This is a genomic window from Micromonospora sp. NPDC005291 (genome assembly GCF_040607415.1).
Taxonomy (GTDB): Bacteria; Actinomycetota; Actinomycetes; order Mycobacteriales; family Micromonosporaceae; genus Micromonospora.
Genome location: NZ_JBEXGR010000005.1, coordinates 114,205 through 171,875 on the forward strand (window position 1 = coordinate 114,205; position 57,671 = coordinate 171,875).

A 57,671-nucleotide genomic window follows, 5' to 3' on the forward strand; every position below is an offset into this window, starting at 1 on the left:
AGAGCGATCCGACCGTCACCGCGACGACGAATGACGCCGTGGCGAAGGATTGTCGGCCCGACATGGCCACGAGGGCCACCGCGTACATGCCGGTGATCGTGCCGAGGACCAGGACCGACGCGAGTTCGACGCCGAGCCCGGTGGAGAGACGGCCGGGCCACAGGATGCCCAGCAGCCCGCCCACGCCCACCGCGATCAGACCGACCTCCCAGGCGATCTGAATGGGCACGGGCATGGCCGTCTGCACGGAGGTCGGTCGGACATCGAGGGTCGCCATCAGAATGCCGCAGACGGGTGCCGCGGCCAGGACTGCCACCTCGTACGGCTGGCGCTGGGATCGGAAACGCAGGTGCCCCACGGTAACTCCCTGGTCGAGGGCCGTCATCCAGCAGCGGCCGGTGGGCCGGTGCCGTTCGGTGGGTCGACCGTGGTGTGGCGGTCTGTGCGGCGAAGCCCGATGGTGCGTTGCGGGGTGGTCGGTCGTTGGTCGAGGAGGTGAAGCGACTCGCCGTCGTTGGCTGGCCGATATCTGCCTGTGTAGCACCGATGACCGGTTGGCGTCCACCTGGTGTAACGTCGCGTTTCCGCTGGTCAGAGCCAATATCGGCCCGATCGGCGTGCGGTGGGTGGGGTGGAGCGCGGCGATCCGGCCGCCCCGACCAACCCGTGACATTAAGTGTCTTATATCTTACCCAGGGTGACATTGGTGCGACCGGGCCGCCGATCGATCAACGGGCGAGCAGGGCGCGCAGCGCCCGGACCACCTCGGCCGGTGACTCCTCGGCCATGAAGTGTCCGCAGGTGACCGTCTGGTGCGTCAGGTCCGGCGCCCACGACCGCCACAGCCCGGCCGCGTCGTAGCCGAGCGCCGCGCCCCAGTCCTGCTGGAGCACGGTCACCGGCATCCTCAGCTGGTGACCGGCCGCCCGGTCTGCGGTGTCGTGGGCGACGTCGATCCCGGCCGACGCCCGATAGTCGGCGACGATCGAGGTGACCGCGTTCCGGGACGCGCGCAGGTACGCGGCCCGCACGTCCGCCGGCAGCGCCTCCGGATCGCGGGTCCACACGTCCAGGAAATGGCCGAAGAAGGCGTCCGGGCTGCCGCCGATCAGCTCTTCGGGCAGGCCGGGCGGCTGCGCCATCAGGTACAGGTGAAAGGCGACCGCGGCGGTGGTGCCGTGCAGCACGTCCCACATGTCCAGGGTCGGCAGCACGTCGAGCAGGGCGAGCTGGGTGATCGCCGCCGGATGGTCGAGACCGGCGCGGAACGCCACCAGGGCACCCCGGTCGTGCCCGGCGAGGGCGAACCGTTCGTGGCCGAGCGCGCCGGCCAGCGCCACGATGTCGGCGGCCATGGTGCGCTTGGCGTACCCGTTGCCGTCAGTGTCGAGGGGCTTGTCGCTGTCGCCGTAGCCGCGAAGGTCGGGGCAGATGACGGTGTGATCGGCGGCCAGATCGGCCGCGACGTGCCGCCACATGAGATGGGTCTGCGGAAAGCCGTGCAGCAGCACGATCGCAGGCCCGGAACCGCCCACGGCGGCGTTGAGCGTGACACCGTCGGCGACGGTGACACGCCGGTAGTCGAATCCGTTGATCCTGGGGTCCACGGGGAAACCTTCCTGGTGAGCAGTGCCGGCTGGGGCGGTGGCCCGTCGCCGTCGTACGTCATCGAGCCTGCTCGGCGGTGATCAGCGGACGATCAGCGTCGAATGAGTGCGGGCCGGCCGAGCGCCTAGATTGGTGCCATGACCAGGCAGCCGACGGCACCTGTCGCGGTGGCGTTCGGCGTACTCGGGCCGGTGACCGCGGCGACCGAGCGTGGCCCGGTCGCGCTCAGGGGGCACCGGCAGCGCCTGGTGCTGGCCCGGTTGTTGATCGCCCACGGTCGGGTGGTGCCGGTGGATCGTCTCGTCGACGACCTGTGGGAGGTCGCGCCGGGCGGCGCGGTGGGCGCGATCCGGACCTTCGTCGCCGACCTGCGCCGGGCCCTGGAACCTGACCGACCGCCCCGGCAGCCGCCCCGGATCCTGGTCACCGAGCCACCCGGGTACGTGCTGCGGGTCGCCCCGGCCGCGGTGGACGCCGGTCAGTTCGAGGCGGCCGTCGGCGAAACGAGCCGACTGTTGGCGGCGGGACGTCCAGCGCCGGCCCTGGCCGCGCTGGACGCGGCACTCGGGCTCTGGCGCGGGCCCGCGTACGCCGACTGCGCGAACGAGGCCTGGGCGGTCGCGGAGATCAACCGGCTGGACGAGCTGCGGATGCTCGCGGTCGAGCGGCGAGCGGAGGTGCTGCTGGCGTTGGGCCGGCCGGACGAGGCCGCGGCCGACCTGCCGGCCCACCTGGCCAGCTATCCGCTGCGCGAGGACGCCTGGCGGCTGCTCGCGGTGGCCCGGTACCGCGCCGGCCGGCAGGGCGACGCGCTGGCGGCGCTGCGCGAGGCCCGGGACGTCCTGGTAACCGAGTTGGGCGTGGACCCGGGGCCCGAGCTGCGGCGGTTGGAGGCCGACATCCTGGCCCAGGCACCGCACCTCACCTCGCCTCTCGAAGGCACCGCCACCCCCAGCCCTCTTGGGTCGGATTCGGAGCGGCCGTCTACGGCGCGGCCGGGCCCGGCGCGGGAGCGTCCGTTCGTCGGCCGCGATGCGGAACTGGACCGACTGCGGCGGGCCGCCGGAGTCGCCTCTCAACGCCGCCAGCCCACCCTCGCGCTGCTCAGCGGTGACCCGGGCGCTGGGAAGACCGCGCTGGCCGAGACGTTGACCCGGTGGCTCGCCGCCGAGGGCTGGACCACGGCGTGGGGACGCAGCCCGGAGTACGAGGGCGCACCGGCTGCCTGGCCGTGGAGTCAGGTCACCGACGCGCTCGCCGGGCCGGCCGACGTCGTCGAGGCCGACGGGCCGGCCGACGGCTCGGGTGACCCCGCCGTCACACGGTTCCGCCGGCACCATGCCGTGGCGTCGCTGGTTTCGGCGGTCGCCGACCGGGGGCCGGTGCTCCTGGTCCTCGACGACCTGCACCGCGCCGACGGTGACACCCTGGACCTGCTGACCGCCCTGCTCACCGGCCCGCAGCCGGCCGCCGGGCCGGTGCTGATCCTCGGCACCTACCGGGCCACCGAGATCAGCCCGGAGCTGACCGCCGCCCTGGCCCGCGCAGCCGGGCTGGAACCGGTCCGGGAGTATCTCGGCGGCCTCTCCGCACCAGCGACCGGCGAGCTGGCCCGCGCCGTCGTCGGGGCGCCGCTGGATCCGGACACCACCCAGTTGATCCACCACCGCAGCGGCGGCAACCCGTTCTTCGTCCGCGAGCTGGCCCAGTTGTACGCGGGCGAGGGGGAGGCGGCACTGGCCGCGGTGCCGCCCGGGGTGCGCGACGTGATCCGGCACCGGTTGGCGCAGCTGTCCGCGCCGACCCGTACCGTGCTGCGGCAGGCAGCCGTGCTCGGCCGGGACCTCGACCCGGAGGTGCTCAGCACGCTGGCCGGTGACCCGTCGGTGGTGCTGGACGCCGTGGACCGCGCCCTGCAGGCCGGCTTCCTCACCGAGCGGGAGACCGACGGGCGGCTGCGCTTCACCCACATCCTGGTCCGCGACACGCTCTACGCCGACCTGTCCACGCCGCGCCGCGCAGCCTGGCACGCGGCCGTCGCCGAGGTGCTGCGACAACGGGTTCCCATCGAACCCGCTGCCCTCGCGCACCACCTGCTACGCGCAGGTGGACCGGTCGCTGCCGGTCGCGCTGCGGCGTATGCCCGCACAGCCGCCGATCAGGCCGAACGGGGCGGTAACCCGCATGAGGCGGCCCGCCTGTGGGGGCAGGCGATCGACGCGTACGACCACGCCGAGGGCGTCGAGCAGCGCGAGCGGTTGACCGCGCTGCTCGGTTTGGGGCGCGCGCTGGCCGTGACGGGTCGGCTGGCCGAGGCGCGGCAGCGGCGAGCCGAGGCGATCGGCGCCGCCGAGTCCGCCGGCGACCCCCGGCTGATCGAGGAGGTGCTGGCCGGCTTCGACGTGCCGGCCATCTGGACGCGCAACGACGACGACCTGCTCTCCGGGCGGATCGTCCGAGCCGCCGAGCACGCCCTGACCGCTCTCGGCTCGACCGGCTCCGCGCAGCGCAGCCGGCTGCTGAGCACCCTCGCGCTGGAGCTGCGCGGCACCACCACCGACCGTGGCCGCCGTGCGGCGGACGAGGCCGAGACGATCGCCCGGACCGTCGGCGACCCGGGGCTGCTGGCCTTCGCGCTCAACGCCCGCTTCATGCACGCCTTCCACCACGTCGGTCTGGCCGCTGCCCGGGCCCGGATCGGCGCCGAACTGGTCGACCTGGCCGCCCGGCACCAGTTGGTGACCTTCGAGGTGCTCGGCCACCTCGTCCTGGTGCAGGCACACTGCGCGCTGGCCGACCGGCCCGGCGCCGATGCGCACGCCCGCGCCGCCGACCGCCTCGCCGAACGGTACGAGCTGCCGCTGGTCGGCGTCTTCACCCGGTGGTACGCCGCACTGCGCCTGGCGCTGGACGGCGAGTCGGCCGCGGCGGCGGACGCGTACCGGGCGGCTGCCGACCGTCTGACCGCCGACAGCATGCCGGGCCTGACCCGCGGGCTGCTCCCGCTCGCCCTGCTCGGCCTGCGCCTGGCCGAGGCCACTGACGGCGACCAGCCCGGCGGTGCCGACGGGCCGATCCCCGGGCCCGGGGGTGCCGACCGGCCGATCCCCGGTCCCGGCGGTGCCGACTGGTCGGGCCTGGACTGGGGTCCGCACGAGCTGTGGGTCCGGCCGCTGCTGCTCCTCGCCGACGACGACCGGGACGGTGCCGCAGCCGCCCTGCGGACTCTTCCGGACGGGCCGCACGATCTGCTGCGGGAGGCGCGGCTCTGCCTCGTCGGCCGGGCGGCGCGCGCCCTCGGCGACCGGGTCACGATGGAACGGGTCTACGCCGAGTTGCTGCCGGCCGCCGACGAACTGGCCGCCGGCAGCGGGGTGTTCACCGTCGGCCCGGTGGCCGGGCACCTCGCCGACCTGGCCGACGCTCTGGGCCGCGACGAGGAAGCGGCCGGGCACCGCCATGCGGCCCGCGCGGTCACCGCCCGGGCCCGCGCCGCAGCCGCCTCGCCCTGACCGCCACCGCTGCCCACGGCGACTTGCCGGTTTCCGTCGGAACCAACCGGCGGGTGCGGTCAGATTGAACCACCGGCGTGCGTGTCACCGTCGGCGGACGATCGAGGGGGTACGCCGTGGAGGGGCTCGTCCTGATCGTGGTGCTGGGCGTCACCGTCCTGGTCGGCACCACCCTCGGCGGTCGGTACCGGGTCGCCCCGCCGGTCCTGCTCATCGCGTTCGGGGTGCTGCTCGGGCTGACGCCGCCGCTGTCCGAGCTGACCCTGGAACCGGACCTGGTGCTGCTGATCTTCCTGCCGGCGATCCTGTACCGGGAGAGCCTCACCATCAGCCTGCGCGAGATCCGGGCCAACCTGCCGGTGATCGGGCTGCTCGCCGTGGTGTTGGTGGTGCTCACCATGGTCACGGTGTCGTTCACCGCACAGGCGTTCGGGGTGAACCCCGCCGCCGCCTGGGTGCTCGGCGCGGTCCTCGCGCCGACCGACGCCGCCGCGGTCACCGGTCTCGCCAAACGGCTGCCCCGGAAGCTCCTCACCACCCTGCACGCCGAGAGCTTGATCAACGACGGTACGGCCCTGGTGGTCTTCGCGGTGGCCGTGGGCCTGCTCACCGGGAGTGCGGAGCCGGGCGTGCTGGGCATCGGCGAGGAGTTCGTCGGAGCCAGCGTCGGCGGCGTGCTCGCCGGCCTGCTGGTGGGGGGCGCCGTGGTGCTGATCCGCAAGCGGCTCGACGATCCGCTGCGCGAGGGCGCGCTGAGTGTGCTGACACCGTTCGGCGCCTTCCTTCTCGCCGACTCGGTGCACGCCAGCGGTGTGCTGGCGGTGGTGGTCGCCGGCCTGGTGCTGGCCTACGCCGGCCCACGGGTGATCCGCGCCCGGTCCCGGGTGCTGGCGTACGCGTTCTGGGACCTGTCCACGTTCCTGATCAACGGCGGGCTGTTCGTTCTGCTCGGTACGCAGATACCCCGGGCGGTGCGGGGCGTCACGAGCACCTCGCCGCGGCGGGCTCTGGTGATCGTGCTGGTGGTCACCCTGGTCGTCGTCGCCACCCGGCTGCTCTTCATCTACCTGACGGCGGAATCGGCGAGGCTGCGCCGCCGGATGGTGGACGACGGCGGAGGTCCCTCGAGCTGGCGGGTGGGGACCGTCGCCGGCTGGTCCGGTTTCCGGGGGGCCGTGTCGCTCGCCGCCGCCCTGGCCGTCCCGACGGTGACGGTCGCCGGTCGACCGGTGGTCGAACGCGACCTGATCATCTTCGTCACCGCGCTGGTGATCGTTCTGATCATGCTCATCCAGGGCACCACCCTGCCGCTGGTGGTGCGCTGGGCAGGGCTGGTCGGCGACCCGGAACGCATCGACGAAACCCGGCATGCTCGGCGGCAGGCCACCGAGGCGGGCCTGGCCGTTCTGCCCCAGGTCGCCGCCGAGCTCGGTGCCCAGGAGGAGTCGGTGCGTCGGCTGCGCGCCGAATACCAGAGGCACCTGGAGGACGTCAACGAGAGCAGCGGGTGTACCGGCGAGGAACGCCGCCTGGAACGCCAACTGCGCCTCAGGGTGCTCGCCCACAAACGGCGCGAGGTCACCCGCCTGCGGGACAACCGGGAGATCGACGACCTCGTGCTGCAGGAGGTCCAGGAGGCTCTGGACAACGAGGAGATCCGGCTGCTGGGACGCGGGCCCAACGACTGATCGTCAGCGGCCTTCCTGCCGGCGCGGCTCAGAGCACCTGGGCGAGGAACCGGCGAAGCCGAGGCTGCTCGGCCCGCTCGAAGATCGCCTCGGGTGGGCCGGCCTCCAGCACCACGCCCCGGTCCATGAAGGCGACGGTGTCGGCGACCTGGCGGGCGAAGCCCATCTCGTGGGTGACCACCACCATGGTCATACCTGCCGCGGACAGGTCGGCCATCACCCCGAGCACGCCCTTGACCAGCTCCGGGTCGAGCGCCGAGGTCGCCTCGTCGAAGAGCATCACCTCGGGCCGCAGCGCCAGCGCCCGGGCGATCGCCACCCGCTGCTGCTGACCGCCGGAGAGCTGCGCGGGCCGGGAGCCGGCCTTTCCGGCCAGCCCCACCAGCTCCAGTTGGGCCCGGGCGACGGATTCCGCCTCGTCCTCGCCGAGCTTGCGGAGCCGGCGCAGCGCGAGGGTGACGTTGCGCAGCACGCTCATGTGCGGGAAGAGGTTGAACTGCTGGAAGACCATCCCCACCCGCTGCCGCAGCGCGTCCGGGTCGTCGCCCAGCACGCTGCGCCCGTCCAGCAGCACGTCGCCGCGGTCCGGCTCGATCAGCCGGTTGATGGTGCGCAGGAGGGTGGACTTGCCCGACCCGGACGGGCCGATCACGCAGGCCGTCGCGCCGCGCGGCACCGTGAGGTCGACGCCGCGCAGCACCCGGTTGGGCCCGAAGGCGAGGTGTACGTCGCGGACGTCGAGGCTGACCGAGGTGGTCGTGGCGGTGGTCATCATCGGTTCCCTTCCGTCGCGGCGGGCAGCGCCGACGAGGTGTCGTCGTCCTCGTCCGTCGGCGCGCTAGCCGGCCGACCGTTGCGCAGCCGCCGGTCGATCCAGTTGACGACGTGCGTCAGCGGGACCGTCAGCGCCAGGTAGAAGAGGCCGGCCAGCAGCAGCGCGGACTCGTTGCCGGTGGTGGCCGCGTAGTCCTGCCCGATCCGGAACAGCTCCCGCTGGCTGGCCACCAGGCCGAGGAAGTAGACCAGGCTGGAGTCCTTGATCAGCGCGATGAGCTGGTTCACCCAGGCCGGCAGCACCCGCCGGATGCCCTGCGGAATGATCACCAGCCGCATCGCGTCGGCCCAGGAGAAACCGAGAGCACGGGCGCCCTCCAACTGGGCGGCCTCCACCGACTGGATGCCGGAGCGGAAGATCTCCCCGATGTACGCCGCCGCGATGAGCGACAGCGCCAGAATCCCCAGCGGGTAGGGGTCCGGTCCCCAGACCCGCATGCCCAGTGGGGCCAGCCCGACGCCGATCAGCAGGATCGTCGCCGCGGCCGGTAGCCCTCGGAACACGTCGGTGTAGACCCGCGCCGGCCAGCGCAGCCACCGGCTGCGGGAGATGCCCGCGACGGCGAGCAGCAGGCCCAGCACCGAGCCGAGCAGGGCGGCGGAGACCGCCAGGATCAGCGTGTTGGGCAACCCGACGGTCAGCATCTCGGGCAGCGCCTCGCGCATCGCGTCCCAGTCGAAGAAGGTCTCCCACATGGTGCTCAACGGATCCATCGGTCGCCTCTCCTACCGCCCTGCTCGCTCGTCACCGGGTACGCCTCAGGACACGGTCGACGCGGACGCCGACGGCACGGTCGACGCGGACGCTGACGGCACGGCCACCGTTCCGCTGCCCGGCTTGAAGTCCTCCGGAACCGGCCGGCCCGGGTAGTACTGCGCCTGCAACCGGCTCCAGGTGCCGTCCGCGATGACCTCGTCGAGGCCCTTGTTCAGCGCCGCACGCAGCTTGTCGCTTCCCTTGGCGACGGCGTACGCGGTCGGTGTCGGGCTGAGCTGCTTGGCCGCCACGGTGATCTTGCCCTTGCTGTCGGCGGCCGATTTCTCACCGATCTCCGCCGGAGCGATCCACGCGTCGGCCGTGCCGGCCTTGAGCTGGTTGATCGCGCCGTTGTAGTCCGGCACCCGCACCGGGTCGAGCTGCTTGCCCGTGGCGTAGTCGTCCTGGACGGTGCCCTGCACCACCACGACCCGCTTGCCGGCGAGCTGGTCGAAGTCGGTGATCGGCGAGCCGGCCGGGACGTCCAGGCCGAAGTAGCCGAAGTCGTAGCCGTTGCCGAAGTCGACGGTCTTCTTCCGCGCCTCCGTGATGGTGATCGAGGAGCTGCCAACGTCGAACTTGCGGTTGTTGACCTGGGAGAGCAGCGCGGAGAAGTCGGTGCCGACGAACTCGACCTTCAGGCCGAGCTTCCCGGCCACCGCGGTCAGCAGGTCGTTGTCGAAGCCGGTGAACGTGCCGTCCTTGAGGTACACGTTCGGCGGTGCGTCGGTCAGCGTGCCGGCGCGCAGCACGCCCGGCTGGGACAGGCCGTACGGGTTGGCGGTGGCGTCGGACGAGCTGTCCCCGCCGCAGGCGGTGAGCGCGGTGGCGGCCAGGATCGTGGCCGCGCCCAGGGCGGCGGCGCGGGTCAGGGCAGGAAGGAATCGCACGGGTGTCTCCGAAAGGGTTGTCTCGGCGCGCACGGGCGTGCGCCGCCGACGGTGCGCCCGATGGGCGTACCGCTGGGGAGGGTTCGGGAAGAGGGGTGCGCTAGTGCGCGGTGCCGCGACGACAGGCGGCGCTGCACATTCGCATCATGTCCACGTGCCGTCGCCGGGTCAGTGCGGGCGAAGGCCAACCGGCGGGGAATTCCGCGACGTCGGTCGGTGGGGCGGTGCTGAGGATGCGCATGGCTCTCCCGGGTCTGTGCTGACCTGGGTGCCAGGCCACGCTTGCACCGACGTCGTGCCGGTGCCTGGTCTTCACCCGGGGCACCCCACCGCGGAGGAGGGTTGCCGGCCAGCAAGCCGGGGCTTCGCGCTGGCACTCATGACCTGCGCCGAGGTTAGCAGCAGAAACCAGCCGCTCGTCCAGTCGATATGACCACGCTCACCGTCCGCGCCCGACGCGTGGCCCGCAGGTCAGCCGGCGTGCACGTGTGGGCGGCGCGTCTGGTCGGGCTCCTGGCGGCGCAGGATCTCCCGGGTGACCGAGGCGATCTCGCCCTGCCCGAACGCCAGGTAGCGCAGGACGTTGCGGGCCGGGCCGCCCTCGGTCCACTCGAAGTAGATGTGTGGGCGCCGCCGGCTGCGGTTGCGGATCTCCAGCAGCATGGCGGCCAGCGCGTTCGGCACCGAGGAGCTGGCAAGGCTGAGCACCGGGAAGCGGTCGTGCGCCACGCTGCCGCGCACCAGCAGGCCGGTCTCGAAGTCCGACGGGTCGGTGACATGGACCTCGACGAAGATGACGTCGCTGTCGTCGGGGAAGTCGTTGTCCGCCACCGCCTGGGCGAGCTTGTCGCGGTACTCGGTGAGGTCGCGCCGCTCCGGCTCGTGCGCGATGAGGCGGATCCGACGCTCGCTCCGCTCGGCGATGATCGCCGTCGCGACCGGGTCGAAGTCGACCCGGTCGACCCGCAGCTCGAAGGCCCGCATCACCCGCGACAGCGCCGACACCACGATCATCCCACCGATGAAGCAGGCGGCGATCTTCACACCGTCGGGACGTTCCACCACGTTCGCCACAGTGGTGTAGACGAACACCACAGCGATGATCCCGAACGCGACCGTGCGGCCGCGCTGCCCGCGCCGCCGTGCCGCGAGGGTCACCGCCGTCGCCGCCGAGGTGATCAACACCAGAACACCGGTGGCGTACGCGCCGCCCTGCGCGTCGACGCTCGCCCGGAAGACGACCGTGATCAGGAACGCCACCGTGGTGAACACCAGCACCAGTGGCCGGATGGCCCGCGCCCAGGTCGGCGCCATGCCGTAGCGGGGCAGGTAACGGGGTACGAGATTGAGCAGACCGGCCATCGCCGACGCCCCGGCGAACCAGAGGATTCCGATGGTCGACAGGTCGTACACGGTGCCGAACACCTGACCGAGGTGCTGGTGCGCCAGGAAGGACAGGGCCCGACCGTTCGCCGGGCCGCCCGGCTGGAACGCCTCGGGTGGGATCAGCACGGTGGTGGTCACGCTGCTGGTGATCAGGAAGACGCTCATGGTGACGGCGGCGGTGGTGAGCAGCCGACGCGCGCCCCGGATCCGGCCCAGCGGCCGATCCTCCGAGTCCTGACGGTCCCCCTGGATGTGTGGCATCACCGCCACCCCGGTTTCGAAACCGGACAGGCCCAGCGCCAGCTTCGGGAACACCAGCAGGGACAGCGCGACCACCATCAGGGGATCGCCGTGCCCGGTGGTCAGCGTGGTGGTCCAGTCCCTGACCGCGCTCGGATGGGTCACCACCTGCCACAGCGCGTCGGCGATCACCACCGCGTTCAGCGTCAGATAGATCGCGACCAGGACGACGGCGATCCCGATGGCCTCGCCGAATCCCTTGAGGAACACCGCGCCGAGCAGCGCCACGAGCAGCAGCGTGAGCAGGACCTCGTGGCCCTTGAGGCCGCTGGGCCAGAACGGGTTCTCGTCGAGGTGCGCGGTCGCGTCGGCCGCGGACAGCGTGATGGTGATGATGAAGTCGGTGGCCGCGAAGCCGAGCAGCACCAGCACGAACAGCTTGCCCGGCCAGTAGCTCAGCAGGCGTACCAGCATCGCGATCGAACCCTCACCGTGCGGGCTCTCGACCGCCACGCGGCGGTAGACCGGCAGCGCGCCCAGCAGCGTCACCAACACCAGCACCAGGGTGGCCACCGGCGACAGCGCCCCGGCGGCCAGCGCCGCGATGCCCGGCTGGTAGCCGAGGGTCGAGAAGTAGTCGACGCCGGTCAGGCACATCACCTTCCACCACGGGTGGTGCCGCTGCTCCCGGGGGCGGACGTGCAGGCCCTGCGGCACGGGTCGCTCCGACCGGTCGTCGAGCAGCCAGCTCCGCAGCCGGTCGGTCCGCCGGCCGGCGCGCCTGTCGACCTCCATCGGCGCTACCCCCGTCGTCCCGCCCATGGTCACCGCGAGTATCCGTCGGCGGGCCGGCACCCGTCCGCCGGTGCGCGGAACCCGCCCGTTGTGGGCGTCCGGGCGAGCGGCGCGTCGGGGTTTCGGGCCGGAGGCAGGGGGGAAGCAGCGCCTCCCGGCGTCCACCTCGACCTGCCCCCGTGTGGGCCGGGAGGCCGCCGGACGGGCGGCCCCGGGAAGGGGGAGCGGGTCATGGTCGGCGGCCGTCGGTTCCGCCCGGGTGGTGGCTTCGGTCGCCAACTCGACCAGTACGAGACAAGGGTTGGCGTGCCGCCACCGACGGAGTCACCCACTCCGCCCGCCGGCGGCCTGGTGGACAGCGCGGTCTACATCCGAGGGCACCGGTTCGCCTCACCGTCCGGCCTCGCCGAGACGTACCGCTGCCTGCAGGACCAGGACGGCGCGATGGCCTGGATCGGGTTGTACCGGCCCGACATCGACCAGATCACCTCGCTGGCCCGGGAGTTCCGCCTGCACGACCTGGCGGTCGAGGACGCGATCAACGCCCACCAGAGGCCCAAGCTGGAACGGTACGGGCATACGCTGTTCGTGGTGCTGCGCGCCGCCCGCTACGACGACCTGCGGGAGGAGGTCGAGTTCTCCGAGCTGCACCTGTTCATCGGGCCCGGCTTCGTGGTCACCGTCCGGCACGGTGAGGCCCCCGACCTGGCCGCGGTGCGGCGGCGGATGGAGACCGAGGCGCAGATGCTCGCCCGGGGTCCGGAGGCGGTCCTGTACGCGATCCTCGACGAGGTTGTCGACGGGTACGCGCCGGTGGTGGCCGGGCTGGAGAACGACATCGACGAGATTGAGACCCAGGTGTTCGGCGGTGACCCGAATGCCAGCCGGCGAATCTACGGCCTCAGCCGGGAGGTCATCCAGTTTCAGCGGGCCGCCCGCCCGCTGCTCATCGTGCTCGGCGCGCTGGCCGACGGCGCCGGCAGCGCCAGCACCGACGAGGAACTGCGCCGCTACCTGCGTGACGTGACCGACCACCTGACCCAGGTGGTGGAGCGGGTGGACGGTTTCCGGCACCTGTTGCAGAACATCCTCACCGTCAACGCCACCCTGGTCTCGCAGCAGCAGAACGAGGAGATGCGCAGCCTCACCGCAGCCAGCTACGCGCAGAACGAGGAGCTGAAGAAGGTCTCGTCCTGGGCGGCGATCCTCTTCGCTCCGACGCTCATCGGCACGGTCTACGGGATGAACTTCGTCCACATGCCGGAGTTGAACTGGCGCTTCGGCTACCTGTTCGCGCTGCTGTTGATGCTGCTGGTCTGCGGCACCCTCTACGTGATCTTCAAGCGGCGCGGTTGGCTGTGAACCGCGCGGCGGTGGATCACTCGATGCCGCGCAGGATGTGCCGTTCGTCCTCGACGTCGTCGTCGCCGGCACCGATCCGGCCGAGCAGGACGGCGGCCGCCCAGATCGTCAGTGGCGTGGCCGCCCCGGTCATGCCGCCGCCGGTCCGGTCGTCCCGGGTCTGGCTCCGCTCCGCGCGCGGTGGCCTGCGCTGAGCCTGCATAGGCACTGCCCCTTCTCGTCGAGGCCGCCCTCGGCGGCACGAGGTGCGCCCGCGCCACCGCCCGGGTCACCCGCGCTCGGGCAGGTCACCACCGGTACGGCATCCAGGTCGAACCATCCCACGCCAGGCCGCATCACCACCGCATGTTTTCGGTTTCCCGACTGTCGCCTGCCAAACCGGACATTTTCCTCTAGGGTGCCGGTCGATGTGGTCGGGTCAGAGCAGCGGGTGGGCGATAGCGCGCGCGTGGTCGGTGAGCGCCGCGCCGACCACGGTCGCGGCCAGCGGCAACACCTCGAGGCAGCGCCGCACCGCGGCGGCCATCAGCGCGTTCGGCACCCGCATGGAGAGCGTGCAGTGCGGCACCCAGCGGCCCGGCTGGTAGTGCTCGGCCAGGGGGATGCCGGCGGCGGCGAGCCGGTCGTACACCATCTGTTGGTGGGTCAGCAGCTCCGGGGTGGGTGCCGGGCCGAGCCAGAGCACCCGCCCGACGAACTGCCCGGCGTGCTGGAAGTCGAGTCGCAGCGGGGCGGCCACGACGGTCCCGCGCAGTGCCTCGGCGACCTGCTCGGGGTTGAAACGGGGCGCCACCGCGAGCGAGACGTGTGGCCGGTGGCGCTGCTCCCACAGCGACCGCATGCTCTGCACGCCCTCGGCCTCCAGCGCGTCCCAGAGCACCCGGATCCGCCGGGTGGCGTCCGGGTCCAGATACAGCTCCAACGCCGCGACCACCTGATCACCGTAGTGGCCGAGGTTTGATCGCCCGTGTCGGCGGTACCTGATCGGAAACCAACCAGGAGGCGTGACCCGTGGACGTGAGTGACCTGTTGACCGAGACATACGGCCGACTGCCTGATCTCGTCCGGGCGGCGGTCGACGGACTCACCCCGGAGCAGCTGCACCGGGCACCCGGCCCGGGCGCCAACCCGGTCGGCTGGCTGGTCTGGCACCTGACCCGAGTCCAGGACCATCACGTCGCCGACCTGCTCGACGCCGACCAGGTCTGGGTGAGCGGCGACTGGGCGGGTCGGTTCGGGCTCACCGACGACCCGGACAACACCGGCTACGGCCACTCGCCGGCGCAGGTCGCAGGGGTACGGCCGGAGAGCGCGCAGGCGCTGATCGACTACTACGAGGCCGTCGCGGCGCGTACCGGATCGTTCCTGGCCGGCCTGCGACCGGCGGACCTGGACCGCGTGGTCGACGAGGCGTGGGATCCGCCGGTGACCCTCGGCGTGCGCCTCGTCAGCATCGCCGAGGACGACCAGCAGCACGTGGGCCAGGCCGCCTACGTGCGCGGTCTGATCGAGGCCGGCTGACCGACGGCGTCCGCCGGGCTCACGGCACGATCACGGCCCGGCCCTCCAGCGTCCCGTCGCGCATCTGCTGATACGCGTCGAGGGCGTCGTCCAGCGCGAAGGTGGTGGTCTTCGGCCGGACCAGACCCCGGGCACCCAGCTCCAGCACCTCGACCAGCTCGGGACGGCTGCCCCAGTAGGTGGTCGCGATGCTCACCTCGTACGGCACGGAGAAGAACGAGACCCCCACTGTGCCTCCGCCGATGCCCACGATCGTCAGGTCGCCCACGGTGCGGGCCACCGCCACGCCGAGCGCCAGGGTGGCGTCCACGCCCACGAAGTCGAGCACCACATCGGCACCCCGGCCCCCGGTGGCCTCCCGGATCTGCTCGGCGGCGTCGGCGCCCGAGGTGACGGTCTGGTCGGCGCCGCACTCCTGCGCCAGCCGCAGCGCCTCGGCGCGGGTGTCCACGGCGATGATGCGGGCCGCCGTGGTGGCTTTGAGGATCTGAACGCCCACATGTCCCAGCCCGCCGACCCCGATCACCACGGCCGTGCTGCCCGGCGGCAGCTTCGGCCAGGACCGCCGGATCGCGTGGTACGGGGTCAGGCCGGCGTCGGTCAGCGGCGCCGCGTCCACCGGATCCAACCCGTCCGGCAACGGCACGATGTGTCGCGCGTCGGGGACAAGCTCGTACTCGGCCATGCCACCGTCCAGGCCGAGCCCGCCGCCCCCACCCGGCACCGGGGCGCCGGCCGGGTTCTCGCAGTACGGGTCGACGCCGACGCGGCAGCGGGCGCAGGTGCCGCAGCCCCACGGTCCGAAGACGGCGACGGGCTGGCCGATCGTCAGCCCGGTCACGCCGTCGCCGAGGGCGTGCACCCAGCCGGCGTTCTCGTGACCCAGGGTGAACGGCGGGTTCCAGGGCATGGCGCCCGGCTCGAACTCGTCCATCAGGTGCAGGTCGGAATGGCAGGCGCCGGCACCGCCGATCCGTACCACCACCTGTCCCGGCCCGGGCGTTGGATCGGGGACCTCGACCAACTCTGGTTCCGACTTCCACTCCCGCAATCGCAGCGCGCGCATCCGGTTCTCCCATTCTTCTCGGCCTGACCGCAGGCTCCCCACCTCCCCGCTGAGCAAACGGCCCAGGTGAACCCGCCCTGCTGGGTTCGCTCACCCGTTCCGGGTGAACCGGGCTCACCCCGGCGTGGGTGATCCTCCGAGGAGCCGTGGGGAGGGGGACCTGATGGGCACGACGGTGGCGCAGTACCTGCAACAGTTGGACCCCGGCCGGCGGCCCGACCTGCCGGAGACCACGGCCGGCACGCTGCGGCTGGACGTACGCGGCGACGGCTGCACCGACCACTGGTACCTGACCATCGCCGACCAGCACGTCCGGGTCACCCGCTCCGACGATGACGCCGAGCTGATGGTCCGCGCGGACCGAAGGGTCTACGACCAGATGGCGAGCGGCGAGATGCACGTGGCCAGCGCTCTGCTGCGCAACGAGCTGACCGTCCAGGGCGACCTGCGCCTGCTGATGTTGCTGCGGCGGATCTTTCCCGGGCCGACCGGCGCCCGTCATCCGCGCGAGCTGGCTCGGGCCGCGCTGGACGGTCGTGCCGCGGTGGACGCTCGGGTTTCGGTGGACGGTCGGGATGAGCGGTCGTGAGGCAGGAACTGGTACACGTCATCGCCGGCAACGCGTTCGCGATCAGCGACGCCCAGGGTGACATCGAATTCGATCCGAAGGCGCCGGTCGGTCTGTTCGCGTTCGACACCCGCTTCCTGTCCCGCTGGGTGCTCAGCGTCGACGGCGAACGGCTCAACGCGCTCTCCCGCGACGACATGACGTACTTCGAGACCCGCTTCTTTCTGGTCCCGGGCGCGGCGAGTCACTACGTCGATGCCGATGTGTCGGTCATCCGGCACCGCTCGATCCACGACTGCTTCCACGAGAAGATCACCGTGCTCAACCACTCGTCGCAACCCGCCGAGCTCACCGTGCGGATGGAGATGGGAAGCGACTTCACCGACATCGCCGAGATTGGGCAGCGCAGCGGGCGAGCCGTCGAGGTCGTCGCCGACTCCGCGGGCCACCAACTCGTGCTGCGCTACGAGCGGGAGCGGTTCGCGCGCGAGACCACGGTGCAGAGCAACGCTCCCGTCGAGGTGGACGAGGGGGGTATGACGTTCCGGATCCAGGTCGCCCCCGAGGGGCAATGGGAGACCGACCTGCACGTGACGATGACCATTCGGGGCGAGGATGGCCGGGACATGCGCGCCGGCCTGCAGTCGCACCAGCAGGCCGTCCGCGCGGGAATGAGCGAGGACCTGGCGGACTGGCTGGACCGGGCACCGCACCTGGTGGCCGAGCGGAACGGGCTGGAGGAGACGTATCGGGGCAGCCTGGCCGACCTGGCGGCACTGCGGTACATGCCGCTGTCGCACAGCGAGCGGGTGCCGGTCGGTGGCCTGCCGTGGGCGATGGCGTTGTGCGGGCGGGACAGCATCATCACCTGCCTGCAGACGGTGGCGTTCACCCCCGAGCTGGCCCCCGCGACACTGCGGATGCTGGCGATGTTGCAGGGCGGTCAGCTCGACGACCAGCACGACGAGGAGCCGGGCAAGATCCTGACCCAGCTCCGCTACGGCGAGTCGGCCGCGTTCGGCGACCGGCCGAACGCGCTGTACTACGGCGCAGCCGACACCACCCCCCTCTTCGTCGTCCTGCTCGACGAGTACGAGCGCTGGTCAGGTGACGCGGACCTGGTCCGCGAGCTGCGCCACCCGGCTCGGATGGCGTTGGACTGGATCGACGAGTACGGCGACCTGACCGGTGACGGCTACGTGCGCTACCAGCGCCGGAACGAGCGGGACGGCACGATCAACCAGTGCTGGAAGGACACCCCGGATGCGATCGCCGACGCACACGGCCGGCAACCCGCGTTTCCACGCGCCACCTGCGAGTTGCAGGGCTACGCGTACGACGCGAAACGGCGCGGTGCCCGGCTGGCCCGGGAGTTCTGGGGCGACCCCGCGTACGCCGACCGGTTGGAGCGGGAAGCGGCCGAGCTGAAGGACCGCTTCAACCGGGACTTCTGGCTGCCACACCGGGAGTACTACGCGTTGGCGCTCGACCCGTACGGCGAGCCGGTCGACGCGCTGTCATCCAACATCGGGCATCTGCTGTGGAGCGGTATCGTCACGGACGACCGCGCGGAAGCGGTCGCCGAGCACCTGGTCGGACCGCGATTGTTCAGCGGCTGGGGTGTGCGCACCTTCGCCGCCGGGCAGCGTACGTACAACCCGATGGGCGCACATCTGGGCGCGGTGTGGCCGTCGGACAACGCCCTGATCGCCGCCGGGCTGCGCCACTACCGCCTGGACACGCAGGCGGCCCGGATCGCGGGCGGTATCTTCGATCTGGCGCAGACGCTCGGTAGGGCAGTGCCGGAGCTGGTCGCCGGCTATGACCGCAGCCTGACGAAGTATCCCGTCCAGTTGCCGTCGGCCGGTCGCCCCCAGTCGTGGTCGTCGGGGGCGCTGCTGATGTTGCTGGGCACCACGCTGGGGCTGCGACCCACCGGCGACAACCTGCTGGTGAACCCGGCCCTGCCCCGGGGCTTCGGTCGACTGGAGCTGCTGGACATCCCAGGCCGCTGGGGCAACTCCGACGCCTATGCGAGAGACCGAACCGCCTACCACGAACCCCGCGGCCGCCTCCGCTGAACCCCCACCCCGTCCCCGCCCACCTGCGCGGTGCCACATCAGCCCCGCCGGGGACCGGAGGTGACAGGCGGGGTGGACGGCGCGGGATCGTCGGCGGAGGCTGGGCCGCCTCAGCCCATGGTTTTGGCGCCGTCGATCGACTCCCGCAGGATGTCGGCGTGCCCGGCGTGCTGGGACGTCTCGGCGATCAGGTGCAGTAGCACCCGACGGACCGTCCAACTCGCCCCCGGCTCGAACCAGGGCTCCTGCGGCAGCGGGTGCGACGCGTCCAGGTCGAGGGTCGCGACCAGCTCGTCAGTCTGGTCGGCCACCTCCTGGAACCGCTCGATCAGCCCGGCGAGGGTCTCGCCCGGCGCCATCCGGAACTGATCGGCCCAGTCGAGAGGCTCGCGGTGCATGGCCTCCGCGCCGCCCACGGCGAAGAGCATCCAGCGGTGCTCGGTGCCGGCCACGTGCTTGACGAGACCGCCGAGGCAGAGCTGACTGACAGTGCTGCGGGTGGCCGCCTGCTCGTCGGTGAGCCCGTCGACGGTCCGCAGGAGGAAACCCCGGTGCTGGCGGAGCGCCTGCAGCAGGTCGGCCCGCTCACCGGTGAGCTGCTCCGTGCTGGTCATGGTGTGCCGCCCTTCCTCGATATTCACTCGGTGTCACCGTAGGACGAGGCACCGACACTTTCCGGGCTCCACACGAGGGCGGCGTTGGGTCGCCAGCGGTTGCCGATCCTCGCCAACGGCGGTCCACTGAATGACATGGGTGTCATTAAGGTGGGAACGTCGTCCTGGGCGGACCAGTCGTTGCTGCGCTCCGGGTGGTACCCGCGCTCGGCCAACACGCCAGCCCGTCGGCTGGGTTTCTACGCCGGCCGGTTCCCGCTGGTCGAGGTGGACACGTCCTACTACGCCATCCCCGCACCGGAGACCACACAGGGCTGGGTCGACGCCACACCGGACGACTTCACCTTCGACGTCAAGGCGTTCAGCCTCTTCACCGGTCATCCGACGCCGGTCGCCGCGCTTCCCCGGGACCTGCGCCCGGCCGCCGGCCCGAGCCGGATCCGCCGCCGCGATCTGCCGGAGCCGGCGTACGACGAGCTGTGGGCCCGTTTCCGCGCGGCCCTCGACCCGATCGCGGGGGCCGGCAAGCTGGGCACGGTGTTGTTGCAGCTCCCGCCCTGGCTGGCACGCGGTGCCGCGGCCGAACGCCGGATCGTCGAGCTGGCGCAGCGTTGCCGTCCCTGGCGGGTCGGGGTGGAGTTGCGGCACGGGTCCTGGTTCGACGGCCTGGCCGCAGCGGACACTCTGGACCTGCTGCGCGCGCACGACCTGTCACTGGTCTGCGTCGACATGCCGCAGGGGCATCCGTCGTCGGTGCCACCGATCCTGACCATGACGGCGGAGCCGGCGATCGTCCGCTTCCACGGCCACAGCGACGCCTGGCGTGACGGCGACAAGCAGGAGAAGTTCCGGTACGCGTACGCCGAGGACGAGCTTCGGCACTGGGCCGGGCTGCTGGCCGAGTTCGCCGGTCCGGCGGACGACCTGCACGTGCTGTTCAACAACTGCTGCGCCGGTCAGGCCCAACGCGACGCCACCCGGCTGGCGCAACTGCTCACCGAGACGATGATCGCCGATCGGGCGGTTCCGGCCCCGGCTACGTCGACCGGTTGATGGTCGCGCACGCGGCGCGGTGGTCGGGGGTGTCAGGAGCGTCGGCCCCGGCTGCGCAGTGCGTCCTGGGTCGATTCGCCGATCTCGGCGTCGTCGGGGAAGGTCCGGCCGCTGGGTGCCGGGTCCGGCGGGGCGCCCGGCCCGGCCATCGTCGTACGGGTCGGCTCCACCGAGCCGAAGCCGTGCCGGCCCGCCGGGTCTGACCGGCCCGCCGGGGCACCCGCGCGCCGCTCTCCGCGCCGCCCCTCGGGCACCGCGGTCTCCTCGCTGCCCTCGTCCATCGGCGAGTCCTCGTCCGTGCCCCAGGGCGCGTCGGCGTCGAAGCCGTCGCTGGTGCCCCACGGCTTGGTCGCCTCCGGCTCCAGCCGGTCGTTGTCGCCGCCGCGTCCCTTGTGTGCCGTCATGGCCACCCCGCTCGTCGGTCCGCCGCTACCGGCGGTCGTTGTGCCGTCCTCGGGCCGGGCCTGCCCGCCCGGTGTCGCCGCACGACATTCGTCGTCACGCCGGTGATCGCGCAGGGCCGGCCAGCGCCCCGCCGTCGAGGTGGCGGTGGGACGCCGACCGGCCCGACGCTCAGCGTCCGGCCATCGCCATCGGCCGCTTGCCGTTGCTCATTCCCGCCATCTTGATCATGCTCATCGGGGCACTCTTCATCCCGCCGGCCCGGCCGAGAAGCCCCCGGAACACCTGGCCGGGCTTCTGCTGCTCACTCATGTACGCGGTGACCACGACCAGGGTCCCGGTCAGCGCCGGGACGGCCCACTGGAGCAGCTTCATCTGCCGCTGCGAGGAGGCCACGCTCGCCGGAGTCTGGTGGTTCGGCTCAGTGGTGCCGTTCACCGGTGGGCCACCCGCCTTCTCCAACCGCATGCCGATCAACCGGCTGTAGCCGGTCACCGCGAGCGCGCCGATGGTCAACGCGGTCTTGATCGTGCTGGCCCGGGCCACCCCTGCCTGCGCGGCCACCCGTGGGCTCTCCGTCACCAGCTCGCCGACCGCGCCAGCCAGGTGGGCGCCGATCGCCGCCGCGTTCACCGGGGTCCACTTGGACCACCCCGCTGAGGCGACCGGGAGCCGTTGGGTCGAGTCGCTGATTTTCGCCGCTGCGCTGTTGACGCCGAGCGCCCCCATCAGGGAGCCGCCAAACCAGGCCGCCAGGCCCAGATCGTGCATCGAGCGCAGTGCGGTATGCCGTTCGGACATGTGATCCCCTTCCGCCGTGTCGGGCGCAGCGGCTTACCCGCCGGTCGGGCGGCTAACCCCGTGCCGGGCGGGCCGATCCGCGCCCCCCCGGGCACGATCCACTCCATTTACGCGACATGGGGGTATCACGAATCCGCGCTACCCCTACATCGGCGATACGGTGTCGATCATGGTCACGGCTGGACGTGCCGCATCGCCGCCAGCAGGAGTCGTTCGCGCGGTGGCGGGTAGATCCCGAGCGACGCCGACGAGAGGGGAACGCGATGTCGCAGCCGGACGAGAGCCGGGAGAAGACCCCAAAGACAGACGCGGTGCTCATGCACCCGGACAACGACCCACACAAGAACACCGCGGAGGTCGCACCGCGCAAGGATCACGCTGAGATCCAGGTGGAGCGCGACGGCGAGCTGGTGCCGCTGGACCAGGACGAGTGAGTCGACCGTCGTACGCCGACCGGCCGGGACGACCTCAGCGGGGCGGCAGGCCGCCAGCGAAATCGGCGATCCGCCGCGCCAGCGGGGCGCCCGCGCGGACCCAGGTGAAGTGGTCCAGCGCCGCGCCGGCCTGATCCACTGTGTACCGTTCCCGGACCACCGGGGCTGCCGTGAGTTTCGCGCAGAGGTGGTCCATGGTCTCGTGCGGGGTGTACTGGTCGTCGTCCACGCTGACGGCCAGCACCGGTGTCCGTACCGCGCGTACCGCCGCCTCCGTGTCCGTGCCATTCAGCTGGGGGAAACGGCCAGTGCGCGCGGTGTGCGCCCAGTCGCGGATCACGCCGCGCGCCTGCCGGCCGCCGAAGCCCCAGCCCGGCCAGACCCCGAGCAGCGCCGCGGTGGCGGCGATCCCCTGGGTGTACGGCAGCACTCCGAGGCCACGCCGGCCCGGGTAGCTTCGCCAGTAGGGGATCCCGACCGCGACCAGCGCCAGCCCGTCCACGGCGTCGGCGCCGTGCAGGGCAAGGTGCAGCAGCGTGGCCTGCCCGCCGAGTGAGTGCCCGAGCAGCAGCCGGGTGCGGCCGTCCAGTCGTGGCTTGAGCGCGGCCAGGACGGTGCCGACGTCGTCGGCCAGCTCGCTGTAGCCGTGTCGGTCGGCGCGACTCGGCGCGGGGGTGCTCGCCCCGGTGCCGCGCAGGTCGGCGACGACCACGGCCAGCCCGGCGGCGCGTAGCGCGGCGGCGAACGGCCGGTAGTAGCGGGCCCGTACCCCCATCGCCGGCCAGATCACGACCACCGGCGCGCCGGCTGGACCGGCCGGTTCCGGATAGATCTGCACGCCGAGCCGACCGCCGGCGATGTCGACGAACTCCTGCGCGTACTCCGGGTCCCCGTTCACGGGCCCAGCCTACGGCCCGAGGTTACCGACGGGTATCCGCAGGTGTCGTCGGACGCGACGGAGGGCTCCGCCAGGTGGCGGAGCCCTCCGAAGGACGACCAGGGTCAGGAGACGGAGATCGCCCCGTTGCTGGCCCGGACGCAGGTCACCGATCGTGCGCTGGTGGCGGCTGCGCCGGCCAGGCACTGACCGAGCACCTGGTGCCCGGTGGCGTTCGGGTGCCACGACTCCTGGCAGGTCTGGAAGTAGCTGACGCAGGTGTTGGCGATCCGCTGAATGTCGATCTTGTCCTTGCCGGAGAGGCTCGTGACGAAGGTGCCGGTCGCGCCGTCCTGCAAGCGGATCGGGGTGGCCAGCGAGCCCGTCGGGCTGGTCGTCGACTCGCAGAGCCGCGCGCCGTCGAAGGCCCGCTGCACGTTCAGGTAGACCAGGTCGTCGGCGGGGAACTCGGTGGCCAACGTGTCCCGGGTGGTCTTCACGATGGTGCCCAGACCCTGGGAGAAACGGTGCCCGGGGGCGAGGCTGGCCCGGTGGATCGGGCAACCGGCCGCGTACCGCTCGGCCCCGAGGTCGCGGAACTTGTCCCGGGTGTCATCCCGGCTGTCCTCGGTGTGGAACGCCGGGTTCAGGTCAAACGGCAGCGGGTTCGTGTAGTCCTGGAACACCACCCGGTGCTGCCCGTCCGCGTCCACCTGGTCGAGAGTGGTCAGCAACTGGCGTACCGCGGCGGTGGTCTCCGCGGTCGCGGCGCTGACCTGTGCGGGGGTGGCCAGGTCGGCGTCGGTGCACGGCTTCTGCTCCACCGGCCCGCCCAGGTACGCCCAGAACTCCCACCAGCCGGTCCAGGCGTCGGCGATGAACCGGTTGGCGCACTTCTCCGCGACGCTGCCGAAGGTGAACGAGCTGTTGTTGGACCCCAGGCCGATCAGCACCAGGTCGATGTCCTGGGTCTGCGCGACCGCGCGGAGCTGGGCGAGCTGCGCGGCCACCGTGCGACCGTTGGTCCGCGCCTGCGAGGCGTTGGCGATGTCGTGTGGCTGGCCGCCGGAGCAGGCCAGGTTGAACCGGTTCTGGATGCCCGGCAGGTTGGCCTTGTTCAGCGAGGCGTTCGCCGAACGGTGGCAGAAGTACGCGTTGTTGTTGGCCGCCGTCCAGCCGGGGAAGCCCTGGGCGACACCGTTGACGTCGACCACCGGGGTGTACGCCCCGGCGCCCTCCCCGCTGATGAAGCTGTCTCCGAGCGCCACCGCGGCGGTGGGCAGTGCGGCGGTCGCCGGTGCGGGCAGCGCGACGGCGGTCGACAACGCGGCCATGGCGATCGTGAGTCCCGCGGCGAGCGCGGTACGCCGGAATTTGAGCATGGGGCTCCCATCCATCGAAAGATGAAAGTTTCTCTGAGGGCGCGATCAGATCACCTTCGTGCGACGGGCGTCAATGGCCCGTAACAGAATCGTTCGATGAAAGACATGCCCCCGGACCTCCAGGCCCGGGTACTACTGCAACGCGTTCGACGTGGACGGTGTGTTCGCGCTCCGCCCAGAGCTGGACGACCTCTGGAGCCCGCTTGCTGCCACGCTGAACGACCTACCGGTCGGGCTATCGACGCCGCTTCAGCAACGCGGCACCAGCGGCGTTCAGACCGACACCCCAGATCAGCAGTACGCAGAGCCACTGCGCCCACCGCAGCAGGCTCATGTCTCCCGAGAGCAGGTTGCGCACGCTGCCGTACGGGGTCAGCCACGCCTGGGTGGGACGGAGAGCGTCCACGCCGCCCAGCAGCGCGTACAGGCCCAGGGGCAGGACGACGGTGGCCAGGAACGCGACGACCGGCGAGCGCAGCAGCAGCCCCAGCCCGACGCCCACCAGCCCGGCGACGAGCTGGACCAGCACGCTGCCCAGCGCGACGATCCCGGCGTGCCGCCACGGTTGGTCGGCGACCACCGGAGTGAGGGCGAGCGTCACGGCGCAGACCAGCACCCCGAAGACACCGATGACGGCGGCCGGCAAGCCCACCGCCACCAGGGTCGGGGTGACGCGGACGGCACCGGATGCGCGTCGCAGGTCACGCACCAGCAGGATGCCGAAGAGCGGTGTCATGACCGACATCAGGCTCTGGACGGTGTCCGAGAGCGTGGCGAACGTCCGGTCGGCGGGGGCGGCCGCCGCGGTCAGCGCCACGGCGACGAGCAGGCCCGCCAGCAGGGTGCCCGCGAGCAGCCACCGCCGGGCCCGCGTACCGAGGGCGCTCCAGGGGCGTACCCCGCTCGGGTCCTGGATCTCCCCGGCGTGACCTGCGGTGATCATCAGCGGGGTGGTGGACGGCGCCGAGGCCGCCAGGTCGTCTCGGTCTCGTCCATGTCGGCTCCCGCCCCGCGCCGGTGTCGGACCAGACGCGATCGCCGGTCAGAGTACCGACCGGCCGGCCCCTCCGTGGCCCCGCGAACGCCGCCGCCGAGCTGGTCCGGCCCGCCGGCGTACTGTTTTCTGGCTCACGTTCGAGGGCTGACGCGCGGCGGGTCGCGTAGGTCCTCCGGGAGTTGTCCGAGCCTCGGGCTAGGCTCGCTGCGGCGCGCCACGCCGGCTGATGTCGCCGGCGACCGGCTGCACACCGCCGAGACCGGGGAGTACGACCAGTTGACCGCAGAGCCTGACACCCTGTACGGGGCCGATGACCTCACGCACCTTGAGGGGCTGGACGCTGTCCGCAAGCGGCCCGGCATGTACATCGGTTCCACTGACAGCCGTGGCGTGGGTCACCTCGTCAACGAGATCCTCGACAACTCCACCGACGAGGGTGTCGCCGGTCATGCCGGCAGCGTCGAGGTGACGCTGCACGCCGACGGCTCGGTGCGCGTCGATGACGACGGCCGGGGCATCCCCACCGACGTGCACGCCAAATCCGGCATCTCCGGCGTCGAGCTGGTACTCACCCGGCTGCACGCCGGCGGCAAGTTCGGCGGCTCCGGCTACAAGACCTCGGGCGGCCTGCACGGCGTCGGCGCCTCGGCGGTCAACGCGCTGTCCCACCGGTTCGACGTGACCGTCCGCCGGGCCGGCAAGATCCACGCGATGTCCTTCCGGCACGGCGTCCCGGGCATCTTCGACGGCGACGGGCCGGACGCGCCCTTCACCGCCGGCCCCGGGCTCCAGGTCGTCGGCGCGATGAAGCGCGGCCAACGCACCGGCACCTCGATCCGTTGGTGGCACGACGCTCGATACTTCGAGACCGGCGCCGCGCTCGACGTCGAAGCGGTCCGCACGAAGCTGCGCAACACCGCCTTCCTGGTCCCCGGCGTGACCTACCTGCTGCGCGACCTGACCGGCGAGGCACCCACCGAGGAGCGGTTCCACTACCCCAACGGGCTCAGCGACATGGTGGAGTTCCTCGCCCCGGCCGGCGACCGGCCGGTCTCCGGCACCCTGCTGGTCAACGGCGAGGGGACCTACCGGGAGAACGCCGCCGACGCCAACGGTGTCATGCAGTCCAACGTGCAACGGCGCGCCGAGGTCGAGGTGGCGTTCCGGTGGGGCACCGGCTACGAGCGCACCGTCGAGTGCTTCACCAACACCATCCGCAACGCGCATGGCGGCACCCACCGCAAGGGCTTCGAGCGGGCCCTCGTCCGCACCCTCGCCGACGCGATCCGCAACACCCGCGGCCTGCTCAAGGCCAAGGAGGAGCCGCCCACCCTGGACGACGTCCTGGAGGGTATGACCGCGGTGGTGCACGTGCGGATCCCCGAGCCGCAGTTCACCTCGCAGACCAAGGACGAGCTCTCCACCACCGGCATCACCAAGGTCATCCAGACCCTGGTCGACGCGCACATCAAGGCCTGGCTGGAGGACAAGCGCAGCAAGGCCGAGGCGCGCACCGTCCTGCAGAAGATCGTCGACGCGGCCCGGGTGCGACTCACCCAGAAGCAGCAGAAGGACGCCGCCCGGCGTAAGACCGCCCTGGAGGGCGCGTCCATGCCGCCGAAGCTGGTCGACTGCCGGGCCACCGGCATCGACCGCAGTGAGCTGTTCATCGTCGAAGGGGACAGCGCCCTCGGAACGAGCCGCATGGCCCGTTCCTCGGAATACCAGGCGTTGCTGCCGATCCGGGGCAAGATCCTCAACGTGCAGAAGGCCAACCTCCAGCAGGTTCTGGACAATGTCGAGTGCGCGGCGATCGTCCAGGTCCTCGGGGCTGGCTCGGGGCGTACGTTCGATCTCTCCTCGCTGCGCTACGGCCGGGTGCTGATCATGGCCGACGCCGACGTGGACGGCGCGCACATCCGTACGCTGCTGATCACCCTCTTCGCGCGGTACATGCGCCCGTTGATCGAGGCCGGTCGGCTCTACGCCGCGATGCCGCCCCTGCACAAGATCACCACCAAGGGGCGTAGCCCACAGACGGTCTACACCTACACCCAGGCGGAGATGGAGGCGACGGTCCGCAAGCTGGAGAAGTCCGGCAAGCAGATCGTCACGCCCATCCCACGCTTCAAGGGCCTCGGTGAGATGGACGCCGACGAGTTGTGGGACACCACGATGAACCCTGCCACCCGAGCCGTCCGCCGGATCACCCTCGACGACGTCGACGCCGCCGAGCGGATCCTCGAACTGCTGATGGGGGAGAAGGTCGAACCGCGCCGCAACTGGCTCATCGACTCCGCCGACCGGGTCGACCGGGATGCGATCGACGCATGAGCACCGGTCTCGTTCAAGGGGATAGCTGAGTCATGGCACGCCGTAAGGAAAACAAGGTCGATCTCTCCTCGTTCGACCAGGCCGGCGCGCGGGTCTTCGACAACCCGCTGGTCACCGAGGTCTCCGACTCCTACCTGGAGTACGCGTTCTCGGTCATCCACTCCCGTGCCCTGCCCGACGCCCGTGACGGTCTCAAGCCCGTACACCGGCGCATCCTCTGGTCAATGTACGAGCAGGGCTACCGGCCGGATCGCGGGCACGTGAAGTCTGCCCGAATTGTCGGCGATACAATGGGAAAGTACCATCCGCACGGTGATACGGCGATCTATGACGCTATGGTCCGCCTCGCGCAGGACTTCTCGCTCAACGTGCCACTCATCGACGGGCATGGAAATTTCGGATCCCCAGATGACGGACCGGCAGCATCGAGATATACCGAAGCGCGGATGTCCCGCGAGGCGATGCTGCTCGTCGGTGAGCTGGGCGAGGACACCGTCGACGTCGAGCCCAACTACGACGGGTCGCTGACCCAGCCGACCGTGCTGCCGGCCGCCTTCCCCAACCTGCTGGTCAACGGCGCGTCCGGGATCGCGGTCGGGATGGCCACCAACATGATCCCGCACAACCTGGCCGAGGTCGTTCAGGCAGCCCGCTGGCTGATCAACCACCCGGACGCCACTCTGGACAAACTCATGGAGTTCGTCCCCGGCCCCGACCTGCCCACCGGTGGGGTGCTGCTCGGCCTGGACGAGGTGCGCCGGGCGTACGAGACCGGGCGCGGCGTGGTGCGGATGCGCGGCAAGGTGGAGATCGGCCCGATCGAGGGCAGCCGGGGTCGCCAGGCGATCACGGTGGTCGAGCTGCCCTACGGTGTCGGCGCGGAGAAGGTCATCGCGGCGATCACCAACGAGGTCACCAAGACCAAGCGGCTGACCGGCATCGCCGACGTCAAGGACCTCACCGACCGGGAGAGCGGCACCCGACTCGTCGTCGAGTGCAAGGTCGGGGTCAACCCGCAGGCGCTGCTCGCCGACCTCTACCGGCTCACCCCGCTGGAGCAGTCGTTCGGCGTCAACAACCTGGTCCTGGTCGACGGGCAGCCGCGCACCCTCGGGCTGAAGGCGCTGCTGGAGGTCTTCCTGGCCCACCGGTACGAGGTGGTCACCCGACGTACCTCGTACCGTCGTCGCAAGCGCCAGGAACGGCTGCACCTCGTCGACGGTCTGCTGATCGCTCTGCTGGACATCGACGAGGTGGTCCGGCTGATCCGGGGCAGCGACGACGCGCAGGCCGCGAAGGACGGGCTGATGAGCCGGTTCGGCCTCTCCGACATCCAGGCCACCTACATTCTGGACACTCCGCTGCGCCGGTTGACCAAGTTCGACCGGATCGAGCTGGAGGCAGAGCAGGAGCGGCTGCGTGCCGAGATCGCCGAGCTGAGCACGATCCTCGACGACGAGCGGGTGCTCAAGAAGCTGGTCTCCGACGAGCTGGCGGCCGTGGTCAAGCAGTTCAGCACCGAGCGGCGTACGACGCTGGTCGACGGTGATCTCAAGGAGGTGCTGGCCGCGTCCATACCGGCCGGTCCGCTGGAGGTCGCCGACGACCCGTGCCAGGTGATTCTCTCCGCGACCGGGTTGGTCGCGCGCACCGCGGCCGAGTCGGAGGAGAGCGCCGAGGGGCGCCGGCGCAACGGTCGGGTCAAGCACGACACGGTACGCGCGATCGCGCACTCCACCGCCCGTGGTCGGGTGCTGCTGCTGACCAGTGCCGGTCGGGCCTTCAAGGTCGACGTTCTGCCGCTGCCGGTGCTGCCCGAGCAGGCCGGCACGGTGTCGCTGCGGGGCGGTATGTCCGCGGCCGAGCTGGTGCCGTTGGCGGCGGGGGAGACCGTCGTTGGTCTGGCTCCGCTGGGCGGGCAGGCGGAGGGCTCACCGGGGCTGGCGCTGGGCACCCGGCAGGGCATGGTGAAGATCTGTGCGCCGGAGTGGCCGGTGCGCTCCGACGAGTTCGAGGTGATCGGTCTGCGCGACGGTGACGAGGTGGTCGGGGCGACCTGGCTGGCCGACGGCGCCGAGACGCTGACCTTCGTCACCTCCGAGGCGTCGCTGTTGCGCTTCCCCGCGGCGCTGGTCCGTCCGCAGGGTCTCAAGGGCGGCGGCATGGCCGGGATCAACCTGCCCGCTGGAGCGCGGGTGGCGTTCTTCGGCGCGGTACGCACCGACGACCCGGGGCATGGCGAGCCGATGGTGGTCACCTCCACCGGGGCGACGGTCAAGGTGACGCCGTTCAAGGCGTACCCGGTGAAGGGCCGGGCGACCGGCGGCGTGCGCGCGCACCGCTTCCTCAAGGGTGAGACGGACGTGGCGGTCGCCTGGGTGGGTCCGCGCCCCGTCGGCGCGACCGGCACCGGCGACCCGGTAGAGCTGCCCACGGCGGACCCCCGCCGCGACGGCTCCGGCTTCGCCGTGATGCTCGGCCCAACGGTGGTAGGCCACCTGATCGAACGCGACTAACCGCCCCCACCGGGGACCGGTCCCGCCCGGCCGCCCTGGTTGATCATGAAGTTATTGCCGTGACACGCCGGTGTTTCCGGCAATAACTTCATGATCAAAAAGGGTGCTGGCGGGGGTGGGGATCAGGCGACGTTTATGGGGCGGAACTGGACGCTTACTCGGGGGCCTACCGGGCGGGTGGTTTTCGGGATGGCGTGTTCCCAGGTGCGTTGGCACGAGCCGCCCATCACGATCAGGTCGCCGTGGCCCACCGGGAAGCGCAGGCTGCCGCCGCCGCCACGTGGGCGCAGCAGCAGCGGTCGGGGTGCTCCGAAGGAGACGATCGCGACGATGGTGTCGGTGTGTGCTGACCGGCCGATGGTGTCGCCGTGCCAGGCGACGCTGTCCCGACCGGTTCGGTAGAGGCACATGCCCGCGGTGACGAAGGGCTCGCCCAGCTCGGGCGCGTAGTGCCGGGTCAGCTCCGCCCGTGCCGCGGTGAGGACGGGGTGGGGAAGTTGCCTCTCGCTGTCGTACCAACAGAGCAGGCGGGGCACGTCGACCTCGGTGTCGTACATGGTGCGCCGCTCGGCACGCCAGGGCACCTCGGTGAGCAGGGTGTCGAGGACGGCGTCGGAGCCGCGCACCCAGCCGGGGAGGTGGTCGACCCAGGCGCCCCGGCTGAGCTGGTGTCGCCGGATCTGGCCGGGCAGTGGCCCCAGGGTCGGCCCGGCGTCGGCCAGGTCGAGCATCGACGGCTGGTAGGCGGCCTGCGTCATGCGGCCACCCTAGCAGCCGTTTCGTACACCCGTGCTATGTCTGTGCCACGCGCATCCCTCAAGATCGTGCTCGATCCTGGATGTAGTGGCATCCCGCGCGATCGAGGGGACTATTTCCAGGATCGAGCGTGACCATGGCGGGCGCGGCGTCGCTCGCGTGCGACAGCGTCAGTCGCGTACGTCGGCGGGGCGTACGGCGTCGAACACCGCGTCCACGACCCGTGCCCTTCCCTGCCCGTCGACGGTGGACCAGGCTTGCGCGGCCAGCGTCGCGCCGCGAGCCGAGCAGCCCGTGCAGGGTGCGCGCCGCCGTCGCGCGGGCGGCTCGTCCGGCGACCCACCGGCGGTCAGCTCCGGCAGCCGCGTTGGCGGGGTGGAACGCGTCCGGTTCACCCGGGAGTGCCCCGGGTAGGGTGCCCCGGGTGCGGCCCCTGCTGGGCCGTCGCGGGCGTCGCCGTCGCGCCGTCCGACGTCGTACCGAGGAGGACACGCACGTGCTGGTGACGTTGCCGAGCGTCGGGATCCCAGCATGACGAGCGCCGCCGCGGCGACGGCTGCCCGGCCCACCCCCGCGTCGGCCCGGCTGCCCTCGCTGACCGGGCTGCGCTGGATCGCCGCGTTGCTGGTCTTCGGATTCCACGCGGGCACCATGCGGATCATCGCCGAGCCGGACTACAAGGCCGTGGTCGACGCGTTGTTCACCCTCGGCCTGTCCGGGGTGCAGTTCTTCTTCATCCTGAGCGGTTTCGTGCTGGTCTGGTCGGCCCGCGTAGGCGACTCCCGGCGCACCTTCTGGCGGCGACGGGTCGCCAAGATCTATCCGAATCACCTGGTGCTGTGGGGGGCGGCGCTGCTGGTCGCCTGGTGGTTCGCCGACCCGGTCCTGCCGGCGGTCGCGCTGGAGAACCTGCTGTTGTTGCAGGCCTGGGATCCCCGACCGGGCTGGTTCTACAGCATCAACACCGTGAGCTGGTCGCTCTCCTGCGAGTTCTTCTTCTACCTCTGCCTGCCGTTGGCGCTGCCGCTGCTGCGCCGGGCCCGGCCGAAGCTGCTCTGGGTGCTGATCGTCGCGCTACCTCTGCTGATCCTCGCGCTCTGGCCGGCCCAGCACCTGGTGCCGGAGGCGAGCCGCTGGTGGTTCACGCAGATCTTCCCGCCCGTACGGTCGCTGGAGTTCTGGATGGGCGCGGTGGCGGCCGAGCTGATGCGCCGTGGCCTCTGGCGCGGCCCGGGGCTGACCGCAGCCAGCGTGATCTTCCTGGCCACCTGGGTGGCAGCGGCAGAATGGATTCGCGCCGAGCTGTGGACCACGCTGCTCGCGGTGGCGTACCTGCTGGTGATCACTGCCGCCGCGGACGCGGACGTCCGAGGTAAGCGTTCCCCGTGGCGGTCCCGACCGGTGGTCTGGCTCGGCGAGGTCTCCTTCGCCTTCTACCTGGTGCACGTGCTGGTGATGACGAGCGTGCTGCGCTGGAGCGGTGACTGGGGGACCGGCTTCCAGGGCTGGCGTGGCCCCGTCGCGGTGCTCGGCTTCCTGCTGGTGAACCTGGTCCTCGCCGGGCTGCTGCACCGCTTCGTCGAGACCCCGATGATGCGCCGGCTCGCTCCACGCCGCCCGGCCCGCCAGGTGTCCGTCCCTCAGCAACGCACCGCCAGCATCGAAGTCAGCGGCCACGAAGACCGCACCGCCGATGGCGTCGGGACCCAGGCCCAGGCCGGCGAAGCCGCCGGCGGCGACGTCGAGCAGGCCAGCGGCCGATCGACGTACGTCGACTCGCGCTGAGGCGTCCGCACTGGTCAGCGCGGTCGGCGCGGCGTACGCCGACACGCCCGTGGTCGATGCGCCCGGGTCGGCGTGACGGTAGCGTGGGGGCGTGCTTCCGGTCGCGTTCACCTGTCCCCTGTGGTGGGTGGCGCGCTGGGCGACACGGGTGCTGACCAGCCTCGCCGTCGTCGCGGCCCTGGCGCTTGGCGCAGGCCCGGCCTCGGCCGCCACGCCAACCCTGAGCGCCGGGCCGAGTTCCGTGCCGACCCTGAGCGCCGTGCCAACGGCTGCGCAATCGGCCCAGGTGGCCCCTGAGGGAGCCGTCGAGACCTCCTTGCCGGCCTGGTCGGTCGACTCGCAACCGGCGCTGCCCGCCGGCCGGGGCACCGTCGCGGCGGCCGGCGTGCTGTCGGTGTGCGGGGCCGGGTCCGACCGGCTGCCCCTCGTCGACGGTCCGAGCGGCCGGGCGCCCCGGGCCCCACCAGGGCGCTGAGCCACCGGGACGAGCGTCCCGTCGCCGCGCCCTGTCGATCCACCCGCTCCGCACCCCGCCGATTCGTGGCCCACCGTGGCCCGGTGGCCGGTGGGGCTCCCACCGCATTGCTCTCTCCCCGAGGTGCCGACCATGGAGACCGTCGTCTTCTACCAGTTCGTGACCGAGGTGCCGCAGGCCGCCGCCATCTGGTCGGCCCTGTTCCTGCTGGCACTGGGCGTACTCATCGTGCTGGCCGCCCGCCCCGAGCGGGACCGGCCAACGGACGACCCGCTCCCGACCGCGCCCACCGCCCGGGAGTTGGCCGCGGCCGAGGCCGTCGACCTGCGCCGGTACGCCGAGGAGGTGGCCGTCGCCGCGGCCGGCGCGACCAGGACCGCACGGCGGCGCCGCGTGGCCTGGCTGACCGCTCAGGAGCAGATGGAGCGGGCCTGGGGCGGGTACGACGAGGCGGACACCGCCGCCCGTCGCTTCGCGGGTGCCGGGGCGCTGCCCACCCCGCATACCCCCCGCACCCCCGCCGAGTACGCCTCCCGGGAGCGCTACCTGCATCGCGCGGCGGCGGCGGCGCACTGGCGGGGCGACCTGACCATGGCGCAGTTCGGCGACGTGTTCGGGCATCGGCACGGGTGGGATCCCCGGCGGCACCCGGTCGAGCAGGAGGTGCTGCTGAGCCGGGCGATCCGGGACGCGAGGCTGGCCGACTACCAGGCCGCCGCCACCCGGGAGCGGGCCGCCTGGCGGGACGCGGAACTGGCCGCCGAGTCGGCCCGCACTCTCGCCGAGGAGGCGTACGCGGCAGCGGCCCGGCTGCGGCCGAACCCGGTACCCGCCCGCCGGGCGGCTACCCGGGCGTTCCGTCCCGCACTCGTGGCACGCTGGCGCCCGGCTCGCGCGGGTTGAGCCCGATCCGTTATGTGAGCCCGGTCATGTCAATGGCGAATCGGGCGTCGGGCACGATTGGCTCGATTTTTCCCATGATTGTGGCCGCATAATCGGCGGCCTGTCCGGTTGTCGCCCGCAGGCGTCGCCGTAACCGGTTGTCCCATCGAGTCACATCATCGGCAATACGCGCAGAAATTGTCGCGCCGATTGGAGTTTACGCAGGTGAACCCGGCTTGGCAGGGGAAGGGCCGGCCAGTACTGTCGTCCTGTCCGGTGCGGTAACCGTTCGCAAGAGGCGACGCCGCGCCGACCCGCTCAATCGTGATCTACGAACCGGGGACCCATCAGTAAGTCCGGGGTGAATCCGCGAGCCACGGCCCGCGGTAGGGCGATCTTCCCGCCCGAATCCGTCAGCTAACCCGGTAGGCGGTGTCGGAAGGAGTTCTATCCTCGTGCAGCACCTTTCCATCCCTCGGTTGTTCCCTCGCCTCCACGGCGCAGCGGTGCCCCCGCTCATTCGTCCAGTGACGGTGAGCTGACCCCCGGGTCACTGCCTTTCCCGCCCGGCCGCGCCGGGCGTTCCCCTGAGCGGTTCACCATCCGCGGACCACGGTCCGCGCGCTGGCGCCTGCCCGGATGCCGGTCCGGCCCCCGGTGTGCCGCTCTCCCCCCGATCCGTGGAGGACCCCGTGAAGCACACCCTGAAGCGTCAGCTCCGCCGCCTCGCCACCGAGCGCCCTTACCAGATCGTTGTCGCCTCCGCCGCGGCCCTCGCGATCGCCAGCACCACCGGCGCCCTGGTCACCAGCACCGACGACGCCCCGGCCAGCCAGCACACCGTGACCACGGTCGCCGAGATGCGCAGCGACACCGCTGCCTCCCGCAGCGAGGCGCGCGACGCGTCCTCCTCGGCCAGCACCGCACCGACCACCGCCGCCCCCGCGCCGGCCACCAGTGCCGCGTCGCCCGCAGCCAAGGCCAGCAGCAACCCGGACCTGACCCGTAAGCCGGAGCCGCCGAAGCCGCCCGCGACCAAGGTGCTCGACTACGACTACCAGGTGCAGAACACGTACTACAACTGCGGCCCGGCTGCCACCCGCAACGCTCTCAGCGCCGCCGGCATCAACCGCACCCAGGATGAGCTGGGCGCCGAGCTGGGCACCACCGAGATGGGCACCAACTCGGCCCTGGACACCACCCGGGTGCTCAACGCCGAGGTGAAGGGCTCCCCGTACCGGACCCGGATGTTCGCCGGCACGCCCAGCTCGGCCCAGATGGACCAGCTCCAGGCCGACGTGGTCAAGGCGATCACCGACGGTCGCGGTGTGGTGGCCAACGTCGTCGGCGACGCCACCGACACCAACGGCGGCTGGCACTCCTACGGCGGCGGGCACTACATCGCCGTGGTGGGTTACAAGGACAACGGCCGGACCGTGCGAATCGCCGACTCGGCCAACGCGGCCGACCCGTCGTACTGGATCACCACGATCGACCTGGCCAACTGGATCGCCAGCCGGGGCTACTCCGCCTGACCCAGGCACGTTGACCGCCGCGGGCGCCGTCCCCCACAAGGGGCCGGCGCCCGCGGCGTCTTCACCGAGCGGTCAGGCCTGCGCCGCATCGACGATCCTCGTACCTGGTCGCGAACCGTGGGAGACTGCGGCCGTGGTGGATGAATCAGGTGGCCGGGCAGGCCGTGGGCCGATCCTGTTGCTGCTGCACGGGATGGGGGCGACCGGAGACGTCTGGCTGCCGTGGGCGCCGTTGCTGGAGCAGCACTGGCCCGGGCGGTGGCTGGCACCGGACCTCGCCGGCCACGGCTGGTCGGCCCCGCTGCCGTCGTACACCTTTGCTGGTTTCGCCGGCCGGATCGCCCACGGCCTGGCCGCCGACGACCGGCTCGTCGTGCTCGGGCACTCGCTGGGCGGGGTGGTCGGCCTGGCGCTGGCCGCCCGCGCCACCGGGATACCGGTGGACGCGGTGGTCGGGCTCGGCATCAAGGCGCTCTGGTCGCCGGCCGAGCTGGCCCGCGCCGCGGAGCTCGCCGCGCGCCCGGTGAGCTGGTTCGCCAGCCGCACCGAGGCGGCCCGCCGCTACCTGCGCGTCTCCGGGTTGGTCGGCCTGGTCCCGCCGGATCATCCGGTGGTGGACGCCGGGTTGCGTCAGGTCGACGGCCGGTGGCGCCTCGCCATGGACCCGACAGCCTTCGGCGTCGGCGAGCCCGACCTGGCCCCGTTGCTGGCGGCGACCGACGTGCCGGTGGTGCTGGCGCGTGGCGAGCACGACCCGATGGTCACCGACCAGCAGCTCAAGGAGTACGGCGTACCGGTCGCCACGCTGCCCGGTCTCGGCCACAACGCGCACGTGGAGGACCGAGCGGCCGTTCTGGCGCTGGTGGACCCATACCGGTGATCGGTCACAACGGTGCGGACGCGCTCGGTGCCTTCCCGCTGTCGCCGTGATGCAGTTGGACGTGGGCGAGCTGGGTGAAGCGGATGCAGTGGCTGGTCAGTTGGCTCCGAGCATCCGGCGGACCCGGCCGGCGACGGCCTGCTTGACCCGCTCGCGCAGTGACTGCGCGTGGAGGGTCTTGACCTTTTTCTGGAGCGTCCGGTTCTCGTCCCGCAGCCACTGGATGCGCGTCAGCAACTCCTCGGGAGAGTAGGCGGAGACCGGCCGGACCGCAGGTGGGTAGACGGTCTGGCGGACCTGCTCGTCGAAGCGGGTAGCGCTGTCTCCGTCGGCGAACGAGAGGCCGAGGTCGTGCTTGGCGAGGAACGCGGTGATCCGCGTGAAGCGCTCCTTGTGGCCCTCGTTCAGGGCCGTGTAGTCGGCTTCCGCATAGAGCTGGGCAGCGTCGACGTCGGCCGGCACATCGCGCATCAAACGGTGCGGGATGTCGAAGTATCGGGCCAGCTCCAGGGTGCGCGAGTCGTGCGCCAGCAGATAGCCGGGGATGCCCGAGATCAACGCCGTGATGGTGCCGTGGATCCGGGTGCCGAAGGCGAAGTCGAACCCGGAGAGATACTCCATCCAGGGCCACGGGTCCATGAACATCCGCACCTTGTCCTCGACGAAGAGCGGGTGCGAGGTGTGAATCGGCATGTCGGCGGTCATGCCCCGCAGCTTCGGCGCGTCGCCGTAGAGCAGGGTACCGAGGGTGTAGAGGTCCTGTGCCACGTAGCGCAGGTTCGGGTAGCGCCGCTGGTGGTGCAGGACGAGCGGGGCCAACGCCTTGACGTACGGCGAGATGACGAACGCGAGCCGGTCGTCGATGCCCAGGGTCGCCTTCGTCTTCTCGATGCGCAGGCTGTCGCCGTGCAGGAACATCGACGGGCAGCCGATCTGCTCGACAGCGGAGAAACCCAGCTTGCGTAGGTAGTTCTCAGTGATCTCGCCGCGTACGCCGATGCTGTGCGAGCGGTCGAGCACCGCCCGGCAGAACGCGCTGACCGGCTCGTCGATCGGGCGGAGCTGCTCCAGGTTGCCGTCCACGTCGGTCTGCGCCCCGACCCCGAGTACCACCACCGGGATCTTCAGCCGTTCGATCAGCCGGGCCATCGTCGTCAGCCGGTGTGCGTAGTCATGGCGGAACGCGTTGGCCAGTGGTATCACGAAGACGTCGTACTTCTCGTTGATCTCGTCGGCATCGCGTGGGTCCGCCCGGAACCGCGACGGGGTGATCTCGGCCGTGGAGGTGGCCAGTAGCTTATGCGCGGCGTGGCTGAAGACCAGATTGCCGGTGTTCTTACCGATCCAGTCCCGCTCGTAGGTCTCCTCGGCGCTGAGGACGTCCAACGGGCCCTTACGGGCGCGCAGCAGGATCCGCTGATGCATCGGTGGCTCCACCTCTCGTCCGGAGGCGGTGGCGCCCGACCCCGGAGATCGTCCGGCAATGTCCCGGGAGGCGGGACATCTGTTACCTCCAGGCCTCGCGATACTAGGCCACCGACCGGCCGCTGGCCTCACGCGGCGATCGGCCCTGAGGCCGAGCCGCCACCGGCGGCCCGGCGGCTCAGGCGGTGGGGGAGACCGGCACCAGGTCCGGCTCGACCGACCGCCCGGGGGTCGGCGGGCTCCAGTCCGGCTCCAGCTCGCGCCTGGCGGCGTCCAGGAACGCGTCGGCGTACGACTCGGCGGGGAAGTCACCGAGGTAGCGCCGCCGCGTCGCCCAGCGCTCCGGTGCCATCGGATCGGCGCCGAGCAGCCGGCCCAGCACATCGTCCAGGTTCGTCATGTCCCGGTGCAGCACGTAGCCCGCGCCGGCCAGCGGGAACCGCTCGGTGAACCGGTCACCCTCGCCGCCCATGTCGGTCACCGCGAAGGGCTTGCCGGAGTAGAGGTAGTCCGAGATCACCCCGGAGACGTCGGAGATCAGCGCGTCGGAGCGGTTCACGCAATCCACCAGGCTCAGGTCGCGGCCGGCGGCGCCCCAGACGTGTGGCCGGCCAGTCCGCGCCCGGTCCGCCGCGAGCAGCTCGGTCAGCCGACCCAGCTGCCGTGCCGATGCCGGGTTTTGCGTGGTGTACGGGTGGGCGCGCAGGATGACCGTCGCACCCCGGTCGAGCAGCCGTCGCAGCATCGGTTCGGCCACCGGCAGCGAGCAGTAGTCCGCGTCCGCGTGGTGTCCCGTCCAGGTCGGGGTGTAGAGCACCGTGCGGGGCGCTTCGGCAGCCAGGGACTCCGGGCGTACGTTGATTGACTCGACCTGCGGGCGGCCCACTATCACGAACTTCTCCGCCGGGATCTGCACCCCGGCGCGGGCGTACCGGTCGATTGCCGCCGGGCCGGCGACGAAGATCCGGTCGAAGATTCCCGACACCGGGTTGGCGCTCGGCGCCTTGTCGCTGTCGCCGTGGTGCAGCTGGACGTGGGTGAGCTGGGTGAAGCGGATGCAGTGGCTGTTCTTCGCACCGTGGTTGACGTAGAACGCCGCCCGTAGGCTCGGCACCAGCGCCTCGTCCATCGCCCCCAGGGTGGGGCAGTAGACCACTGGTGCATCGGTGGCTGCGGCGATCGGGGCCAGGAACTCCGGCTCCCGCAGCACGACCATGAACGGCCGGCCGATCCGCTCCAGGTACGGCAGCCACATGGTGACCTGGTACTCCGAGCCGGGAGGCGCGGAGAAGTAGAGCAGGAACTCCGGCTGGTGCCGGCGCAGCGCCCGGCCCACCGCCCCGCCGCCGGCCGGCGGCCGGAACCGGCGTCGGGCCAGATCCAGCGCGATCGTGCCGGCGCCGGCGCCGACCAGCAGGGCCGCCGCGAGGGCGACCAGGGCCGGCATGGTCGCCGCGGCGGCCAGCGCCACCACGGCGAGAAGCCCGAGCAGCGCGTCGCCGAGGTGCGTGGCGACCGGCGCCGTCCAGGACCGCACCGGCAGGTTGGCCGCCCGGATCTCCAGGTTGCCGGCGTGCCGCAGCGGGCCCACCAGCAGCACCAGCCCTAGCAGCACCAGCGCGGCGGCGGCCAGCGCGGGGTCGAACCCACCGTCCAGCTGTCGGGCGTAGCCGACCAGGACGGCGGCGGCGATCAGTGTCGTCTCGGCGGCGGTGTCCGCGCCCTGGCGGATCCGTCGCTCAGCGGCGGTGGCGACGATGGCGGCCACCGCCAGCGCCAGCCCCCAACCGGTCGCCCCGGTCAGCGCCACGACCAGGAAGGCCAGCACGGCCAGCCCGATGCTCAGGCACCGTGCGATCAGTTTCCGGACCAGGTCACCACGCATGTCGCTCCGTTCACCATCGTCCCGGTCAGCAGTGCTCGGCCGTCAGCCGACGGTCGCCGAGGCGACATTGGTCTCGTCGGCTACCCGCGGCGTCTGGGCCGGCACGGCCGGCGCCGCTTCGCCCGGCGCCCGGCGTACGTCGATGACCTGCCCGGTGAGCTCCGAGATCAGCACGTCCAGCGACGACTGGGCGACGGCCTCCGCGGCGAGCAGGGTGTGCTCCGGCTCCTCGCCGAAGGCCCGCGTCCGCATCGGAGTGGCGGTCCGCTCCGGGTTGATGCAGTTGACGCGTACGCCGACGTCGGCCCATTCGTCGGCGAGCGCCTGGGTGAGGTTGACCAGGGCGGCCTTGGTGGCCGAGTAGAGCGCGTAGCGGGCCCGTCCCCGGGTGTAGGAGCTGGAGGTGTAGAGCAGCAGCTGGCCCTTGGTCTGCTCGAGATACGGAAGGGCCTGGCGGGCGATGGTCACCGGGCCGACGAAGTTGACCTGGAGTAGCCGGTCCATCGTCTCCTCGTCCATCTCGGCGAGGGCGCCCTTCTCCAGGATCCCGGCGGTCACCACCACGTGGTCGATCCGGCCGGTGGCCTCGAAGGCGGTCTTCAGCGCGGCCTCGACGTCCTCGGCGCGCTCCACGTGGGTGCCCGTGCTGGAGCGGCTGAACGGGAAGACCCGGGCGCCGTAGCGCCGGGCCAGCTCGGTCAGCTCGTGGCCAATGCCGTAGCTGCCGCCGAAAACGACGATGGTGCGGCCGGTCAGCTCCTCGCTGTAGCTACGGTGGTTGGTCAGCCGGGGTGCCTGCGCCGCGGCGAGCTGGAAGAGCTTGTCCGCCAGGTGCACGTCGACCGGGTGGGTGACTTTGATGTTCTCGTCCGAACCGTCGATCACCTTGATCGGCGTGCCGGGCAGGTAGCGCAGCACCACGCCGCAGTCGTCGGTGGCGGCGAAGTTCGGGTCGCCCGCGGCGTGTCGGTAGGCATCCCGGATGGTGCCGGAGCGGAACGCCTGCGGGGTCTGGCCGCGGCGCAGCGAGGAGCGGACCGGGATGTCGGTGATGCACTCGTTCTCGTCGACCTGGATGATCGTGTCCGCCGACGGGATGGCCACGTCGACCGCGGAGTAGCTCCAGAGCGCGTTCACGCACTCGCGGACGATCCGACCGCTGACCAGGGGCCGCACCGCGTCGTGGAAGAGGATGTTGACGTCGCCCTCTCCGACCGCGTCGAGCGCGATGCGGGTGGTGGCGTTGCGGGTGTCGCCACCCTCGATCACCTTGGTGACCTTGCGGAAGCCGGCCTTGTCGACGATCTGCTGGGCGTCGGGGACGTGCCCGGTCGCCATCAGCACGATGATCTCGTCGATCTCCGGGGCGGCCTCGAAGATGGCCAGGGTGTGCTCGATGATCGGCTTACCGGCGATCTTCAGCAGTTGCTTGGGGATCCCGAGCCCGAGTCGCGTCCCCGTACCCCCGGCGAGGATCACGGCCACTGTCCGCGAGGGGCGCCAGAGTGCCGGGCTCGCCGGCGTGGCACCCAGCACGGGGCTGTGATCCTGGATCATTCTGCCGGTCCTCGCTTCCACCGAAAGGGGCGTTCTGCGCGTCGATGACGAGATGTGAATTGTGGTCGACGCCCAGGAAACCTTAGCGCCTACGACTGACCGCATCGACCGAGCGTGCGCCCGGTCGATGCGGTCGTCGACCTGTCTACTTGCCTTCGTAGGCGTTGCAGACCTCGTCGGTCGGGCCGTCCATCTTCAGGACGCCACCCTCCAGCCAGATGGTCCGCTCGCAGGTGTCCCGGATCGAGCCGAGCGAGTGGCTCACCAGGAAGACGGTGCCGGCGCCGTCGCGCAGCTCCCGGACCCGCTGTTCGCTGCGGCCCCGGAACTTGCGGTCGCCGGTGGCGAGCGCCTCGTCGATGAGCAGCACGTCGTGCTTCTTCGCCGAGGAGATGGCGAAGCGCAGCCGGGCGCCCATGCCGGAGGAGTAGGTGCGCATCGGCAACGAGGCGAAGTCGCCCCGTTCGTTGATCCCGGAGAACTCGATGATCTCCGGGGCCAGCCGCTTGACCTCCTCCGGCGGCATGCCCATGGCCAGGCAGCCGAGCACCACGTTGCGCTCGCCGGAGAGGTCGTTGAGCAGGGCCGCGTTCACGCCGAGCAACGAGGGCTGGCCGAGCGTGTAGACCGCGCCCCGGGCCGGTGGAAGCAGCCCGGCGATGGCCCGCAGCAGGGTCGACTTGCCGGAGCCGTTGCTGCCGATCAGCCCGATGGCCTCACCCTGGTACGCGGTGAAGCTCACGCCCTTGACCGCGTGCACCTCGCGGATGTTCGGCGCGTTGGTGCGGGACACGATGCGCTTGAGGGCGGAGACCGGACTGGTGGTGCCGGTGGCGCCCTTGTGGATCTTGTAGATCACGTGCACGTCGTCCACCACGACGGTGGGCACCCGCCCCGTGTCCACCACGGCGGCGTCCACCGCGGGCAGGGTCTGCTCAGCCACGGCCGTACTCCTTCTCTCCGCGCCAGAAGTAAACGAACCCGCCGAAGCCGACGGCCACCGCCCAGGCCACGGCGAGGAGCCACAGCCGCGTCGGCGAGGACGCGATGTGGTCGGGGTACGCCGATTCGAGCAGTGAATACCGGGCCAGCTCGATGTAGACCAGGATCGGGTTGGACTCCAGCGCGGTCGCCGCCCAGCCGGGAAGCCGCTCCGCGAAGAGCGCGACGCTGTAGAGCACACCGGAGCCGTAGAGCCAGGCCCGCATCACGAACGGCATGACCTGCTTCAGGTCGGTGATCTTCGAGCCGATCCGGGCCATGATCATGGTCAGCCCGATGTTGAAGATCGACTGGAGTAGTAGCGCTGGCGCGATCAGCAGCCAGCGGAAGGTGATCGGCTCCCCGGTGGCCAGCACGATCGCGGCCAGCACCAACATCGACATGAGCAGCTGCTGGAACTGCACCAGGGTGACCGTGATCGGCAGGGCGGCGCGCGGGAAGTGCAGCGCCCGGATCAACCCCAGGTTGCCCGTGATCGCGCTGGTGCCCTGTAGCGCCGCGCTCTGGGTGAACGTGAAGATGAAGATGCCGGTGCAGAGGTAGGCGATGAAGTTCGGCACGTGCCGGTCCTGCGCCACGATCACGCCGAAGATCAGGTAGTAGACCGCCGCGTTGGTGAGCGGGGTCAGCACCTGCCACAGTTGGCCGAGTTGCGTGTTGCTGAATGACGAGGCGACCTTCGCCCGCGAGTATGCGGACATGAAGTGTCGATACGCCCACAGTTGGCGGGCGTACGCGCCCAGGGACGGGGGTTCCCCGGCGACCTTCAGCCCGTACCGCTGCGCGAGTTGGGCGCGGGTCAGCCCGGATTCGAGGTCGGCCACCGCGGTGTTGGCCATGGTGAGGCGCTCCGATCTTTCGTGCTGATGGGGAGCAATGAGGATGTGTCGCGGCGATGAAATCTAGCGTGGCCGGTATGGGGAGGCTGCTCCGCTGCTGGGTGGAAGGTAGTGGAAAACACGTCAGGACGCAACCGTAGCGTCGTTGCGCTACATTGTCCCACGTGACGACCGAGAAGAGGCGTGCTCCCGCCGGTGCGGCCGTTCTTCGCGACGACATCACCACGGCCATCCGCCGAGCCGTCATGCAGGAACTTGCGCAGACCGGCTACGGCCGGTTCTCCGTCGAGGCGGTCGCCCGACGGGCCGGTGTCAGCAAGACGGCGATCTATCGGCGGTGGCGTTCGAAGCTGGAACTGGTGCTCGACATGGTGAGCGCGGTCGCCGGGAAGAAGTTGCCGCTGCTCGACACCGGCAGCCTGCAGGGCGACGTCCAGCTGCTGCTCATGATCGCCTCGGGGGCCCTTGGCCACCCGCTGGCTTCGCAGATCATTCCGGACCTGCTGGCCGAGGCGGCGCGCAACCCGCAGATCGCGGAGACCCTCCAGCGGGCGCTGCGCGACTACCAGGTCCGGATCGGGGAGATGGTCATCGGCCAGGCGGTCGACCGGGGAGAGCTGCCGGCCGGTACCGACCCGTCGGCGGCGATCGATCTGATCATCGGCCCGATCTACTGGCGGCTCGCGATCTCCCGCTCGCCGCTGGACACCACCGAGCTGACGAACATGGCTAACGCGATCGTGGCCGCGTTGCGGATAACATGTGCTGGTTTGGTCGAGAGTCAGGCCCCCAGAATGCCGGCCCACTGACCGAGCCTGCACCCGACCATGTCGGCACTTGAACGTCGCGGCCGTACCAGTCGCCGTAAATCGGGACCGGCTAGTATCGCCATCCGAACCCCCGCCTGCACCGTCTAGACCCAGGAGGACCCCCATGGCTGGGCAGAACCCAGACTTCATCCCACCGGCACGTCCGATCATCGGTGAAGCTGAGATCGAGGCGGCTGTGCGGGTGCTGCGCAGCGGGAAGGTGGTGCAGGGGCCGGAGGTGGCGGCGTTCGAGGAGGAGTTCGGCGAGCTCGTCGACGGTCGGCACTGCGTCGCCGTCAACTCCGGCACCTCGGCGCTCCAGCTGACCCTGATGGCGCTCGGGTTCGGCCCCGGCGACGAGGTCATCGTGCCCTCGTTCTCCTTCGCGGCCAGCGCCAACGCCGTCCGGCTGGTGGGTGCTGAGCCGGTCTTCGTCGACATCGAGGCGGGCAACTTCTGCGTCGACCCGGAGGCGGTCGCCGCGGCGATCACCCCGCGCACCGTCGCGATCATGCCGGTGCACCTCTACGGCCACCCCGCCGCGATGGACAGGATCATGGCTATCGCCGAGCGGCACGACCTCGCCGTCGTCGAGGACGCCGCCCAGGCACACGGGGCCGGCCTGCACGGCACCCCGGTCGGCGCCTTCGGCACCGCCGGCTGCTTCAGCTTCTACCCCACCAAGAACATGCACTCCCTGGAGGGCGGCATGGTCAGCACCGGGGATGCCGGGCTCGCCCGCACCCTGCGGCTGCTGCGCAACCAGGGCATGGAGCAGCGCTACGCCAACGAGATCGTGGGCGCCAACATGCGGATGACCGACGTGGCGGCGGCCATCGGTCGGGTGCAGCTGACCCAGCTCGGCGAGTGGACCGAGCAGCGTCGCGCGAACGCGAAGTTCCTCGACTCCACCATCACCGGCCTGGTCACCCCGCCGGTGGCCGACGGCGCCCGGCACGTCTACCACCAGTACACGGTGCGGGCACGGGGCGACCGGGACGCCACCCAGCAGCGCCTGACCGAGCTGGGAATCGGCAACGCCGTCTACTACCCGACGCCGATCCACCGGCTCAAGCCCTACCTCACCGAGGACGGCAAGCCCGGCCCGTGGGAGCTGCCGGAGACCGAGCGGGCCGCCGCCGAGGTGATCTCGCTGCCGGTGCACCCGTCGCTGACCCAGGTCGAGCTCGACCGGATCGCCGAGGGTGCGAACCTCGCCGGGGGTGCCCGATGAGCGAGCGGGGCAAGCTGCGCGCCGGCCTGATCGGCCTCGGTGCGATGGGTCGCAACCACGCCCGGGTGCTCTCCAACCTGGACGGCGTCGAACTGGTCGCCGTCGTCGACCCGGCCGGCGACACCACCGGCACCCTGCGGGCCCCGGTGGTCCCGGAGCTCGGTGACCTGCTGGCGATGGGCATCGACTACGCGGTGGTCGCCTGTCCGACCGCGCTGCACGAACGGGTCGGCCTGGAGTTGGCAGCCAACGGGGTGTGCGCGCTGATCGAGAAGCCGCTGGCCCAGTCGGTCGAGACGGCCACCCGGCTGGTCGAGGCGTTTGAGTCCGCAGGTCTGGTTGCCGGCGTCGGTCACATCGAGCGCTACAACCCGGCGCTGCAGAGCCTGCGTATCCGGCTGGAGGCCGGTGAGCTGGGCGAGGTCTTCCAGGTCGTCACCCGGCGCCAGGGCCCGTTCCCGCACCGGATCGCCGACGTCGGCGTGGTGATGGACCTGGCCACCCACGACATTGATCTGACCGCCTGGGTGACCGGTCAGGAATACTCATCGGTCTCGGCTCGAACAGTCTCCCGTAGTGGCCGGCTGCACGAGGACATGGTCGCCGTTGTCGGCCAGCTCGCCGACGGCACGATGGTCAACCACCTGGTCAACTGGCTGAGCCCGCTCAAGGAGCGGTCCACCGTGATCACCGGTGACAAGGGCTGCTTCGTCGCCGACACGCTCACCGCCGACCTCACCTTCTACGCCAACGCTGCCATTGACACCGAGTGGGAGGCGCTGCGCGCCTTCCGCGGCGTGGCCGAGGGCGACATGGTCCGCTACGCCATTCCGAAGCGGGAGCCGCTGCTCGTCGAGCACGAGCGGTTCCGTGACGCGGTCGAGGGCAAGGAGAGCGACATCGTCACCCTGCGGCAAGGTCTGCGTACCGTGCAGGTCGCGGCGGCGCTGCTGGAGTCGGCCTCCGACGGTAAGGTCGTGTCGGTCGTGCCCGGCGGCAGCGACGCGGAGCCGGCACTGCGATGAGCCCGGCGCCGGCTCGGCGGGTGGTCTCGGCGGTGCGGCGGCGGGTTCCCCGGCGGTGGCGCATCGCGCTCCGCCGGGCCGCCGTAGGCACGCGGCCCTGGGAGACCCCTTCGGTACGCGAGCTCTGTGAGCTTCCCGCTGGTACGCCGCTGCTGGTGCACGCGGGCGGAGTCGCAGGCGACCGGGCGCTGGCCGGCGTGGTAGGCGCCATGGCCCGGTTGCCCGAGTTCCACCTGGCGCTGGTCCGCGGCGAGGCGGAGCGGGTGGCCACCGAGGACCTGCTCCGCCGGGCCGGCAAGGCCCGGCGTCGGATCCACGAGGTGCCGCGCCCGAGCACGATGACCGCCGCGTTCCTCGCCTCGGCGGACGTGGCCGTGTTCGGGTTCGACCCGGACGCCGGTCTCGCGCTGCTCGACACCTACCTCGCCGCCGGGCTGCGCGTCGTCGCGGCAGACAGCCGGGCGGCCCGCGAGCACCTTGCCCGGCACCGGGCCGGCGACTTCTTCGCGCCCGGGTCGCTGCCCTCCGTCGCGAAGGCGGTGGAGCGGGCCCGGCAGCGCGGGGACGCGCCGCCCGCACCGGACGAGCCGCCGGTCGCGCCGATCGAGGCCGGCACCCCGGGTCCCTGGCGGGCGCTCGGCGCCGGTCCGGTCCGGTTGGGGCTGGGCACGGCGAACTACGCCGGGCAGCTCTCCGCCCTGGCGGTGGCGATCACCGCCGCGCGGGCGGACGTCGGCATCGAGCTGGTGATGGCCAAGCCGCCGGCCACCTATCGCTACCCGGCCGACCGCTACCTGAACTACCCGGGCGAACACCGGCTCGACGTGCAGACGGAGCAGGCCCTCCGGGTGCTCGGCTGGTACACGCACCTGATCGTGGACGCGTTCCGCCCGGTGCTCGGCCGGGGCAACGGCGACGACATTTCCGCAGACCTGCCCGCGCTGCGCCGGGCCCGGCTCAAGGTCGCGTTGCTGGCGCACGGCAGCGAGATCCGCCATCCGGGAGCGCACCTGGAGCGGCACGCCGAGTCCGCGTTCCGGGACGCGGACGAGGAACTGCGCGAGCGGCTCACCACGGTGACCGAGCGGAACCGGCGTACCGCCGAGGAGAGCGGCCTGCCGTTCTTCGTGACCACCCCCGACCTGCTGGACGACGTGCCGTTCGCCACCTGGGCGCCGCTGATCGTCGACGTGGACGGCTGGGCCTGCGACCGCCCGGTGCTGGAGCGCGCCCGGCCGGTGGTGCTGCACGCGCCGTCGAATCGCTGGACAAAAGGAACCGACCGGCTGCTGCCCCGGTTGCAGGAGCTGCACGACCAGGGGCGGATCGAGCTACGGCTGGTGGAGGGGCTGCCCTATAGCGAGATGCGCCGGCAGGTGCACGACGCGGACATCATCGTCGACCAACTCGTGATCGGCAGCTACGGCACGTTCTCCTGTGAGGGGATGGCCGCCGGCAAGGTGGTGGTGGCGTATCTCAGCGAGAGCGCGCACCGCGCGGCCGGCGTCCAGCCGCCGATCGCGAACGCCACGCCTACCACGCTCGTCAAGACGATCGAGTCGTTGCTCGACGACCGTGCCGGGGCGACAGCCCTCGCCGCGGAGGGTCTCCGTTATGTCCGTGAACACCACGACGGCCGGCGCACCGCGCAGGTCTTCGACGCTTTCCTCCGGTGATCAGCGCCGGTCGTCGCCGCGGCGACCGGCGACCGCCGATCCGCGCCCGCGCAGGACCTTGAACAAGGAGAAGGCACCCGATGCAAGCTGTCCCGGATACCGACGCCCGGCCGACCCGGGGGCGGGTGGTGATGCTGGTCGACAACGGGGTCCACGGTGACTCCCGCGTGCAGAAGGCCGCCCGGTCGGCCGCCGAGGCCGGCTGGGAGGTGATCCTCGTCGGCATCCTCAAGGGCAGCAACCCCGAGGAGACCTGGCGGATCGGCGAGGCTCAGGTCCGCCTGATCCGGGTGGCGCGGCGGATTCCACATCCGATCACCCACCGCCGCGCGCTGCTGCGCCGCCCGCTGGCGTACAAGCCGGGACTTACCGCGAAGCGGAACCTGAACGTGCTCAAGGCGCGCCGCAACGACCTCGACTTCCGGCTGGCCGAGATCGAAGTCGCCCGTCGTGCGGGCGGGCCGCGCTGGGCGGAGCTGACCGGCAAGGCCCGCCTGGCCGCGCCGTACTTCGTCAACAAGGCGAAGTTCCAGTGGGTCAAGCTTCGGACCCGCGAGCTGCAGCGCCTCCAAGAGCGCCAGCAGGACCCGAACGCCCTGCTGGACCGGGCCGCGCTGCGGCTCTGGCAGCGCCTGCACGGCGACCGGGCGTGGCGCCGCCTGGACCCGGAGCTGTGGGACTTCGAACTGGCCTTCGGGCCGGTGGTGGACGAGCTACAGCCGGATCTGATCCACGCGCACGACTTCCGGATGCTCGGCGTGGGTGCGCGCGCGATGATGCGGTCCCGCGCCGCCGGGCGGGACGTCAAGCTGGTCTGGGATGCGCACGAGTTCGTGCCCGGCATCATCGGTCGGCCCAAGAATCTTCGCTGGCTGCCGGCTCAGATTGCCTACGTCCGAGAGCACGCCCCGTACGCCGACGGCGTCATGACCGTCTCCTCGACCCTGGCCGACCTGCTTCGGGAAACGCACGACCTGCCCGAACAGCCGGCGGTCGTGCTGAACGCCCCGCCCGCTGAGCTCACCCTCGAGCAGCGGGCGATGCCAATTCCCGACATCCGGGCGCTGTGCGGGATCGACGCGGGCACGCCCCTGCTGGTCTACTGCGGCGGCATCAACCCGTCCCGCGGGGTCGACATCATGATCCGAGGCCTGACCCGGATGCCCGACGCGCATGTCGCGCTCGTGTCGGTGCACCCCAACGGCAAGGTTCCGATCATGTACGAGCTGGAGGAACTCGCCGCCGAGTTGGGGGTGGCCGACCGAGTGCACCTGCTGCCGTACGTGCCGCACTGGCAGGTCTCCGCGTTCGTGGGCCCGGCCGACCTCGGCGTCATCCCGATCCACCACAAGCCGAACCACGAGTTGGCGTTGATCACCAAGTTCTTCGAGTACGCGCACGGCCGGCTGCCGATGGTGGTCAGCGACGTCAAGACCATGGCCGAGGCGACGCGGGCCAACGGCCAGGGCGAGGTCTTCCGGGCCGAGGATCTGGACGACTACCTGCGTGCCGTGCGGGAGGTGCTGGCCGACCCGCAGCGGTACCGGGTGGCGTACGACCGGCCGGGTGTGCTTGACCAGTGGACCTGGGAGGCGCAGGCGCGGGTGATGGACGAGGTCTACACCCGCCTGCTGCCGGACCGCCCGAAGGCCCCGGCGCAGCGCACGGCCAACCCGTCGACCGTGGCGCAGCGCTCCTCACTGCCCGTGAGCTGACCGGGCGGGGGGCTTGGCCAGTCGGCCAAGCCCCCCGCGTATCTGCTGTTCCGCCTTGCCAACGGCTCAGTCGTCGAGCAGCAGCCGGTCGAAGCCGGACTGGGTGACGCTCCAGTCCCAGGTCTTCAGCGCGTGTTCCGCCGCGGCCTGGCCGGTCTCCCGCCACTGCTCCTCGGTGGCGGTGGCGGCGAATATCCGCTCCGCCGCCTCAGCCGGGCTCTCGGCCACCCAGTCGGCCGGGAAGAGGGTTCGGGCGCCGTGCGGCTTGCCGGCGAAGAACGGCCAGTCACGCACCACCGGCACCGCCCCGCTGGCGGCGCCCTCCACCAGGCCGCAGTGGAAACTCTCGCGTACCGAGGAACTCACGATGACGCCGACTTCCTGCAGTGCGGCCGGGACGTCGTCGGTCTGCCCGTAGCGCCGCACCGCCCCCAGTGGCTCCAGCTCCGCCAGGTCCTGCTTGAGCAGCTTGCCGTAGTCCTTGGCGGGCTTGCTGGTCCGGTCGTTGAAGTTGCTGCCGATCAGCGTCAGCCGGTACCGCTCGTCCCGTTCGCGCAGCTTCCGCAGCACCTCGATCGTCCACCGCGGGTCCTTGGCCACCGAGCTGAACCCGACCATGCCGAGGTTGAACCGGGCGTCGGCCGGCTTCGACCGTGGGTAGCGTTGCAGGTCCATCGCGTTGTCGATGACCCAGAGGCGGGGCCCATCCGTCTCGGTGAGCTGCGGCAGCACGGCGGTGGAGAGGTCGCGCAGGTGGTCGGAGACGAAGACGACGTCGTCGACCCGGGAGAAGTCCACCAGGTGTGGCCAGAAGTTGAACGCCTCGAAGCTGTGCAGCCGGACGATGATCCGGGTGCTGCCCGGGTCGTGCAGGGTGAAGAGCGCCGCGGTGGCTTGGCACCAGTCGACGAAGATGGTGTCCGCCCAGTCGAGGTGCGGCCGGAGCCACTCCTCGATCTTGGCGCCGTAGGACGAGTCACCGGCCAGCAGGTGTTCCATGACGGTGCTGCCGCTGAGCGCGAGCGGGCGGGTCACCTCGTCCTCGTAGAGGTCCAGGAATCGGACCTCCACGTTCGGCATGGCCCGGTAGCGCTCCAGAATCTCCGGCAGGAAGTTGTCGTTGATCAACGTCGTCACCAGCAGGCGCAGCGGCCGGTCGGTCGGCGCAGGGGCTGCCGGGGTGAGCCGACCGCGCGGCTGGGACAGCTTTCGCGCTGCGGTGCTGGCCCGGAACGGTGCCACGAAGGCTCCCGGATCCGTGCTCATCGGCGAGGTGAGTCGATCGAAGTGCAGTACCCGGTTGGACGACAGGCTCCACGCCATGGAGACGGCCGCCGCGGCCTTCTTGGTGTCCCGGGGCAGCAGGTCGTCCGCCAACGCGAGCTGGGCCCGGATCGCGTCGTGCAGGCCGCTCGGCTGATGGCCGAGCGTCAGCTCCGTCTTCGCCGCCTTGGTCAGCGTATCGGCGCGGGTGGCGAGGCTGCTGATCCGCTGTACGGCTGCGGACGCGGCCCGGGCGCCGGCGGCCGTGCGACCGGCCCGGACCGCGCTGTCGTGCAGGCGGACGGCGAGCTTGCTGCGGAGCCGGTCCGGGACGCGGGGCGCCGCCACGGCCTGGGTCCAGAGCCAGGCGCCCGCCGGGTTGCTCATCACCCGCTGGCCGGTGGCCTTCTTGAGGGTGGTCCGGATGGTCTGCTCCGCGGCGCTGCGGGCCCCGCGCGCGCCGATGCCGGCAGCGGCGGCGACCTGGCGCTCCAGGCGCTTCCCGACCGACTCGCTCCGGTTGGAGGCGAGGGCCTTCTGCGCGGGCACGAGCCCGTAATAGGCGCCGGCCCGGGTGTTGCGCTGCGCCATCTCCCAGACCGTGTGCACCGCGCGAGCGTCGAGAGCGACCAGCAGGTCGGCCCGGCGGTATTGCTGCCGCAGCCAGGTGCTGCGTCGAGCGTGCAGCCAGATCTTCCGGTTGGCCGGTGCCCGCCCGAGGGCCTTGCGGAACCGGGCGTCCCGCTTCTCGCCCGGTACGGCGAAGGTGCGGATCTCCGCCAGCGTCGGGTCGATCCCCAACTCCTCGCTGTCGAAGAAGCAGGCCACCGTGACGGTGGCGCCCTTGCTACGGAAGCGCTCCAGCGCCTCGACCAGGACGGCCGGCTGCTTCGGCGCGACGGTGGCCACGATGAGCACGGTGGTCATGGTTGGACATCTCCAGTCGAAGCGGTCGCGGCCGGGGCGGGAACGCCGGCCGGGGTCGGCCGCGCGAGTTCGGTGAGGTGTCGCACGGCCGGGGCGAGCACAGCGGGCCGGGCGAACCGGCTAGCGAGCTGGCGTGCCGCGGCCCGGTCCTCGTCAGTGGCCTTCAGGGCCATTCGCGCTGCCTCCGAGAAGGAGTCCGCCAGCCGGTGCGGGTCCAGACCCACCGCGCCGGTCCAGAGTGGATGTCCGGCCAGGATGTTCGTTGCGTCGTGGTCGACGTCGTGGGCGGAGAGCACCGGCAGCCCGGTGGCCATGAACTCGTACACCTTGCCGGAGGTGACAAAGCGGCCGCCGACCAGCATCAGCACCAGGGCGTCCCAGGAGCCAAACGTCGCTGCCAGGTCCGACTTCGGTACCGGGCCGCCGAAGCTGACATTGTCGACGGCAGCCTCTTTGAGCAGGTCCATGTGCCGGTTGGCCTCCCGCATCGGGCCGGCGCCGATGTGGCCGCGCACCTCGAACCGGGAGCGGGCCAGGACCGGATCGTTGCGCCGTGCGATCCGCCACCCGTCGAGCACCGACTCCAGGAAGGCCGGGGTGAAGTTGACCGAGCCGAGGTAGCCGAAGGTCAGCCCTGCGGCCGGATCCGGTGACCGGCCGCTGACATCGGGGAGGCTGTCCTCGTCGTAGCCATTGCGCACGACGTGCACCCGGTCGGCCAGGTGCGGGTAACGCTCACGGTAGAAGCCGGCGATGGGGTCGTTCACGCACCAGACCGCAAGTGCGTGCTCGAGGACCTTGAACTCCCAACGCCCGGAGACCGAGTCACGAGTGAAGGCCTCGCCGCCACCGATCACGTCCAGCGACCAGCCATCCCGGAAATCGACCGCGTAGGGAACCTTGTACTCCTCCCACAGCTTCCAGGTCGCCGCGAGGTTCACGTACGGGGCGCAGGAGGAGATCAGCAGGTCCGCGGGGTGCTGGCGGTGCTGCTGGATCACCGCCTTCTCCAACTCATAGCGCCAGCCGCCGAAGACCGGCTCAGGGAAGATCTTCTGCTCGCGCTTGCGGAGCCGGCTGATCCACCCCGCCGGGTCGATCGACCGTGCTTCGGAGAAGGCGCGGATGTCGGTCTCCAGGTCCTCCCGGATCAGCGGCAGCTCGATCACCTTGACCCGGGGGTCGACCTTCTCGGAGAGGGTGTGGTCCAGGCCGTACTCGCGCTCCCAGGCTTCCTGGCAGATGGTGATGACGGTGATGTCCCAGCCCATGGCGACGAACTGATTCGCCGTCTCGCGCAATCGGTATGCGCTGCTCTTCGCCGCAGGCGGGAACCCGATCGCCAGGTAGATGGCGTGTGGTCGCCGTCCGCCGCCGGACCGGGGAAGGGGTGCAACTCGATTGCTCATCGCAGGTACCCGATCGTGAGGAGGGGATGCGCCATCATGCCAGGTGACGCCGCAGCGTCTCGGCGACCCGGTGGGCGGCCCGGCCGTCGCCGTACGGGGTGCCGCGCGGGGCTTGCGGGGCCGGGCGGGTCGCGGTGGTCGCCCACTGCGCACCCAGTTCGCGCGGGTCGGGGACCAGTGCGTTCCAGCCGCCTTCGAGGGTCTCCACCCACTCCGTCTCGGTGCGCAGCGTCGTGCAGGGGCGGTCCAGCAGGTAGGCCTCCTTCTGCAGGCCGCCCGAGTCGGTGACCACCCCGACGGAGCCGAGTACCGCGGCGACCATGGCGCCGTACGGCAGTGGCCGGCCGGCGTGCAGGGAGCCCCGAGAAAGCTTCAGGCCGTACTCGTCGGCGCGGGCCACCAGCCGCGGGTGGGCGAGCAGCGCCACCGGCACCGGCAGGTCGGCCAGCGCGTCGAGCAGTGCGGCGAGCCGCTGCGGGTCGTCGGTGTTCTCGGCGCGGTGCAGGGTGGCCAGCAGGTACGGCTGCTCCGGGTCGATCCCCTCGGGCAACGGCGGCCGGGGCTGGTCCCCGCGCGTCACGTCGTCCCGGACCCGCAGGCAGACGTCCACCATCACGTCGCCGACCAGGACCGCCCGGGACGTCAGGCCCTCCGACGCCAGGTGCCGCATCGCCTCCTCGGTGGGGGCGAGCAGCAGGTCCGCGGAGTGGTCGGTGAGTACCCGGTTGTGTTCCTCGGGCATGCGGCGGTTGAACGAGCGCAGTCCGGCCTCCAGGTGGGCGACCGGCAGGTGCTGCTTGACCGCCGACAGGGTGCCGGCCAGGGTCGAGTTGGTGTCGCCGTAGACCAGGACCCAGTCCGGCCGCTCGGCGGCGAGCACCGGGTCGAGCGCGGCCAGCGTCCGGCCCGTCTGCACGCCGTGGCTGCCGGAGCCGATGCCCAGGTGCACGTCCGGGTCGGGGATGCCGAGGCCGGAGAAGAACACGTCGGACAGATCCGCGTTGTAGTGCTGGCCGGTGTGCACGATCACATGCTCACAGCCGTCCACCGCGAACGCCGCGGCGATCGGTGCCAGCTTCACCAACTGCGGACGGGCGCCGACGATGCTGACAACCTTCACTACCTGACTCCTCGGGGGTCTGCGACGGGGACGATGGGCGGGCGGTTGCCACCCCGGGGCGCGGGTCGGCGCCGTTCACCTCAACCGGTCGGGGTGCCCCGGCCGGGCCGAGCTATGGAGCTGTGTGGCGCCGGACCCGGGTGGGCACCGGGGACGACCACGGCGGTGGCTGCGCCCGCCGACGCCGCGGTATCCGGCTGGCGGGCGACGGCCCCTGGAATAGTAGTGCTTCGCGCGGCGCGCGACGACGTACGCGCTCGCTGCCTCGGAGCCGGTGTCGACCGCACGACACAGCGTGCTCGGGCCGGTCGGCCCCCCGGGAAGAAGCAGGCGGTGGCGGGAACACAGCGGCCAACCCTAGCGGATTTTGTCCGGTACCTCGCTTCTCGGGGCCGCCGTCCGATGCCGGGCCCGTACCGAGCGCGGGTCGCACCCTCCGGCACGTAGTCCAGCAACGACTGGTGCCCGCGGACTGACCCGTCTGACCGGGAACGCGTCAGGCTAGGGCGAGGAGCGCCACACCATGAGCAGGTAGCCGCCGAAGTAGGCGGACATGATCATCATGGCGGTGATCACGGTGGCCGCGCGGGCCCAGCCGGCGCGGGCCAACGCCACCGCAGGCGGGATCAGCAGCGGAAACGCCGGGAGCAGGAACCGGGCTTTGGAGTGGTAGTAGCCGGCCGCGCCGAGCGTGGTGACCAGCAGCAGGCCGCTGTAGAGCAGCAGTTGCCAAGGCTGCCGGTCGAGCACGCTCAGCACGAAGAGCAGGATCGCCAGGCCCGCTACCAGGGTCACCATGTACAACTCCAGCGCCGACGCCTTGCTCAGCACCATCTGACCCCGCTGCAGGGTGTCGACACCGAAGTCGAAGGTGGTGCCCCAACCGGCGTCCTGGATGTGGAACCAGCCGTCGGGCCGGCCGGTCTGCACGCCGACCCAGGCCAGGTAGCCCAGCCAGCCGAGGGGCGCCAGGATCATGGCCGCCCAGGGGCGCCAGCCGTGGCGCCGCTTGATGACGGCGACGAGCGCGGCCAGCCCGACGACGGCGATCAGCGACGAGCCGGTGGGACGGGTGAGGCCGGCGAGCAGGCAGAGCACGCCCGCGGTGAGCCAGCGATCGCGCAGCAGCGCGTAGAGCGTCCAGGCCGCGAGGGCCGTGAACAGGCCTTCGCTGTACGACATCGACTCTACGATGCTGTGCGGAAGCACTCCCCAGAGCGCCGCGAGCAGGATCCCGACCCGCCGACTGTGCAGCAGGTTGCCGACGGCGAATAGCCCCCAGGCGGCGGCGAGCGCCGCAGCCCAGGCCACGACGAGGGCGGTCTTGCGGTGGTCGAACGGGCTGAGCGGTTCCAGCAGAGCCAACATGCCTGGGTAGAGCGGAAAGAAAGCCATGTTGCTCTGCAGCTTTTCGTACCCGTCGTAGCCGTGTTGGGCAATCAACAGGTAGTAGGTGCCGTCGAACCGGGTGAGCAGGCTCTCCGTGCTGCGGTTGGTGGCGCGGGCCCAGATGTAGAACGTGACTCCGCCGACCACGCGGGTCGCCGCGTACGCGACCAGGGCCGGCAGGGCCAGCTGGAAGGCGGCGCGGAACCGGAGCATGGCCCCGTCCCGAGGCGCCGGCGTCTCGGCAGGGCTCTGTTCCGTCGTCGACGGGCGGCGCTCGTCGGTCGTCACCACGTCCATTTTCGTCCTGTCTACGCTGAGGCGGGGTGATCGGTCGGGCGCGGACGGGATCCGGCGTCACCCCCGGAGATGGCCCCCGCGCGGCACGGCGGTCACCGGTCGTCGACCAGGATGCAGGTTAGCAACCGCCTCGGCTCGGCGGGGACACCGAACGCCGCGCGGGGCGGGTCCGACGCCTGACTTGTCGTAGACTCGCTCGGGTCCCGCGGGCGCGGTGCTGGCTGACACGGAAACGAGCAGGAATGGGATCTGACGGCACAACCGCGGCGGGCACCCGTGGGCGGGTGGTCATGCTGGTGGACAACGGGGTCGATGGGGACTCCCGGGTGCAGAAGGCGGCGCGCTCGGCGGCCGAGGCCGGTTGGGAGGTCGTCCTGCTCGGGCGGGCGCCGGTCGGTCAGCCGCGGAGCTGGCGCCTCGGTGCCGCCGAGGTTCGGCTGATCCCGATGCCCGAGCCGCTGGCCAAGCGCCGACACGAATTTCGACGCGCACTGCTGCGTGCGCCGCTGGCCTACCCGCCGAGCGGGATCGGCGCCCATCGCGCGCAGGCCGTGAAGGCCTGGCGCGCCGACCTGCAGGTCCGCCGCGCCGCCTTGACGCTGGCGGTCCGCGACGGCGGTCGCGTCCCGTCGCTGGCCTGGCCGACGCTGCGGGTCGAGGAGAAGTTCTCCGGCCTGGTCCGTCTCTGGGTGTCGCTGCGCAACCGGGAGCTGAGCCGGGCCCGTCGTGGCCGCAAGCTGACCAGCCCCTGGGACCGGGCGTACACCCTGTTCTGGCAGCGGCTGCGCGGCGGCGGCGCGTGGCGCCGCCTCGAGCCGGGCCTGTGGGACTACGAGCTGGCCTACGGCCCGGTGGTCGACGAGCTGGCACCGGACCTCATCCACGCCAATGACTTCCGCATGATCGGCGTCGGGGCCCGCGCCAAGATCCGTGCTGCCACCAAGGGCCGGCGGATTGCACTGGTGTGGGACGCCCACGAATACCTGCCCGGCGTGCAGCCGTGGCGCGACAACGCCCGGTGGCTGCCGGGGAACGTCGCGCACGAGCGGGAATACGTGCCGTACGCGGACGCCGCGATGACCGTCTCCGCCGGGCTGGCCGATCTGTTGCAACGCGAACACGGGCTGGCGGAGCGCCCCGCGGTGGTGCTCAACGCGCCGACGCTGGAAACGCAGCCGGCGGGCGGCTCCGCCGAGCCGGTACCGGACATCCGGGCGCTCTGCGGGATCGGCCCGGCCACGCCGCTGCTGGTCTACAGCGGGGTGGCCGCGGCCAAGCGCGGGCTCGGGGTGATGGTCGAGGCGCTGCCGCGGCTGCCCGAGGCGCACGTCGCCTTCGTGACCAACAAGCCCCAGTCGGCGTACGTCAAGGGCCTCGTCCGCCGCGCCGAGGAGCTCGGGGTGGCAGGGCGGGTGCACGTGCTGCCGTACGTGCCGCATCACCAGGTGGTGCCGTTCCTGTCGGGCGCGCAGGTCGGGGTGATCCCGATCCAGCACTGGCCGAATCACGAGATCGCCCTGATCACGAAGTTCTTCGAGTATTCACACGCCCGGCTGCCGCTGGTCGTCTCCGATGTGCGGACGATGGCGGAGACTGTCCGCGAGACCGGGCAGGGTGAGGTGTTCGAGGCCGAGGACGTTGCCGACTTCGTCCGGGCGGTCACCGCGGTGCTCGCCGACCCGCAGCGCTACCGCGCGGCGTACGACCGGCCCGGGTTGCTGGCCGGCTGGACCTGGGAGGCGCAGGCGGAGATGCTGGACGGCGTCTACTCCCGGCTGCTGCCCGCCGCACCGCCGCGCCCGATGTCCGCCCGCAACACCTCCACCGGCGCCGAGCAGGCAGTGGCGGAGGTGGGGGCGTGAGTCAACCCGACGTGACGGTGGTGATTGCCGTCTACAACACCATGCCGTACCTGACCACCTGCCTGGATTCGCTGGTCGGGCAGACCATCGGGCTGGACCGGCTCGAAGTCGTCGCGGTCGACGACGGCTCCACCGACCGCAGCGGCGCCGAGCTGGACCGCTACGCGAAGCGGTACCCGGATACGGTCCGGGTGCTGCGCCAGGCC

At 71.4% G+C, this 57,671-nt stretch carries 48 protein-coding genes and 2 riboswitches (2 of these 50 only partly in view); of the genes, 22 read left to right on the forward strand and 26 right to left on the reverse strand.

The features are described from left to right. A protein-coding gene (locus tag ABZT18_RS09250) for a hypothetical protein (protein ID WP_354993984.1) crosses the window boundary here: on the reverse strand, positions 1-358 show its 5' portion. The gene continues 92 nt to the left of window position 1, outside the view; the window shows 358 of its 450 coding nt (coding positions 1-358); it begins with the start codon at positions 356-358; its stop codon lies off the left edge, out of view. Positions 359-728: 370 nt separating this feature from the next. Beyond that, the gene (locus ABZT18_RS09255; protein WP_354993983.1) at positions 729-1,607 is read right to left on the reverse strand and encodes an alpha/beta hydrolase; all 879 of its coding nucleotides are present in this window, start codon (positions 1,605-1,607) and stop codon (positions 729-731) included. Positions 1,608-1,745: 138 nt separating this feature from the next. On the opposite strand from ABZT18_RS09255, the gene ABZT18_RS09260 reads away from it, so the two are divergent. Together ABZT18_RS09260 and ABZT18_RS09265 are read left to right on the forward strand one after the other, a co-directional pair. Next, complete coding sequence (locus ABZT18_RS09260) at positions 1,746-5,120, forward strand: BTAD domain-containing putative transcriptional regulator (RefSeq protein WP_355250899.1); 3,375 nt, start codon at positions 1,746-1,748, stop codon at positions 5,118-5,120. A 116-nt stretch (positions 5,121-5,236) separates the two neighbouring features. Further along, positions 5,237-6,808, forward strand: a complete 1,572-nt coding sequence (locus ABZT18_RS09265; protein WP_354993981.1) for a Na+/H+ antiporter — start codon at positions 5,237-5,239, stop codon at positions 6,806-6,808. A 28-nt stretch (positions 6,809-6,836) separates the two neighbouring features. Here ABZT18_RS09265 and ABZT18_RS09270 read toward each other — a convergent pair whose 3' ends face one another. The 4 genes from ABZT18_RS09270 to ABZT18_RS09285 form a co-directional block, all read right to left on the reverse strand. Next, positions 6,837-7,583, reverse strand: a complete 747-nt coding sequence (locus tag ABZT18_RS09270) for an amino acid ABC transporter ATP-binding protein (RefSeq protein ID WP_354993980.1) — start codon at positions 7,581-7,583, stop codon at positions 6,837-6,839. Beyond that, positions 7,580-8,356 (reverse strand): amino acid ABC transporter permease, encoded by a 777-nt coding sequence (locus ABZT18_RS09275; protein WP_354993979.1) that lies wholly within the window; start codon positions 8,354-8,356, stop codon positions 7,580-7,582. The genes ABZT18_RS09270 and ABZT18_RS09275 overlap by 4 nt, the downstream gene beginning before the upstream one ends. Positions 8,357-8,401: 45 nt before the next feature. Beyond that, complete coding sequence (locus ABZT18_RS09280; protein WP_354993978.1) at positions 8,402-9,289, reverse strand: ABC transporter substrate-binding protein; 888 nt, start codon at positions 9,287-9,289, stop codon at positions 8,402-8,404. 273 nt (positions 9,290-9,562) lie between these two features. After that, positions 9,563-9,674, reverse strand: a riboswitch (SAM riboswitch). An 86-nt stretch (positions 9,675-9,760) separates the two neighbouring features. Then, a complete protein-coding gene (locus tag ABZT18_RS09285; RefSeq protein ID WP_354993977.1) occupies positions 9,761-11,710 on the reverse strand; it encodes an amino acid transporter in 1,950 nt (649 codons plus the stop codon). 231 nt (positions 11,711-11,941) lie between these two features. Here ABZT18_RS09285 and corA point away from each other — a divergent pair, with 231 nt between their 5' ends. Next, positions 11,942-13,072 carry a magnesium/cobalt transporter CorA gene (gene corA / locus ABZT18_RS09290; RefSeq protein ID WP_354993976.1) on the forward strand — a complete coding sequence of 377 codons (1,131 nt, stop codon included), beginning with the start codon at positions 11,942-11,944 and terminating at the stop codon, positions 13,070-13,072. Between the two features lie 16 nt (positions 13,073-13,088). Here corA and ABZT18_RS09295 read toward each other — a convergent pair whose 3' ends face one another. Together ABZT18_RS09295 and ABZT18_RS09300 are read right to left on the reverse strand one after the other, a co-directional pair. Next, the gene (locus ABZT18_RS09295) at positions 13,089-13,280 is read right to left on the reverse strand and encodes a hypothetical protein (protein ID WP_354993975.1); all 192 of its coding nucleotides are present in this window, start codon (positions 13,278-13,280) and stop codon (positions 13,089-13,091) included. Positions 13,281-13,490: 210 nt separating this feature from the next. Next, positions 13,491-14,006, reverse strand: coding sequence for a 2'-5' RNA ligase family protein (locus tag ABZT18_RS09300; protein ID WP_354993974.1), 516 nt, complete (start codon positions 14,004-14,006; stop codon positions 13,491-13,493). Between the two features lie 77 nt (positions 14,007-14,083). On the opposite strand from ABZT18_RS09300, the gene ABZT18_RS09305 reads away from it, so the two are divergent. After that, positions 14,084-14,593, forward strand: coding sequence for a DinB family protein (locus ABZT18_RS09305; RefSeq protein WP_354993973.1), 510 nt, complete (start codon positions 14,084-14,086; stop codon positions 14,591-14,593). A gap of 19 nt (positions 14,594-14,612) precedes the next feature. Here ABZT18_RS09305 and ABZT18_RS09310 read toward each other — a convergent pair whose 3' ends face one another. Beyond that, positions 14,613-15,659 carry an NAD(P)-dependent alcohol dehydrogenase gene (locus ABZT18_RS09310; protein WP_354993972.1) on the reverse strand — a complete coding sequence of 349 codons (1,047 nt, stop codon included), beginning with the start codon at positions 15,657-15,659 and terminating at the stop codon, positions 14,613-14,615. Between the two features lie 163 nt (positions 15,660-15,822). Here ABZT18_RS09310 and ABZT18_RS09315 point away from each other — a divergent pair, with 163 nt between their 5' ends. Together ABZT18_RS09315 and ABZT18_RS09320 are read left to right on the forward strand one after the other, a co-directional pair. Beyond that, a complete protein-coding gene (locus ABZT18_RS09315) occupies positions 15,823-16,248 on the forward strand; it encodes an SCP2 sterol-binding domain-containing protein (RefSeq protein WP_354993971.1) in 426 nt (141 codons plus the stop codon). Beyond that, positions 16,245-18,308 (forward strand): glycogen debranching N-terminal domain-containing protein, encoded by a 2,064-nt coding sequence (locus ABZT18_RS09320; RefSeq protein WP_354993970.1) that lies wholly within the window; start codon positions 16,245-16,247, stop codon positions 18,306-18,308. Before ABZT18_RS09315 ends, ABZT18_RS09320 begins: the two co-directional genes overlap by 4 nt. Before the next feature lie 110 nt (positions 18,309-18,418). On the opposite strand, the gene ABZT18_RS09325 is transcribed toward ABZT18_RS09320, so the two are convergent. Continuing rightward, complete coding sequence (locus tag ABZT18_RS09325) at positions 18,419-18,949, reverse strand: DinB family protein (RefSeq protein ID WP_354993969.1); 531 nt, start codon at positions 18,947-18,949, stop codon at positions 18,419-18,421. A 108-nt stretch (positions 18,950-19,057) separates the two neighbouring features. On the opposite strand from ABZT18_RS09325, the gene ABZT18_RS09330 reads away from it, so the two are divergent. Beyond that, positions 19,058-19,975 (forward strand): DUF72 domain-containing protein, encoded by a 918-nt coding sequence (locus ABZT18_RS09330; protein ID WP_354993968.1) that lies wholly within the window; start codon positions 19,058-19,060, stop codon positions 19,973-19,975. A gap of 32 nt (positions 19,976-20,007) precedes the next feature. Here the strand turns inward: ABZT18_RS09330 and ABZT18_RS09335 are convergent, their stop codons facing one another. Continuing rightward, a complete protein-coding gene (locus tag ABZT18_RS09335) occupies positions 20,008-20,379 on the reverse strand; it encodes a hypothetical protein (protein WP_354993967.1) in 372 nt (123 codons plus the stop codon). A gap of 169 nt (positions 20,380-20,548) precedes the next feature. Then, positions 20,549-21,178 (reverse strand): hypothetical protein, encoded by a 630-nt coding sequence (locus ABZT18_RS09340; RefSeq protein WP_354993966.1) that lies wholly within the window; start codon positions 21,176-21,178, stop codon positions 20,549-20,551. Between the two features lie 263 nt (positions 21,179-21,441). Here ABZT18_RS09340 and ABZT18_RS09345 point away from each other — a divergent pair, with 263 nt between their 5' ends. Then, positions 21,442-21,612, forward strand: coding sequence for a hypothetical protein (locus ABZT18_RS09345; protein ID WP_184183828.1), 171 nt, complete (start codon positions 21,442-21,444; stop codon positions 21,610-21,612). Positions 21,613-21,646: 34 nt separating this feature from the next. On the opposite strand, the gene ABZT18_RS09350 is transcribed toward ABZT18_RS09345, so the two are convergent. The 3 genes from ABZT18_RS09350 to ABZT18_RS09360 all read right to left on the reverse strand — a co-directional run bounded on the left by ABZT18_RS09350 (position 21,647) and on the right by ABZT18_RS09360 (position 24,814). Next, positions 21,647-22,510: an alpha/beta fold hydrolase gene (locus ABZT18_RS09350; RefSeq protein ID WP_354993965.1), complete on the reverse strand. Its 864-nt coding sequence runs from the start codon at positions 22,508-22,510 to the stop codon at positions 21,647-21,649. Positions 22,511-22,614: 104 nt separating this feature from the next. Further along, entirely contained in the window at positions 22,615-23,871 is a 1,257-nt protein-coding gene (locus ABZT18_RS09355) for a hypothetical protein (protein WP_354993964.1), read from the reverse strand. Between the two features lie 235 nt (positions 23,872-24,106). Further along, positions 24,107-24,814 carry a hypothetical protein gene (locus ABZT18_RS09360; protein ID WP_354993963.1) on the reverse strand — a complete coding sequence of 236 codons (708 nt, stop codon included), beginning with the start codon at positions 24,812-24,814 and terminating at the stop codon, positions 24,107-24,109. Between the two features lie 330 nt (positions 24,815-25,144). Here ABZT18_RS09360 and ABZT18_RS09365 point away from each other — a divergent pair, with 330 nt between their 5' ends. Together ABZT18_RS09365 and ABZT18_RS09370 are read left to right on the forward strand one after the other, a co-directional pair. After that, complete coding sequence (locus tag ABZT18_RS09365; protein ID WP_354993962.1) at positions 25,145-27,202, forward strand: DNA topoisomerase IV subunit B; 2,058 nt, start codon at positions 25,145-25,147, stop codon at positions 27,200-27,202. Positions 27,203-27,234: 32 nt separating this feature from the next. Beyond that, positions 27,235-29,718, forward strand: coding sequence for a DNA topoisomerase IV subunit A (locus ABZT18_RS09370; protein WP_354993961.1), 2,484 nt, complete (start codon positions 27,235-27,237; stop codon positions 29,716-29,718). 122 nt (positions 29,719-29,840) lie between these two features. Here the strand turns inward: ABZT18_RS09370 and ABZT18_RS09375 are convergent, their stop codons facing one another. After that, on the reverse strand, positions 29,841-30,476 hold the full coding sequence (locus tag ABZT18_RS09375) for an alpha-ketoglutarate-dependent dioxygenase AlkB (RefSeq protein WP_354993960.1): 636 nt from the start codon (positions 30,474-30,476) through the stop codon (positions 29,841-29,843). Positions 30,477-30,644: 168 nt separating this feature from the next. After that, positions 30,645-30,869: a hypothetical protein gene (locus ABZT18_RS09380; RefSeq protein WP_354993959.1), complete on the reverse strand. Its 225-nt coding sequence runs from the start codon at positions 30,867-30,869 to the stop codon at positions 30,645-30,647. Positions 30,870-31,005: 136 nt separating this feature from the next. Between ABZT18_RS09380 and ABZT18_RS09385 the strand changes: the two genes are divergently transcribed. The 5 genes from ABZT18_RS09385 to ABZT18_RS09405 all read left to right on the forward strand — a co-directional run bounded on the left by ABZT18_RS09385 (position 31,006) and on the right by ABZT18_RS09405 (position 36,031). After that, positions 31,006-32,259, forward strand: a complete 1,254-nt coding sequence (locus tag ABZT18_RS09385) for an acyltransferase (RefSeq protein WP_354993958.1) — start codon at positions 31,006-31,008, stop codon at positions 32,257-32,259. A 91-nt stretch (positions 32,260-32,350) separates the two neighbouring features. Next, entirely contained in the window at positions 32,351-32,734 is a 384-nt protein-coding gene (locus ABZT18_RS09390) for a hypothetical protein (RefSeq protein WP_354993957.1), read from the forward strand. A gap of 132 nt (positions 32,735-32,866) precedes the next feature. Next, entirely contained in the window at positions 32,867-33,637 is a 771-nt protein-coding gene (locus ABZT18_RS09395; protein WP_354993956.1) for a hypothetical protein, read from the forward strand. A gap of 284 nt (positions 33,638-33,921) precedes the next feature. Next, positions 33,922-34,063, forward strand: a riboswitch (cyclic di-AMP (ydaO/yuaA leader). 233 nt (positions 34,064-34,296) lie between these two features. Then, positions 34,297-35,151, forward strand: a complete 855-nt coding sequence (locus ABZT18_RS09400) for a C39 family peptidase (protein WP_354993955.1) — start codon at positions 34,297-34,299, stop codon at positions 35,149-35,151. A gap of 133 nt (positions 35,152-35,284) precedes the next feature. Further along, positions 35,285-36,031 (forward strand): alpha/beta hydrolase, encoded by a 747-nt coding sequence (locus ABZT18_RS09405; protein WP_354993954.1) that lies wholly within the window; start codon positions 35,285-35,287, stop codon positions 36,029-36,031. 96 nt (positions 36,032-36,127) lie between these two features. On the opposite strand, the gene ABZT18_RS09410 is transcribed toward ABZT18_RS09405, so the two are convergent. The 5 genes from ABZT18_RS09410 to ABZT18_RS09430 form a co-directional block, all read right to left on the reverse strand. Beyond that, positions 36,128-37,456 (reverse strand): polysaccharide pyruvyl transferase family protein, encoded by a 1,329-nt coding sequence (locus tag ABZT18_RS09410; RefSeq protein ID WP_354993953.1) that lies wholly within the window; start codon positions 37,454-37,456, stop codon positions 36,128-36,130. A gap of 178 nt (positions 37,457-37,634) precedes the next feature. Then, positions 37,635-39,341 carry a CDP-glycerol glycerophosphotransferase family protein gene (locus ABZT18_RS09415; protein ID WP_354993952.1) on the reverse strand — a complete coding sequence of 569 codons (1,707 nt, stop codon included), beginning with the start codon at positions 39,339-39,341 and terminating at the stop codon, positions 37,635-37,637. A gap of 42 nt (positions 39,342-39,383) precedes the next feature. Beyond that, on the reverse strand, positions 39,384-40,898 hold the full coding sequence (locus tag ABZT18_RS09420; protein WP_354993951.1) for a bifunctional cytidylyltransferase/SDR family oxidoreductase: 1,515 nt from the start codon (positions 40,896-40,898) through the stop codon (positions 39,384-39,386). A gap of 145 nt (positions 40,899-41,043) precedes the next feature. Beyond that, positions 41,044-41,841: an ABC transporter ATP-binding protein gene (locus tag ABZT18_RS09425; protein ID WP_354993950.1), complete on the reverse strand. Its 798-nt coding sequence runs from the start codon at positions 41,839-41,841 to the stop codon at positions 41,044-41,046. Beyond that, a complete protein-coding gene (locus ABZT18_RS09430; RefSeq protein WP_354993949.1) occupies positions 41,834-42,739 on the reverse strand; it encodes an ABC transporter permease in 906 nt (301 codons plus the stop codon). Before ABZT18_RS09430 ends, ABZT18_RS09425 begins: the two co-directional genes overlap by 8 nt. Before the next feature lie 164 nt (positions 42,740-42,903). Between ABZT18_RS09430 and ABZT18_RS09435 the strand changes: the two genes are divergently transcribed. The 5 genes from ABZT18_RS09435 (at position 42,904) to ABZT18_RS09455 (ending at position 49,198) form a co-directional block, all read left to right on the forward strand. After that, positions 42,904-43,548: a TetR/AcrR family transcriptional regulator gene (locus ABZT18_RS09435; RefSeq protein ID WP_354993948.1), complete on the forward strand. Its 645-nt coding sequence runs from the start codon at positions 42,904-42,906 to the stop codon at positions 43,546-43,548. A gap of 124 nt (positions 43,549-43,672) precedes the next feature. Continuing rightward, a complete protein-coding gene (locus tag ABZT18_RS09440; RefSeq protein WP_354993947.1) occupies positions 43,673-44,782 on the forward strand; it encodes a DegT/DnrJ/EryC1/StrS family aminotransferase in 1,110 nt (369 codons plus the stop codon). Further along, positions 44,779-45,807, forward strand: a complete 1,029-nt coding sequence (locus tag ABZT18_RS09445) for a Gfo/Idh/MocA family oxidoreductase (RefSeq protein ID WP_354993946.1) — start codon at positions 44,779-44,781, stop codon at positions 45,805-45,807. Before ABZT18_RS09440 ends, ABZT18_RS09445 begins: the two co-directional genes overlap by 4 nt. After that, entirely contained in the window at positions 45,804-47,483 is a 1,680-nt protein-coding gene (locus ABZT18_RS09450) for a glycosyl transferase family 1 (protein ID WP_354993945.1), read from the forward strand. Before ABZT18_RS09445 ends, ABZT18_RS09450 begins: the two co-directional genes overlap by 4 nt. Before the next feature lie 80 nt (positions 47,484-47,563). After that, on the forward strand, positions 47,564-49,198 hold the full coding sequence (locus tag ABZT18_RS09455; RefSeq protein WP_354993944.1) for a glycosyltransferase family 4 protein: 1,635 nt from the start codon (positions 47,564-47,566) through the stop codon (positions 49,196-49,198). A gap of 66 nt (positions 49,199-49,264) precedes the next feature. On the opposite strand, the gene ABZT18_RS09460 is transcribed toward ABZT18_RS09455, so the two are convergent. The 4 genes from ABZT18_RS09460 to ABZT18_RS09475 form a co-directional block, all read right to left on the reverse strand. Next, positions 49,265-51,388 carry a glycosyltransferase family 1 protein gene (locus tag ABZT18_RS09460; RefSeq protein WP_354993943.1) on the reverse strand — a complete coding sequence of 708 codons (2,124 nt, stop codon included), beginning with the start codon at positions 51,386-51,388 and terminating at the stop codon, positions 49,265-49,267. Beyond that, complete coding sequence (locus tag ABZT18_RS09465) at positions 51,385-52,797, reverse strand: glycosyl transferase (RefSeq protein ID WP_354993942.1); 1,413 nt, start codon at positions 52,795-52,797, stop codon at positions 51,385-51,387. Before ABZT18_RS09465 ends, ABZT18_RS09460 begins: the two co-directional genes overlap by 4 nt. Positions 52,798-52,831: 34 nt before the next feature. Then, positions 52,832-53,917, reverse strand: a complete 1,086-nt coding sequence (wecB, locus tag ABZT18_RS09470; RefSeq protein ID WP_354993941.1) for a UDP-N-acetylglucosamine 2-epimerase (non-hydrolyzing) — start codon at positions 53,915-53,917, stop codon at positions 52,832-52,834. A 501-nt stretch (positions 53,918-54,418) separates the two neighbouring features. Next, positions 54,419-55,603 carry a hypothetical protein gene (locus ABZT18_RS09475; protein WP_354993940.1) on the reverse strand — a complete coding sequence of 395 codons (1,185 nt, stop codon included), beginning with the start codon at positions 55,601-55,603 and terminating at the stop codon, positions 54,419-54,421. A gap of 290 nt (positions 55,604-55,893) precedes the next feature. Between ABZT18_RS09475 and ABZT18_RS09480 the strand changes: the two genes are divergently transcribed. After that, complete coding sequence (locus ABZT18_RS09480) at positions 55,894-57,465, forward strand: glycosyltransferase family 4 protein (RefSeq protein WP_354994062.1); 1,572 nt, start codon at positions 55,894-55,896, stop codon at positions 57,463-57,465. After that, positions 57,462-57,671, forward strand: partial view of a glycosyltransferase gene (locus ABZT18_RS09485; RefSeq protein ID WP_354993939.1) — the 5' portion only. It continues 1,359 nt past the right edge of the window; 210 of the gene's 1,569 nt are visible here — the first part of the coding sequence; the start codon lies at positions 57,462-57,464; its stop codon lies beyond the right edge, outside the window. Before ABZT18_RS09480 ends, ABZT18_RS09485 begins: the two co-directional genes overlap by 4 nt.

Coding starts and splice junctions, on each gene's coding strand:
- ABZT18_RS09260 (WP_355250899.1), top strand. CDS start 1,746: ATGACCAGGCAGCCGACGGCACCTGTCGCGGTGGCGTTCGGCGTACTC.
- ABZT18_RS09270 (WP_354993980.1), bottom strand. CDS start 7,583: ATGATGACCACCGCCACGACCACCTCGGTCAGCCTCGACGTCCGCGAC.
- ABZT18_RS09275 (WP_354993979.1), bottom strand. CDS start 8,356: ATGGATCCGTTGAGCACCATGTGGGAGACCTTCTTCGACTGGGACGCG.
- ABZT18_RS09285 (WP_354993977.1), bottom strand. CDS start 11,710: ATGGAGGTCGACAGGCGCGCCGGCCGGCGGACCGACCGGCTGCGGAGC.
- corA (WP_354993976.1), top strand. CDS start 11,942: ATGGTCGGCGGCCGTCGGTTCCGCCCGGGTGGTGGCTTCGGTCGCCAA.
- ABZT18_RS09310 (WP_354993972.1), bottom strand. CDS start 15,659: ATGCGCGCGCTGCGATTGCGGGAGTGGAAGTCGGAACCAGAGTTGGTC.
- ABZT18_RS09315 (WP_354993971.1), top strand. CDS start 15,823: ATGGGCACGACGGTGGCGCAGTACCTGCAACAGTTGGACCCCGGCCGG.
- ABZT18_RS09330 (WP_354993968.1), top strand. CDS start 19,058: ATGGGTGTCATTAAGGTGGGAACGTCGTCCTGGGCGGACCAGTCGTTG.
- ABZT18_RS09335 (WP_354993967.1), bottom strand. CDS start 20,379: ATGACGGCACACAAGGGACGCGGCGGCGACAACGACCGGCTGGAGCCG.
- ABZT18_RS09340 (WP_354993966.1), bottom strand. CDS start 21,178: ATGTCCGAACGGCATACCGCACTGCGCTCGATGCACGATCTGGGCCTG.
- ABZT18_RS09345 (WP_184183828.1), top strand. CDS start 21,442: ATGTCGCAGCCGGACGAGAGCCGGGAGAAGACCCCAAAGACAGACGCG.
- ABZT18_RS09355 (WP_354993964.1), bottom strand. CDS start 23,871: ATGCTCAAATTCCGGCGTACCGCGCTCGCCGCGGGACTCACGATCGCC.
- ABZT18_RS09360 (WP_354993963.1), bottom strand. CDS start 24,814: ATGATCACCGCAGGTCACGCCGGGGAGATCCAGGACCCGAGCGGGGTA.
- ABZT18_RS09370 (WP_354993961.1), top strand. CDS start 27,235: ATGGCACGCCGTAAGGAAAACAAGGTCGATCTCTCCTCGTTCGACCAG.
- ABZT18_RS09375 (WP_354993960.1), bottom strand. CDS start 30,476: ATGACGCAGGCCGCCTACCAGCCGTCGATGCTCGACCTGGCCGACGCC.
- ABZT18_RS09385 (WP_354993958.1), top strand. CDS start 31,006: ATGACGAGCGCCGCCGCGGCGACGGCTGCCCGGCCCACCCCCGCGTCG.
- ABZT18_RS09395 (WP_354993956.1), top strand. CDS start 32,867: ATGGAGACCGTCGTCTTCTACCAGTTCGTGACCGAGGTGCCGCAGGCC.
- ABZT18_RS09410 (WP_354993953.1), bottom strand. CDS start 37,456: ATGCATCAGCGGATCCTGCTGCGCGCCCGTAAGGGCCCGTTGGACGTC.
- ABZT18_RS09415 (WP_354993952.1), bottom strand. CDS start 39,341: ATGCGTGGTGACCTGGTCCGGAAACTGATCGCACGGTGCCTGAGCATC.
- ABZT18_RS09420 (WP_354993951.1), bottom strand. CDS start 40,898: ATGATCCAGGATCACAGCCCCGTGCTGGGTGCCACGCCGGCGAGCCCG.
- ABZT18_RS09430 (WP_354993949.1), bottom strand. CDS start 42,739: ATGGCCAACACCGCGGTGGCCGACCTCGAATCCGGGCTGACCCGCGCC.
- ABZT18_RS09440 (WP_354993947.1), top strand. CDS start 43,673: ATGGCTGGGCAGAACCCAGACTTCATCCCACCGGCACGTCCGATCATC.
- ABZT18_RS09445 (WP_354993946.1), top strand. CDS start 44,779: ATGAGCGAGCGGGGCAAGCTGCGCGCCGGCCTGATCGGCCTCGGTGCG.
- ABZT18_RS09450 (WP_354993945.1), top strand. CDS start 45,804: ATGAGCCCGGCGCCGGCTCGGCGGGTGGTCTCGGCGGTGCGGCGGCGG.
- ABZT18_RS09455 (WP_354993944.1), top strand. CDS start 47,564: ATGCAAGCTGTCCCGGATACCGACGCCCGGCCGACCCGGGGGCGGGTG.
- ABZT18_RS09460 (WP_354993943.1), bottom strand. CDS start 51,388: ATGACCACCGTGCTCATCGTGGCCACCGTCGCGCCGAAGCAGCCGGCC.
- ABZT18_RS09465 (WP_354993942.1), bottom strand. CDS start 52,797: ATGAGCAATCGAGTTGCACCCCTTCCCCGGTCCGGCGGCGGACGGCGA.
- ABZT18_RS09475 (WP_354993940.1), bottom strand. CDS start 55,603: ATGGACGTGGTGACGACCGACGAGCGCCGCCCGTCGACGACGGAACAG.
- ABZT18_RS09480 (WP_354994062.1), top strand. CDS start 55,894: ATGCTGGTGGACAACGGGGTCGATGGGGACTCCCGGGTGCAGAAGGCG.